This is a genomic window from Paraburkholderia phenoliruptrix, assembly GCF_019511605.1.
Classification (GTDB): Bacteria; Pseudomonadota; Gammaproteobacteria; order Burkholderiales; family Burkholderiaceae; genus Paraburkholderia; species Paraburkholderia phenoliruptrix_A.
Genome location: NZ_JAEUAV010000017.1, coordinates 57,672 through 114,499 on the forward strand (window position 1 = coordinate 57,672; position 56,828 = coordinate 114,499).

Genomic DNA, 56,828 nt, shown 5'->3' on the forward strand with positions numbered 1-56,828 from the left:
CGCCCGTTGATTTTCAGTGCCCCAAACTGCAACTTAGCTGCGTTAGGTCGAGGGCGGTTTTGGTCCCTGATACGTCGTTTTGTCTGCATCGCTTTTTACTGTCCTAAGTAATGTATATGTCCGGCTCTGCGCTTCCTGTTCTTTGTCTGCACATCCGCAAACGTCCGGCAGTTTCTTGCACCCGCGTTGAATAAATATAGACAGCTATCCTAAACATATTCCACGACGAACCGAGCTTAAGAGACGCGATGAGGCATTGCGGGAGAATCATGCGTACTCCCATCAATCAGAAGCAGAGGGGAGCCCGCCGTTCATAAAGGAGAGGAACGGACGAATGATGATAACGACAACGAAGACGCTGCACCCGAAACCCGGCGATCCGAAAGAGCCTCACCGGAGTTCCTCTCCATTGGAAATGGCATGCAACGTTAAACGAGATCAAACCTGATCGCCACGGTTTCGACGGCGAGTTGAGTCTGCCGCAGGCGTAAGGTGCATGCAAGCCAATAAATACGCGAGCGGTCCATTTCAGAATTTTCCACTGAATCACTGGTATGAAATCTGAAAGTCTCATTCACGGCGCATAGGTCTATTCGGACATGGAGAAGACCGGTGAACAAGACTGTCCCTCCCGTCGGCCTTTCCGGCGGAACGCGGTTCTGGCTCAAGCACCGAGAGACAAACGCGGCGGAGGCAAGCCGGCAGCGTCGTGCCGCGCTACGGGCGCGTAGTGGGGCCAAACGCGGCAAGGACAGGCCGAGAGGTTCAAAACCCCACCCCAGGCAAAAAACCCCTCATAGCGCCCCCGCTCAATTTGTGCTTTACTTTTCGGCAGACTCATAAAAACCGCAGCACCCCGACCGGATCAGGACGAACAGGCAGGCTGCAGGCATAAGAAAAGCGGTCCGGTTTCCCCCAATCAGGAGACGACTTCATGGCGATCAGCATTAGTCTGACGGTGAACGGCGCGCCCATCAGCGCTTCAGTCGAGCCCGGCACCCTGCTTGTGCAGTTCCTTCGCGACCAACTGCGCCTCACCGGCACCCACATCGGCTGCGATACGGCCCAGTGCGGCGCATGCACCGTCCACCTCGACGGGCGCGCGATCAAATCGTGCAACATCCTCGCAGCGCAAGCAGACGGTGCGCGCGTCACCACCATCGAAGGGCTCGCCAAAGACGGCGCGCTCCATCCCATGCAAGCCGCCTTCAAGCACTGCCACGGTCTGCAATGCGGTTTCTGCACGCCCGGCATGGTGATGAGCGCGATCTCGCTGGTAGAGCGTCAGCCCAATCTCACCGGCGACGACGTGCGCGCGCAATTGGACGGCAATCTGTGCCGCTGCACCGGCTATCACAACATCGTGAAAGCGGTGCTCGAAGGGGCCGAAGGCATGAAGTCGTCCGACGCGGCAGGCAGCACGGCAAGCCAGGCAGCAAGCCCCGGCGCGAACGCCCCCGCAGCTTCCACCGCGCAAGCCACCGCCTGAGGAGCCGACGATGAACGCACCCGAAACGCACAACCTGATCGGCGCTTCCGTCGAACGTAAGGAAGACTATCGATTCCTCACGGGCAACGGCCAGTACACCGACGACATCCTGCTGCCGCAGCAGACCTACGCGGTCTTTCTGCGCTCGCCGCACGCCCACGCGAAGATCAACAGCATCGACACCACAGCGGCGCAACAGTCGCCCGGCGTGGTCGCCATTTTCACCGGCAAGGACATGGCGGCGGAGAACGTCGGCGGCCTGCCGTGCGGCTGGCTGATCCACAGCACGGACGGCAAGCCGATGAACGAGCCGCCGCATCCCGTCATCGCGCATACGAAAGTGCGTCACGTCGGCGATCAGGTCGCCCTCGTGATCGCGGATTCGATCAAGGCCGCGAAAGACGCGTTGGAACTGATCGAAGTGGACTACGACGTGCTGCCCGCCGTGGTCGACACCGCACACGCAGCGGACCCCGGCCAGCCGGCCGTTCACGACGAAGTGCCGGACAACGTCTGCTACAACTGGGGCCACGGCGACAAAGCGGCCACCGACGCCGCCTTCGCGAAAGCAGCACACGTCACCACCCTCGACATCGTCAATAACCGCCTCGTGCCGAACGCAATCGAACCGCGCGCGGTGAACGCGAGCTATTCGGCGCAGGACGACAGCTACACGCTCTATGTGGCGAACCAGAATCCGCACGTGGAGCGCCTGCTGATGGCAGCGTTCGTGCTCTCGTTGCCCGAATCCAAATTGCGGGTGATTGCGCCGGACGTGGGCGGCGGGTTTGGTTCGAAGATTTTCCTTTACGCCGAAGATGTCGCGCTCACGTGGGCGTCGAAGAAAATCCGCCGCCCCGTGAAGTGGACGGCCGAGCGCTCGGAAGCCTTCCTGTCGGATGCGCATGGCCGCGATCACGTAACGAAAGCGGAGCTCGCGCTCGACGCCGACGGCAAGTTTCTCGGCATGCGCATTCACACCATCGCGAACATGGGCGCATATCTGTCCACGTTCGCCACGAGCGTGCCTACCATTCTGTACGCGACGCTGCTGGCTGGCCAATACGCGACGCCCGCCATCTACGCCGAAGTCAAAGCCGTCTTCACCAACACCGTTCCCGTCGACGCCTATCGCGGCGCGGGCCGCCCCGAAGCGACTTATGTGGTGGAGCGTCTGGTCGAAACAGCCGCACGCGAAATGAAGATCGACCCAGCCGAGATTCGGCGCCGCAACTTCATCCGCGAATTCCCATACGCGACGCCAGTCGGCCTCACCTACGACACGGGCGACTACGAAGCAATCCTCGCGCGCGCGCTCGAACTCGCCGATGTGAAAAGCTTCGAAGCGCGCCGCCAGCAATCGGAGAAAAACGGCAAGCGGCGGGGCCTCGGCTACTCCTGCTATATCGAAGCATGCGGTCTTGCACCGTCGAACATCGCGGGCGCGCTCGGTGCGCGCGCGGGGCTGTTCGAAGTCGGCCAGATTCGCGTGCATCCGACAGGCTCAGTCACCGTGTTCACCGGCTCGCACAGTCACGGTCAGGGGCATGAAACGACCTTCGCGCAAGTGGTGGCTGACCGGCTCGGCATTGCGCTCGAAAGCGTGGAAATCGTGCACGGCGATACGGGTCGCATTCCGTTCGGCATGGGCACCTATGGCTCGCGCTCCATTGCGGTCGGCGGCTCGGCGATCATGAAAGCGCTCGACAAGATCGAAGCGAAGGCGAAGAAAATTGCCGCGCATCTGCTCGAAGCCGCGGCAGAAGACATCGAGTTCAAGGACGGCGTATTCCGCGTCGCCGGCACGGACCGCACCAAGGCCTTCGCCGAGATTTCGCTCGCCGCATATGTGCCGCACAACTATCCGCTAGAAGTGCTGGAACCGGGCCTGGAAGAAAGCGCGTTTTACGACCCGAGCAACTTTACCTATCCGTCGGGCGCATACATCTGCGAGATCGAGGTGGACCCGGACACGGGCGTGTGCGAAATCCAGCAGTTCACGGCCGTCGACGATTTCGGCAACGTGATCAACCCGATGATCGTCGAAGGCCAGGTGCACGGCGGCCTCGCGCAAGGCATCGGACAAGCCATGCTGGAGCGCTGCGTATACGACAACGAAAGCGGCCAATTGCTGTCCGGCTCGTACATGGACTACGCAATGCCGCACGCGTCGGACCTGCCGGATTTCACTGTAGAGACCGCGAAAGGCACGCCGTGCACGCACAATCCGCTCGGCGTCAAAGGTTGCGGCGAAGCAGGCGCAATCGGCTCGCCGCCGGCCGTGATCAACGCGATCATCGACGCACTCGCGCCGCTCGGCGTGACCGACCTGCAAATGCCGGCCACGCCGCATCGCGTGTGGTCGGCCATTCACGCGGCCACGCAGGCAGCCCACTAAGATCCTGAGCGGAGCATTCGACATGTATTCATTCGAGTATCAACGCGCGACGGACCCGCAAGCAGCCGCCGCAGCCATTGCCGCCGACAGCGACGCGAAGTTTCTGGCCGGCGGACAGAGCCTCCTGCCGACCATGCGGCTGCGTCTCGCGCAGCCCTCGCAACTGATCGACGTGACTCGCATTCCGGCGCTCAAGTCGATCAGCGTCGAGGCCAATGTGGTGAAAATCGGCGCAGCCGTCTGTCACGCGGATGTCGCGGAGCACGCCGAGGTACGCCGGGCGTTGCCGGCGCTGGCGGACCTGGCCGCGCATATCGGCGATCGCCAGGTGCGCGCGCTCGGCACGCTCGGCGGCTCGCTCGCCAACAACGATCCGGCCGCCTGCTATCCGGCGGCGGCAATGGGACTGGACGCCACCATCGTCACGCAACGGCGGCGCATTTCGTCCAGCGACTTTTTCGTGGGCATGTACGAGACCGCGCTGGAACCGGACGAACTGATCGTGGGCGTGGAATTCCCGGTTCCCGAGCGAGCCGCGTACGAAAAATTCAGGAACCCCGCGTCGCATTTCGCGCTCGTCGGCGTGTTCGTTGCGAAGTTCGCGAGCGGCGTGCGCGTTGCGGTGACAGGCGCGGCGGCCTCCGTGTTCCGTGTGCCCGAACTGGAAAGCGCGCTGTCGGCCAATTTCACGCCCGAGGCCGCGCGCGCGGTCAACCTCGCCGGCGCGAACCTGAACGACGACATGCACGCGAGCGCTGAATATCGCGCGCATCTCATTCCGGTACTCGCTGCGCGCGCGGTGGCAAAAGCAAATAGTTAGCCATCCTCCGTATAGGCAGCCGACGCGGGCCTGCTCGCTCGCGCCGGCTGCGGCCGCTCAAGCGCGCCGATGGTCGCGCAGATTCAGGAACGCCATGCACCCCGCTTCAATCGACGACACCCTCACGCAACTCGCCGCACAAAACTATTTCGCGAGCCGAGAACTGGCGACGGCGTTGTATCTCGCGCTGCGCATGGAGCGTCCGCTGTTCGTCGAAGGAGAGCCGGGCGTCGGCAAGACCGAGCTTGCCAAGGCAGCGGCGGGCATGCTCGGCACGTCGATGCTGCGGCTGCAATGCTACGAAGGACTCGACACCGCGAGCGCGCTCTACGAGTGGGACTACCCGCGGCAGATCATGGCCTTGCGTCTTGCCGAAGCGGCGGGCGAGCGGCCCGACAACGACACCTTGTATCGCGGCGAATTTCTGCTCAAGCGCCCGCTGCTGCAAGCCCTGTTGCCCGACGAAAATCATCCTGGCGCGCGGCGCGTGCTGCTGATCGACGAAATCGACCGCGCCGACGAGCCGTTCGAAGCCTTCCTCCTCGAACTGCTGTCCGACTTCCAGGTGTCGATTCCCGAGTACGGCACCGTGCGCGCGGCACAGCCACCGCTCGTGGTCATGACCTCGAACCGCACGCGCGAGGTGCACGACGCGTTGAAGCGCCGCTGCCTGTATCAATGGATCGGCTACCCGGATCGCGAGCGCGAACTGCAGATCGTGGCCGCGCGCGCGCCGCAAACGTCGGCGCAATTGCAGCGGCGCGCGGTCGACTTCGTGCACCGGCTGCGCGGCATCGATCTGTTCAAGGCGCCGGGCATTGCGGAAACGATCGACTGGTGCCGCGCGCTCGAGGCGCTCTCGGTGACGGAGCTCGATCCGCAGTCGGTGCAGAACACGCTTGGCGTGCTGCTGAAATACCAGGACGACCTCGCGCGTGTCGACGCGGCGCAAATCGCGCAGTGTCTCGCCGCGCCGGAATAGCGAGCATGACGACGCCCACTCGCGCTGACAACCCCGACCACGGCGACGCTCCGCCCGCGCAGCGCCGACCGGACGCCGGGCAGCGGCTCGCAGCATCGCCGGAAAACGGCACGCCTACGCTTGCGCGCAACGTCGTGCATTTCGTGCGCGTGCTGCGCGGCGCGGGTCTGCCCATGTCGCCCGCGCATGCCGTCGACGCGCTCGCCGCCCTCCACTACATCGACCTCGCGCGCCGCGACGACGTGCGTGCCGCGCTCGCGGCAACGCTGGTTTCGGCGCCCGACGAACGCGAACTCTTCGACGCGGCGTTCGAACTCTTCTGGCGTGATCCGGATTGGGAAGGCAAGCTGCGGGCGCTGCTCCTGCCGAAAGTCCGCGACGGCCTGCCGCCGCCCAAACGGAACAACCGTCTCGCCGACGCGCTCGCGGTGCGCGCGCCGCCCTCCCCGCACATGCAAGAACCGCAGGAAACCGAGCAGCAGGAACTGCGCGCGCACCTCACGTTCAGTGCGGAAGAACGGTTGCGTCACCGCGATTTCGACACCCTTTCCGCCGACGAATGGCGCACGCTGCGTCATCTGATCCGCGCTCAGCGTCTGCCGCTCGCGAAGGAGCCGACGCGCCGCCTGAAGGCGGCATCGCACGGCACGCATGCTGACTTGCGCGCGAGCGCGCGGCAGGCGGTGCGCGCGGGCGGCGACTGGACCGTCTGGAAATATCGCGCCGTGGTGGAGCGCAAGCCGCCGCTCGTGTTGTTGCTCGACATTTCCGGCTCGATGAGCAGTTATTCGCGCGCGGTACTGTACTTCTGTCATGCGCTGGTTCACTCGCGTGAACGTCTGCAGGTTTTTCTGTTCGGCACGCGCCTTACCAATGCCACGCGCTGGCTGCGCGAGCGCGATCCCGACGTGGCGATTGCCGCGCTCACCGAACAGGTTCTCGACTGGTCCGGCGGCACGCGTATCGGCGCGACGCTCGCCGAGTTCAACCGACGCTGGGCACGGCGCGTCCTGGCCGGGCGCGCGACCGTGCTTCTCGTGACCGATGGCCTCGATCACGAAGCGATCGACGTGCTCGACACCGAAATGGCCCGCTTGCGGCGCTTCGCACATCGAATCGTTTGGCTCAATCCGTTGCTGCGTTTCAGCGGCTTTTCACCGAAGGCGCGCGGCGTACAGGCGATCCTGCCGTATGTCGACGCGCATCGCCCGGTTCATAATCTGGAGACACTGGCCGCGTTCGGCCGCGACTTCGCGCAACTCGCGCGCGCGCCGCGTCCGGGCGTGCCTGCCATGCCAACTGCAGGAGCCCGTTCATGGAACTGACCGAAACTCATACGCTGCCGGTTTCGCAACAGCGCACGTGGGAAGCGCTGAACGATACGGAGATTTTGCGCGCCTGTATTCCGGGTTGCGAAAGCATCGACCCGGATGGTGAGAACGCGTATCTGGTGGTGCTCAGCGCCGCGGTCGGCCCGGTCAAGGCGCGCTTCAAGGGGCGCATGCAGCTCACGGATATCGACGCACCCAACGCGTACAACATCGTATTCGAAGGCCAGGGTGGCGCGGCCGGCTTCGCCAAAGGCAACGCGCGCGTCACGCTCGAAGCGGACGGCGACGCGTCGACAAAGCTCAGCTATACGGCGAGCGCGCAGGTCGGCGGCAAGCTCGCGCAAATCGGCTCGCGGCTCGTCGACGGTGCGGCGCGCAAGATCGCCGGCGAATTCTTCAAGCGCTTCGGCGCGCAGTTCGGCGCAAGTGACGGTGCCGACGCCGCCCGTGCCGGCGATGCGGACGACGCGGCGGATGGCGGCGGCACTGCAGCCGACGGCGCGGCGGGGCACAATACTGCATCGACTGAGGCCGCGGACAACGAGTCCGGCGGCGATGCAACGAAAAGGAAGAAATCATGGACAGCGTGGATCTCGAAGTCCTGAAGTCCAGCGCACGTTGGCTTGAGGAAGGACATCGCGCGCTGCTGGTAACGGTGGTCAAGACATGGGGGTCGTCGCCGCGGCCCGAGGGCGCGATGCTCGTCGTGCGCGACGACGGGCTCGTGGTCGGCTCCGTTTCGGGCGGCTGCATCGAAGACGATCTGATCGATCGCGTGCGCCAGCAGGGCATCGAGCAGACGCGGCCCGAGGCGGTCAAGTACGGCATTACCGCGGAAGAAGCGCATCGCTTCGGACTGCCTTGCGGCGGCACCATTCAACTGGTGCTCGAACCGTTGACGCTGCAAAGCGGCATCGCGGAACTCTGCGCTGCGGTGGAAGAAGGACGGCTGGTTGCGCGCGAACTCGACATGACAACGGGGGTGGCGCGGCTCGACAAGGCGCTTGCCACCGACGGCGTGCATTTCGACGGCCAACGCCTCCTGACGATTCACGGCCCGCGTTACCGGATGCTCGTGATCGGCGCGGGACAGTTGTCGCGCTATTTGTGCAACATTGCCGTGGGACTGGACTATCAGGTCACCGTGTGCGATCCACGCGAGGAGTACACGGAAGAGTGGAGCATTCCCGGCACGAAAATCGTGCGAACCATGCCGGACGACACCGTGCTCGACATGAAGCTCGACGAACGCTGCGCGGTAATTGCCCTGACGCACGACCCGAAGCTCGACGACCTCGCGTTGATGGAAGCGCTCAAGACACCGGCGTTCTATGTCGGCGCATTGGGCTCGCGGCGCAATAACCAGGCGCGTCGCGAGCGGCTCAAGGAGTTCGACTTGAGCGAAACGGAGCTGGCCCGTTTGCATGGACCGGTAGGCATTTATATCGGCAGCCGCACGCCGCCGGAAATTGCCGTGTCGATTCTCGCCGAAGTGACGGCGGCCAAAAACGGCGTTTCGCTGCCTACGCTAATTCAGGTGGAAGGCGCAAAGGCCGCGCGGGAAATTGCCGCCTCGGCGGGCGGCGCGGCCTGCAGCGCCTAGCAGGCGCGAGAGTCAGGCGACGCGCTCGGCAACGCGCGGTTGCCTGCGCGGTTGCCTAGGCAGTTGCTGCGCGATTGCCTGGGCGGTTGGCAGCGCAGTTGCAACCTTGTGTTCAGCTTCCCCGTGAAGGCCACGCGCGAAACTTGCGCTCACATCAAACCGCACACCACGGCGGCGACAATCGATCCGCCCACCAGTACGACGCCCACCACGCGGCGCTTGTTCAGTTCGGTCCACAACAGCACGCCTGTCAGCGAGAGCAGGATCAGCGAGCCGGCAATCGTGTCCACCAGCAGCATCCAGCCGATGCTCAGGCCCGTGCCCTTGTGGAGGTTTGTCATCGTCGCGAGAAAGGTGTTTTGCGTGCGTTTCACCGCGACAAAACCGTTGCCGACCCAGTACTCGGCCTGCACGTTCTGCGTGGGCGCGGCGAACGCAACTTGCCAGAACTCCGGCTGAATCGTGCTGCGATCGCCCCATGCCACCGGATGCGCCGCCTCGCGTTTCATTCTGCCTGGCTTGCCATCGATTTTCAGCTCGCTCTTGAGCCACTTCGCCATGTCCATCGGCGAATGAAAAGGCTTATCGGGCACGGCCATCTGCAATTCTTCGACTTGCGGCTGGCCCGTCGACACCTTCATAGGGCCCGCGCGATGGTTCAGCAAAAAGCCGGTCGCGCCGAACATGAGTCCAAGCACCGCGCCCCACAGGCCAACCCAACCGTGCACCTTGCGCAGCCACTTGATGAAGTTCGCGCGCCGCGAACGCTGACGACGCGCCGCCTGCTCGGCGCCGTCCATCAGATGACGGCCAGGCGGCTCGTCATGGGCGACATAGCGTGAGGCGCCGTTGGCAGCGGGTTTCATATCGATTGAATCGGGCGCGTTCACATATGCTCCGGTGCTGCAGGTTAAAACCGCCGCCGCGCGCGCGGACATGCAGCGCGCGCAAACCGGCAGCGAGGAATTCACAAGGGAGAGCGGACGACTCCGGCTTGCGGCGCGGAGCCGTCCCGTTGACGGGCTGGCTGACAGTCACAGAGGAGGAGAAATGTGACAGGAAGCTGGCGACGCCCTTCAATTGAGAATGGCTATCATTACACAATTGGCGCGTTTGCTCAATCGCGGCGTGACGGGCGTGTCGCTTCGGCGCTTCGGGATGTTTGGCGGCGCGGTTACAGAACGATGGGCGCGTGAGGCTTGCGCCCGGCGGATAGGATGCGCGATCAGCGCGTCAGCCATCCACGCGCACGCCCGCGCAGGCTACCGTGCGCCTATGCGCAATCGCGCGCGCCTGCCGACGCTTGCTAGACCGGCCACAGCGGCCCCTCCTGCATCGCACCCAACTGCTCGCGCATTTCGAGAATGCGGTCTTCCCAGTACCGCTGCGTGTTAAACCAGGGAAACGCCGCCGGGAACGCAGGATCGTCCCAGCGACGCGCGAGCCACGCCTGGTAGTGAATCAGGCGCAGCGTGCGCAACGCTTCGACCAGATGCAGCTCGCGCGGCTCGAAGTCGCAGAAGTCCTCGTAGCCCGCGAGCAGATCGGCGAGCGCACGCGACGCCTCGGCGGGCTCGCCCGGCAGCAGCAGCCACAAATCCTGCACGGCCGGGCCCATGCGGCTGTCGTCGAAGTCCACGAAATGCGGCCCCGCGTCGGTCCACAGCACATTGCTCGGATGACAGTCGCCGTGCATGCGCAGCGTGCGGATCTCGCCCGCGCGCTCAAAGGCACGCTCGACGCCTTCCAGCGCCAGATTGACGACGGTCTGCCAGGCGTCGCGCACGTCATCGGGAATGAAGCTGTGCGCAAGCAGGAAATCGCGCGGCTCGTAGCCGAACGTTTGAATGTCGAGCGCGGGGCGCTCCGTGTAGTGCTGCGTCTGCCCGACCGCATGAATCCGGCCGATAAAACGGCCCAGCCACTCGAGCGTATCGCGACGGTCGAGGTCCGGCGCGCGTCCGCCACGGCGCTCGAAAATCGAAAAACGGAAGCCCTCGAACGTATGCAGCGTGCGGCCTTCGAAGACGCGTGCCGGCACGGCGGGAATTTCCCGCGCAGCCAGCTCGGCGACGAACGCATGCTCTTCCAGAATGGCGGCGTCGCTCCAACGCTCGGGACGATAGAACTTGGCGACCACCGGCGGCCCGTCTTCCACGCCCACCTGATAAACGCGGTTTTCGTAGCTGTTGAGCGGCAGCATGCGCCCGTCGGTGCGCACGCCGACCGTGGCGAGCACGCTGTCGAGTGCATCGAGCACGAGCTCCGGCTGGAGCCGGGCGAAAGGCACGGTGCGCGCGGCGCCGTCCTGTGGATCGAGAATGTCGTTCATGCCCGCATTGTGCGCCGCGCGGCCGTCAAAGACGAGTGTCGCGCGATTTGCGGCGCGCGTCTGCGAGGTGAAACGGCAGACGCGCGATACCGCGACCGCGTTAATGCATCTGCGCGCTCGACGGACGCACCAGTTCGCCGGTGTCGATCAGGTCTTCGAGGAAAAAGGGTTCGGTGTTCAGTTGCGGCGAAGCGCCGGGCTCGCCGGCATACCACGCCACCATGGCCATGTCGCCGAGAATGCGCATGACGATTCCGCGCGCGCCTTGTGGCACGGCGATATGCACCGATCGGACAATGGAACCGATTTGCATGATGTTTCCCCGTTCTCCCATAGCCGGCTTTATGGATTCTTGCCGGTCAAGGTGATGATAAAAGCGCCGCTTCGCCGGTAACGTTGCGTACGCACCCAAACTGCTGCGCGTGAATACGCGTGAGAGCTTCGAGTCATTGTTCCCGTTTTGCGGGGCCCTTGATAGCGGGAACTCAGGGCGTTTCACCCGTCGTTTCCGCGGATTCGTCGCGGCGCGCGGCGTCGCGACGAGACCATCATAAACCCTGCCGGGCGCAGACATCAAAAACGGTGCGCTTGCGCACCACTCGCGTGTTTTCGCACACCGCCGCGCCATTTTCAGCGTATCCTTAACTGCTTTGCAGGCGCGGCGTCTGGCGAATATCCGTCATGACGATACCGGACGGATACTGTGAAGTGCTCTGACTTCGCGGCCGTTTTGCGCTCTGTCTTTTCCGCATTTGGTCCTGGTTCTTTCTGTCGTGCCCAACGCATCCGATACGCCTTATCTTGAACGCGGCACCCGCGCCTACTGGCGCGCCAGCATCGCCCTGCTGTTTGCGGGCTACGCCACGTTTTCATTGCTGTATTGCGTGCAGCCGCTGTTGCCGTCGTTTTCGTCGGCGTTCAACGTGACGCCTGCGCAAAGCAGCCTCACCGTCTCGCTTTCGACGGCGGCGCTCGCGTTCTCCATCTTCACGGCGGGCTTCGTCTCCGAAGGCTGGAGCCGTCACAAGCTGATGACGATGTCGTTGACCGTTTCGGCGCTGTTGACCATCGGCGTGTCGATTGCGCCGCAGTGGCATCAACTGCTCGTGTTGCGCGCGCTCGAAGGTCTTGCGCTCGGCGGCGTGCCGGCTGTCGCCATGGCCTATCTCGCTGAGGAAGTGCACCCCGACGGTCTCGGCCTCGCGATGGGTTTGTATGTCGGCGGCACCGCCATCGGCGGAATGGCGGGGCGCGTGATCACCGGCGTGGTCGCCGATCTGTTCTCGTGGCGCGTCGCGATCGGCACGATCGGCGTGCTCGGCCTTCTGTCGATGCTCGCGTTTCGCGCGCTGCTGCCGCCGTCGCGCCATTTCGTGCCGCGGCGCGGACTCGGCTTCACGCATCACCGCAGCGCGCTGTTGCGCCAGTTCACACGGCCGGGCTTGCCCTTGCTGTTCCTGCTCGGCTTCGTGCTGATGGGCAGCTTCGTCACGCTGTACAACTACATCGGCTACCGGCTGCTCGCGCCGCCGTACCGCCTGAGTCAGACGGAGATAGGCGCGATCTTCGTGGTGTATCTGACGGGCGTGGTCGCGTCGCCGTGGTCAGGCCGCATGGCCGACACGTTCGGGCGCGCCCGCGTACTCGCGGCGAGCTTGCTGCTGATGGGCGCGGGGCTCGCGCTCACCACATTCACCGCGCTTGCGGCGATTGTCGGCGGCATTGCGTGCGTGACGTTCGGGTTCTTTGCCGGACACGCGGTGGCAAGCGGCTGGGTCGGGCGTCTTGCGAAAGAGGCGAAGGGCCAGGCAGCCGCGCTCTACCTGCTTGCGTACTACATCGGCTCCAGCGTGGTCGGCTCATATGGCGGCCACATGTGGGCTGGTTTTGGATGGAGCGGCGTCGCCGCACTCGTTGCCGCGCTGCTCGTCATCGGCATGCTGGCGGCGCTCAGACTCGGCCGGCTAGACCCGGCTCACGGTTGAGCCGAACGCGCGGCGGCTGCGGCCGGACAGCGAGTGCCCCGGCGATTCGCGGCGCATCGAAAATCGATAAAAAGTAAGGGCTGCGTAAGCAAACGCTTCATTTTTTCGGCGCCTTTTTGCTGCGCCGCCATAACCGTTGCAAGCCTTGCGGGCGTTGAGTTCAGCGGTTTGCGAAGCGGCGTGAGCGGGCTTCGGCACACGGCTACGGCGCTTCTGGCGTCACCTATACTCGAATCGGGCGTCGGCAGCGCACAGCTCAATCAGAGTCGCTGCTTTCGCCGTCAAAATAAATGGAGACGAGTATGACGACCTACTTCACGATTGGCGACTTCATTCTGGTCATTCCGATGGCGCTGGCCGGGGCCCTGTTCGTCGGCGCGCTGCCTTGCAAGACGGAGTTGAGGCACAACGTGCTGCGTGTGCTCGGTGCGCTGCTCGGTGTCGTCTTCGCGGTGATGCTGGTGGAAGGTTTGCCCGCGCTCGTCTAGCGTCTGGAGCCTGGCGTCTGCGAAAAAAAAGCCGCCTTGACGGCGGCTTTGTCTTCGTTCGCGAGGCGGCGGCGCCGGGCTCAGATTGCCTGATCCGTCGACGGTTTCTCCCACAGGTTGATGCCGCCTTCGGTCGCATAGCGGTCGATCTCCGCGAGTTCCTCTTTCGAGAACGCGAGGTTCTTCAACGCACCGACGTTTTCACGCACCTGTTCCGCGCGGCTCGCGCCGATCAGCACCGAGGTCACGCGCGGATCGCGCAACGCCCATGCGAGCGCCATTTGCGCGAGGCTCTGGCCGCGACGTTGCGCGATTTCGTTCAGCTTGCGCACGTGCTCGATATTTTCCGCGCTCAAATGCTCCTGCTTCAGGGACGCGCCGCCGGGCTTGTTCACGCGCGCGTCCTGCGGCACGCCGTTCAGATACTTGCCGGTCAGCAGACCTTGCGCGAGCGGCGTGAACGCAATCGTGCCCGCGCCGACCTGTTCGAGCGTGTCGAGCAATTCGCGTTCTATCCAGCGATTGAGCATGTTGTACGCGGGCTGATGAATCAGGAGCGGCACCTTGTATTCGGCGAGCAGCTTCGTCATTTCGAGCGTCTTGCTTGCCGAGTACGACGAAATGCCGATGTACAGCGCCTTGCCCTGCTGTACGGCGCTCGCCAACGCACCCGCGGTTTCTTCGAGCGGCGTGTGCGCGTCGAAGCGATGCGAATAGAAGATGTCGACGTAGTCGAGCCCCATGCGCTTGAGGCTCTGATCCAGACTCGCGAGCACGTATTTGCGCGAGCCGCCGCCTTGTCCATATGGACCCGGCCACATATCCCAGCCGGCCTTCGAAGAAATCAGCAGTTCGTCGCGATAGGGCTTGAAGTCGTCCTTGAAATGCCGGCCGAAGTTGGTTTCGGCGCTGCCGTACGGCGGCCCGTAGTTGTTCGCCAGATCGAAGTGCGTGATGCCGAGATCGAACGCTGTGCGCAGAATTTCGCGCTGCGTGGAAAGCGGCGTAGTGTCGCCGAAGTTGTGCCACAAGCCGAGCGACAGCGCGGGAAGTTTGAGGCCCGACTTGCCGCACACGCGGTACTGCATGTCCGAATAGCGTTCGGAAGCTGCTTCGTAAGCCATTGCTGATGTCCTTGATGATGATGGCGCCCGGTGATCTCGGGCATGGGCAATCGCATGCTGCGGGAGGCGTGCTGCTGTGAGTTCGTTGTTGTATGTGGTCAGACCGCTATGGTAGCCAATCGACGCGCTGGCTGCAGAGCGCCACGCAGAGGATGGACGAGGGCTTTCACGTCCCCTACACTTTGCGCGGTCAAGCTTAGGGAGCGTTATATGACGAAGGCAATTTCAATTGCGCTGATTGTCGGCGGCGTACTGCTGCTGTACTTTGGCGGGCAGGCTTTCAATTCAGTGAGCAGCGACGTGTCGCGCGTCTTCACGGGCTCGCCGTCGAACAAGGCGATCATGCTGATTGTCGGCGGCGTGGTGGCCACGCTCGCGGGCATTACGGGTATGGCGTTGTCGGGGCGCAAGCGCTAAGCGCTGCGCGTGAAATGGCGGCGGCGTTGCGCGGGCGCGCGGGTTGTGCGCGCAACACGCCGCCGCAAAGCGTCAGCTGTCCGAATCAGAAAGCGATTTCAGGCTTCGCTGCCGAACGCGTGCCCGGCAACGGCACATTGCTCGCGCCGTGATAGGTGAACACCAGCGAGAATTTCACCTGATCGCTCAGGTTCTTGCCCGCGGAGTGCAGCGTATTGCAGTGGAAAAACACCACGTCCCCCGCTTTCAGTTCGGGCGATACGGCGGCGCGAATCCACTCCTGATTTTCTTCGAGGTCGGAGCGGAAGAACTTGGCCGCGTCAAAGCGCTCGCCCGTGAAGGCGGCGCTGTGCGAGCCCGGCACGAACCAGAGCGCGCCGTTGTCCACGGTTTCATTGCCGAGCGCGAGCCACACCGAAACCAGGTCGTCGCGCTCGAACGACCAGTAACGCACGTCGCGATGCCAGCCGGTCAGACTGCCATACGCCGGGTGTTTGGTCATCATGCAATTGTGATGCGCGCGGGATAGGCGCGGCTCTTCACCGAAATACAGCTCCATCCAGCCGCGAATTTCGGGCGCGGTTGCCCACTGCGCGAAACTGGCATCGCGCCCATATGCGTCCAGCAAGCGCCGCACGGTATGACCGCCGGGTGCGAGCTTGGAAGACGGCGCACCGGGATATTGCAGGTCCGCCTCGAACTCGATGGGCGCGGCGGCTTCCTCCAACTGACGTTGCGCGACCTGTTTCATTTGCTCGCAACGCTCTGCCGACACGAGGCCGGGCACGACGACAAAGCCCTGCTCACGCAGCGTGTGGATCTGCTCTTTCTTCGAATGGAGTGACATGGTGTTCCGTGAGCGTCGACTAACCGATCTTCGATTGTAAAACGGGCGCGATCATACCGCCTGCTGTTTCACCGCCGCGTTTCGTCGGAGGTTTGATGTAGATCTCCAGGCGTCGCACTAATTGCATGCGGCGCACAGGCTGCGCCCGCACGCCGGCTGTGCAACCGCGCACGCTAATCGTGCTGCGACAACAGGTGCCAGTTCGGGCCGCAGACGCCGCGCGGCTCGGTGAAAACCCGTACTCGCAGGGTAAAAACCGACTTTCAGACGTCATGAATCACGTGTAGCCTGCACGCATGTTGATCGCTACTCCCGCCTGCCTTTGCGTCTCACGGGCCTTGCAGCCCGAAGGCGCGATCCATCCCGGCATGTTTCATCGCGCAGTTCTTCACCCAGTTTCGGGCTTACGCGTCGTCCGTCGAGAGACCGCCATTGGCACACCTGGTGCTACTACTGGCGCACATTCCATCGCGCGACACGCTGCCTATCTGTAAAGCCATGCACACTCTCCTGAGCACACGTTTTACCCGCGCCGCCCTGAAAGCGGCCCGTCCGGCACGCCGTCACGTCGTGCGCGCGCTGCGTCATCACGCTACGCGCACGCGAGCCCTCGGCGAACAATGGCGCGACGCGAAAGCAGTCGACGGCATCCGCACCTGGTTCAACTCTTTCTTCTCCGCTTTGCGTATGCGCGGCGGTGCGCGCCCGCTGTCGCTGCGCACGCTGCTGCGCAAGCCCACACCGCTGCGTCTGACGACGACCCCACGCGCGCCCGTCGCGACGCGCTCGCAGCGCGCGAGCCGCCGTCCGCGCCGCATGTCCACGAGCGGCAGCACCGGCTGGTTTGCGTTCGCCTTCGCGACGCGCTAGAGCTATAGCTAGAGCGAGAAAGCGCGCCTGCCAGCGTCGCGACAATGCGCCTGAGCCGAGCGTGCACATGCACGGCTCAGCGCGATGTAACGTTTCCTGGCGTTTCCTGATGTGGCTGGCCGCGTCGATTCGACCTGGCGACGCGGGATGCGCAGCCAAACCACATACGCGGCGAATCAACGCCTCAAGAAAAACGGCCCGATCGGCGTAAAGCCGATCGGGCCGTTTCAGTCAGGCTGACTATCCGGTTTGAAAAAAACCGCCCTACGCGAGCGGCGGTTCTTTCGTTAGTCCGCCAATGCGGCGACCGGCTCCGTGCCGGCGGCTTCCGCCAACGCCAGCGCCTTGTCCGTGGCTTCCCACGTGAATTCCGGCTCTTCGCGGCCGAAGTGACCATAAGCTGCGCTCTTCTCGTAGACCGGACGCAGCAGATCGAGCATCTGGATGATGCCCTTCGGACGCAGATCGAAATGCTCCTGCACGAGACGCGTGATGGTGGCGTCCGACACGCGGCCGGTGCCGAACGTGTTGACCATGACCGAGGTCGGCTGCGCCACGCCGATTGCGTACGACACCTGGATCAGGCAGCGCGACGCAAGGCCCGCGGCCACGATGTTCTTTGCGACGTAGCGGCCGGCGTATGCAGCCGAGCGGTCGACCTTCGACGGATCCTTGCCCGAGAACGCGCCGCCGCCGTGGGGGGCCGCACCACCGTACGTGTCGACGATGATCTTGCGCCCCGTCAGACCGCAATCGCCTTGCGGGCCGCCGATCACAAACCGGCCGGTCGGGTTCACGAGGAACTTGATGTCGCCCTTGATGAGATTCGCCGGCAGCGTCGGCTTGATGACTTCTTCGATCACCGCTTCGCGCAGCGTGCCCAGATCAATGTCCGGCGAATGTTGCGTGGACAGCACGACCGTGTCGATGGAATGTGGCTTGCCGTCCACGTAACGCACGGTGACCTGCGACTTCGCGTCCGGACGCAGCCACGGCAGGCGGCCGTCGCGGCGCAGATTGGCCTGGCGTTCCACCAGACGATGCGACAGGTGGATCGGCAACGGCATCAGTTCCGGCGTTTCCTCGCACGCGTAACCGAACATCAGGCCCTGGTCGCCCGCGCCCTGATCGAGGTTGTTGTCGTGCGCGCGGTCCACGCCCTGCGCGATGTCCGGCGACTGCTTGTCGTACGCGACGAGCACGGCGCAGCCGCGGTAGTCGATACCGTAGTCGGTGTTGTCGTAGCCGATGCGCTTGATCGTGTTGCGCGCGATCTGAATGTAGTCGACGTTCGCGGTCGTGGTGATTTCACCCGCGAGCACCACCAGCCCGGTGTTGCACAGCGTTTCCGCCGCGACACGCGAGTATTTGTCCTGCGACAGGATGGCGTCGAGAATCGCGTCTGAGATCTGGTCCGCGACCTTGTCGGGATGGCCTTCAGAAACGGATTCGGAGGTGAAGAGATAGTCGTTTGCCACGTTGCAGACTCCTGTTTTGTGGTTACGGTTGATATTCACGTAGCCAGCTTCGGGAGCCTGAAGCGGCGACGCTTTAGCGGATTACCTTACCGGCCGGCGCGAATCACGTGGATCGCACCGCCTGGCTTCGCCCCGCAAGTTGTCTATTAACTCGGCGAAGCCCTTATTATAGCGACTTCCAATGATTGTCACAGAGTGCTCACGAGTGCGGTATTACGTCAACTTCACTGCTTTCCTGAACCCAGTCGCGCGCAAGGCCTTCCCGGAGGCCGCATGCTGAGCCGCTTCGGCCCCCGGCTCGCGATTGGCCTGCTCAAACTGTTTGCCCTGTTGCCCTATGGTTTCGTCGCGCGTCTGGGCGACGGACTCGGCTGGCTGCTGTATCAGATCCCGAGCCGGCGCAAGCGCATCGTCCACACTAATCTCAAGCTGTGCTTTCCCGAATGGAGCGACGAGCGCCGCGAAGAGGTCGCGCAAAAGCATTTCCGCCACGCGATCCGCAGCTATCTCGAGCGCAGCGTGCAGTGGTTCGGCTCGGCGAAGAAGCTGGAGAAGCTGATTCAGGTGGACAGCGCAATCGACCTGACCGACCCGAACCTGCCGCCCACCCTCTTTCTCGGCTTTCACTTCGTGGGTATCGAGGCGGGCTCGATCTTCCTCAATTACTCGCTCAAGCGCCAATGCGGCTCGCTTTATCAGCCGATGTCGAATCCCGAACTCGAGGAAGTCGCCAAGGCGGCGCGCGCACGTTTTGGCGCGGACATGGCGAGCCGCGCGGACAGCGCGCGCATCGTGCTGCGCTGGCTGCGCGAGCGCAAGCCGGTCATGCTGGGCGCCGACATGGACTACGGCGCGCGTAATTCGACTTTCGTGCCGTTCTTCGGCGTGCCCACCTGCACGCTGACCGCAGTGGGCCGGCTCGCGAAGGTCGGGCATGCGCAAGTCGTGCCGTTCATCGGCGAAGTGCTGCCGAACTACAAGGGTTATCGCCTGCGGGTGTTCAAGCCGTGGGACAACTACCCGACCGGCGACGACGACGCCGACGCGCGGCGCATGAACGCGTTTCTTGAAGAACAGATTCCTTCCATGCCCGAGCAGTACTACTGGGTCCACAAGCGTTTCAAAACACGGCCGCCGGGCGTGCCGGGCGTCTATTGAACGAAGCTGGCAAGGCGTGGAGTCGGCCTGCGAAGCAGCCACGCGGCGAAATACAGCGGCGTTCGGCTCACGGACAAGCGCGTCACTTACAATAGCGTGATGAAACTGAAATTCACCAAAATGCACGGCGCGGGTAACGACTTCGTCGTGCTCGACGGCTACACCCAACCGGTCAACCTGAGCCCGGCGCAGGTGCGCGCGCTCGCGGACCGGCACTTCGGCGTCGGTGCCGACCAATTGCTGCTGGTCGAAAAACCGACGGTGGAAGGCGTCGATTTCAGATATCGCATCTTCAATTGCGACGGCGGCGAAGTCGAGCATTGCGGCAACGGCGCGCGCTGCTTCGTGAAATTCGTGCGCGACAGCGGCCTGACCGATCAGCGCAGTGTCCGCGTGCAAGTGCAGAAAGGCACTATCACGCTCACCATGCAGGAAAACGGCGAAGTGCTTGTCGACATGGGCGCGCCGGTGTTCGAGCCGGAGCGCGTGCCGTTTGCGACCAAGGGTATCCAGGGCCGGCGCGAAGGAGCGGACACGCTGTGGCCGCTGGATGTGAACGGCACCACGCGCTGGATTTCGGTCGTGTCGATGGGCAATCCACACGCGGTGCAAGTGGTGGACGACGTAGAAGCATTCCCCGTGCTGGTCGAAGGTCCGGTGATCGAGCGCCATGCGCGTTTTCCGCAGCGGGTGAACGCGGGCTTCATGCAGATTGTCGGCCGCAGCGAAATCAAACTGCGCGTCTACGAGCGCGGCGCCGGCGAAACCCTGGCCTGCGGCACGGGCGCATGCGCGGCGGTGGCCGCGGGCATTCGCCGCGGACTGCTCGACTCGCCGGTGCTGGTTCATACGCATGGCGGCAAGCTCACTATCTCGTGGGACAGCAGTCAGGAAAGCGAACCGCTTTTGATGGCGGGCCCGGCCACCACCGTTTTCCAGGGCGAAATAGAACTGGCCGATTGAAGGTCGATTGAGGGTCGATTGAGCGCGGGCCGCTCAAGCGTTCCTGCACGATTCATTAACTCATTGATCGACGCGTCGCATGAAGGCGTCGTCCCCCGTAGTCCTTTAGCCGAAACCATGAACGATCGCGAAGTCGCCGAATATCTGCTCGCCAATCCCGAATTCTTCGCCGAACACGCGGAAGTGCTCGCGACCATCCGGCTCGCGAACCCACACGGCAAGGCCGCGGTGTCGCTGCAGGAGCGGCAGATGGAAATGCTGCGCGACAAGAACAAGCATCTCGAACGCCGTCTCGCCGAACTGCTGCGCTACGGCCACGAGAACGACAGCATCGCCGCCAAGTTCAACCGCTGGACCATCCGCGTGATGGCGGAGCGCGATCCGTACGCGCTGCCGCGCACTATCGCCAACGGCCTGCGCGAGATCTTCGACGTGCCGCAAGCGGCGCTGCGCGTCTGGGACGTTGCCGAGCCCTACGCACAGGCGGATTTTGCGCGCCACGTCGGCGAGGAAGTGCGAATCTTCGCGAACAGCCTGACGGCGCCTTACTGCGGCGCGAACACCGGCTTCGAGGCGGCGCAGTGGCTCGTCCCGGCAGCCGCGGCATCGGACGAGAACCCGGCGGGCGGCGCCGCGCCCGAGCCGGCGCACGCAACCGAATCGATTGCGCTGCTCGCATTGCGCGACCCCGAAGCCAGCGAAGACGCGCCGGTGTTCGGCCTGCTGGTAATGGGATCTGCGGACGCCCGGCGCTTTCACGACGGCATGGCCACGGACTTCCTCACGCAGATCGGCGCGCTGGCAAGCGCCGCGCTCAGCCGTTTGCTGCCGCGCTGAGCCGGCGAGCGCACGCGTCAGCCGCCGTCATCGCCCAGCCGCAGCCGCCAGCCACAGTCAGCGAGCCCAACACCGCCTATCGTGACCGAAACCGACTTCATCGCCGCTTATTTGTCGAACCTCGAACACGAGCGGCGGCTGTCGGCGCACACGTTGCGCGGCTACACGCACGAACTGGACGAATTGCGGCTGCTCGCGAAAGGCCGGCCGCTCCAGAGCCTCACCGCCGTCGACATTCGCGGCGCCGTGGCGCGCGCACATGCGGGCGGCCTCACGGCACGCTCGATCAGTCACCGCCTGTCGGCATGGCGCGCGTTTTACCGCTGGCTCGCGGGGCGCGTCGATCTGCCGGCCAATCCGGTTGCCACCGTGCGCGCGCCGAAGCAGCCCAAGACGTTGCCCAAGGCGCTGTCCGTCGACGACGCGAACCGCCTGATGGAAGCGCCGCCGGCCGCGTCGGCCGAAGGATTGCGCGATCACGCAATGCTCGAGCTCTTCTACTCGTCCGGGTTGCGTCTGGCGGAACTGGTCGGCCTCGACGTGCGTTTCGCCGACGCCGACGGCTACCGCTCGGCCGGCTGGCTCAAGCTCGATTCGGCGGAAGTGGAGGTGCTAGGCAAGGGCAACCGGCGCCGCATAGTGCCGGTCGGCAGCAAGGCGCTCGAAGCGCTGAACGCCTGGCTCGCGGTGCGCGACCAGATGGTCAGGCTCGACCCGCATCCGCTGTTTCTGTCGGCGCGCGGCAATCGCCTGTCGCCGAACGTGGTCCGGGAGCGCGTGAAGCGGGCGGCGCTGGTCGCCGGCATTCCCGCCAACGTGCATCCGCATGTGTTGCGGCATTCGTTCGCCACGCACGTGCTGCAGTCGAGCGGCGATCTGCGCGCCGTGCAGGAATTGCTCGGCCACGCGAGCATCACGGCAACGCAGGTGTACACGGGCCTCGACTTCCAGCACCTCGCGCGGGTCTACGATCAGGCGCATCCGCGCGCCAAAAAACGCGACTGACGCCGCTTCGGCGGCCGGACAACAGTCGCCGCCCCGCTTCATCCGCCGCGCGCGCAGCCGCTCGCACGGCCTCTTGCTCTGCTGACACCTCATGAATACCGTTACGCTCAAACCGTCTAAAGAAAAATCGCTGCTGCGCCGCCACCCGTGGGTCTATGCGAACGCCATCGACCGCATTGACGGCCATCCCGCGCCCGGCGCGACGGTGCTGGTGCGCGCGCACGACGGCCGGTTTCTCGCGCGCGCTGCGTACAGCCCGCACTCGCAGATCCGCGCGCGCGTGTGGAGTTTCGACGAGGCGGAGCCGATCGACCATGCTTTTTTCAAGCGCCGCGTGCAGCGCGCGCTCGCGCATCGTCAAGCGATGGTGCGCGACACCGGCGCGGTGCGGCTGATTTTCGGCGAAGCGGACGGCCTGCCGGGCCTGATCGTCGATCACTACGTCGCCGAGGACGAGGGCCAGCGCAGCCAGCTCGTCTGCCAGTTCATGGCGGCGGGCGTCGAGGCGTGGAAGGACGCGATTGTCGCCGCGCTCGTCGGTGCGACCGGTTGTCCGAACGTCTACGAGCGCTCGGACGTGTCGATTCGTCAGAAGGAAGGGCTCGAGCAGATCACCGGCGTGCTGGCGGGCGAAGCGCCGTCGGAAACCCTGATCGCCAGAGAAAACGGCGTGCGTTATCACGTCGACGTGCGCCACGGCCACAAGACGGGTTTCTACGTCGACCAGCGCGACAACCGCCTGCTGGTCCAGCAGTTTGCCGAGGGCCGCGAAGTGCTGAACTGCTTCTGCTACACCGGCGGCTTTTCGCTCGCGGCGCTCAAGGGCGGGGCGAAGCGGGTCGTGTCGATCGATTCGTCCGGCGAGGCTCTCGCGCTCGCGCAGCAGAACGTCGCCGCCAACGGCTTTGACGCAGAACGTGCGACCTGGCTCGACGCGGACGCTTTCAAGACGCTGCGCCGCCTGTACGACGAAGGGGAGCGTTTCGATCTGATCGTGCTCGATCCGCCGAAATTCGCGCCTTCGCGTGAACACGTGGACCGCGCGTCGCGCGCCTACAAGGACATCAACTTGACCGGGTTCAAGCTGCTGCGCCCGGGCGGCCTGCTTTTCACGTACTCGTGCTCCGGCGCAATCGATTCCGAGCTGTTCCAGAAGATCGTGGCAAGTGCCGCCGCGGACGCGCGCGTCGATGCGCGGATTCTCAAGCGGCTGGGCGCGGGCGTGGACCATCCTTTGCTGACAGCATTTCCGGAGGGTGAATATCTGAAAGGGCTGCTGTTGCAAATCGCCTGATCGCCCATAACTTCACGGTTATTTCGCATTCGGGCACGGCGCAGCGGCGTGTTGCGGCTACCGCCTGCCAGCGCCGCGCGGGCAGATATGTTTCAATAACCGGCTGGACGGGCTGCGCGCCGTGAGGCCGCCGCGCCCAACTCATGCATCCGGTATGCATACGATTACGCATCGTTTCACGACTAACAGGCGAACAACATGATTCCAGTCACCATCCTGACCGGCTTTCTCGGCAGCGGCAAAACCACCCTGCTCAAGCGCATCCTGAACGAAAAGCACGGCATGAAGATCGCCGTGATCGAAAACGAGTTCGGCGAAGAGAACATCGACAACGACATCCTCGTGCAGGACACGAGCGAGCAAATCATTCAGATGAGCAACGGCTGCATCTGCTGCACGATCCGCGGCGACCTCTCGCGCGTGCTCGGCGACCTCGCCGCGCAAAAGCAGTCAGGCAAGCTGGACTTCGACCGCGTGGTAATCGAGACCACCGGCCTCGCGAATCCCGGCCCGGTCGCGCAGACGTTCTTCATGGACGACCAGATCGCCGGCGAATTCCTGCTCGACGCGATCATCACGCTGGTCGACGCGAAGCACGCAAACCATCAGCTGGACGAGCACGAAGTCGTACAGCGCCAGGTGGGTTTCGCCGATCGGCTTTTCATCACGAAGTCAGATCTCGTCGACGAACAGCAACTCGCCGATCTGCGCCACCGCCTGCTGCATATGAATCCGAAGGCGGCGATCAAGGTGGTCAATTTCGGCGACGCGGACATCAAGGAAATTTTCGATCTGCGCGGCTTCAATCTGAATTCGAAGCTCGAGATCGACCCGGACTTCCTCGCCGAGGACGAGCACGCGCACAACCACGCTCATGCGCATGACGAGCACGGCCATACGCACGACCACCATCACGACCACGCAAATTGCGATCATGATCATGGCCATTGCGACCACGAAGGGCATCACCACGGCCACCATCATCACGCGCATCACGACGACAAGATCAAGTCGTTCGTGTACCGCAACGATCGCCCGTTCGATCCGAACAAGCTCGAAGATTTTCTCGGCGGCATTCTGCAGATCTACGGCGAGCACCTGCTGCGCTACAAGGGCGTGCTGTATATGAAGGGCGTCGACCGCAAAGTCGTATTCCAGGGCGTGCACCAGATGATGGGCAGCGACCTCGCGGCCAAGTGGCAGCCGGCCGAGAAGAAGACCAACAAGATGGTCTTTATCGGCATCGATTTGCCGCAAGACCTGATTACCGACGGCCTCGACGCCTGCCTCGTCTGAGCGTATCCATAGCGGATCGCAGGGCTGCGCGCCATTGATCTGCGAAAAGCCAGCGGCAGCGAGCGTGGCTGTCGTCTGGCTGTGAAGTGAGCGGTAAAGCGGTTCGTGAAGTTGGCTGTAGAGCGGCGGGCCTGGAGTGTGCCCGAAGCGCGCCGTGAAGCAGGCCTCAAGCTGGACCAAGCGGGCCGTGAAGCCGACTCTGGTTCGGGCTGTGACGCAGACTGTAAAGCGCGCAGCACGCACGACGCGGCAGCAAAGCGCCGCCGCGAAATGTGCGCTGGCGCACACGTGTGAAAAACGCGTGAAAACCCTGCTGTATTAGTGCATGTCCAACCATCGCTTTTTGACCGTTCGCGCGTTATATTTTCGGGATACCGGGGTGCCGCAGAGGGATTTCCACCAGTTGCGGCGCCGGATTGTGATTCAGTTACAATACGTGCCCACTGGAGAATGAGAACGATTTGCCCGGTCAGTGCGCGGTTTCTACGTATTGCGCGCCGGGCCTGAAGCGGCGCCGGAAAACCTTGTCCGGGGAACTCGCCGACAATGCCCGCGGCAGCCACAGGAGATTCGCTGCCAGGGAGCAAATACCTCAGGAGCATTTGAGAACCGGTTTCCAGAGGAGTTCGGCCCCGCATTGGCGTTGCGACGCCCGAGGGGGTGTGAGGCGCTTCGGCGTCACGACAGTTCATCGTCCGTGCCAGCCCTGTGCTCAACGTCCCAGGCGCCTTGCGGGCAATACGAAAGTGCGGGCACTATGTAAGAGTTTTGCCTCACATTGAAGAAGTAAGCCAGATGACGACGAAACGACTCTTGACCGAAGCCGAAATCCTGAAGATGAGCGACAAGGATTACATGAATGAGGATCAGCTCGCTTTCTTCAAGAACAAGCTCGAACAGCTGCAGGCGGAAATTCTCCGCAATGCCGGCCAGACCACCGAGAACCTGCGCGAAACCGTAATCGTGCCGGACCCGGCCGACCGCGCAACGATCGAGGAAGAGCATGCACTCGAGCTGCGCACGCGCGACCGCGAGCGCAAGCTGCTGAAGAAGGTGCAGCAGTCGCTCGCGCGCATCGACTCTGGCGACTACGGCTGGTGCGAAGAAACCGGTGAGCCCATCGGCATCCCGCGTCTGCTCGCCCGGCCCACGGCGACCCTGTCGCTGGAGGCGCAGGAGCGCCGCGAACTGCGCCAGAAGCTGTTCGGCGACTGAACGTCGGCGGCGCGGCTTCGGCGCCGCGCCCCACAACGCTGCTTCGTCGAGAGGCGCACGGTGATCCGTGCGCCTTTTTTCTTTTGCCCTATGCCATTTGCCGGCTCTTGATATGCCCGCGCGCGCCCTAAAATAATTCCGACATGCGCTGCACGAGCGCGCGAGCCGGGGCACTTCTCACGTCGCGCGCCGTCCGCTTCCAGGCATTCATGCGGTGGCGCATCGCGCTGCCGCGTCCTACCCGCTTTGCAAAGAGGAACGCATATGGAGCAATTTCACGGCACGACGATCGTCTCCGTGCGCCGCGGCGACCAGGTCGCGCTCGGCGGCGACGGTCAGGTGACGCTCGGCAACATCGTCATGAAAGGCGGTGCCAAGAAGGTCAGGCGCATCTATAACGGCAAGGTTCTGGTCGGCTTCGCGGGCGGCACAGCCGACGCGTTTTCGCTGCTCGACCGCTTCGAGGCCAAACTGGAAAAGCATCAGGGCAACCTCACGCGGGCCGCCGTGGAACTCGCGAAAGACTGGCGCACGGACCGCATGCTGCGCCGGCTCGAAGCCATGCTGATCACGGCCGACGCGACCACCACGCTCGTCATTACCGGTAACGGCGACGTGCTCGATCCTGAAGGCGGCATTTGCGCAATCGGCTCGGGCGGCGCTTACGCGCAGGCAGCGGCCAAGGCACTCGCGGACAACACCGCGTTGTCGCCGCGCGAAATCGTGGAGAAGTCGCTGGAGATTGCCGGCGACATGTGCATCTACACAAACCATAACCGCGTCATCGAGACGATCGAGTAAGGACCCACGATGAGCACCATGACCCCTGCCGAGATTGTCTCGGAACTCGACAAACACATCATTGGACAAGGCCGCGCGAAAAAGGCGGTTGCCGTGGCGCTGCGCAACCGCTGGCGCCGTCAGCAGGTGGAAGAGCCGCTGCGCCAGGAAATCACGCCGAAGAACATTCTGATGATCGGACCCACCGGCGTCGGCAAAACCGAAATTGCGCGGCGCCTCGCGAAGCTCGCGGACGCGCCGTTCATCAAGATCGAGGCCACCAAGTTCACCGAAGTCGGCTACGTGGGCCGCGACGTGGACAGCATCGTGCGCGATCTGATCGAGATTGCCGTCAAGCAGACGCGCGAGTCGGAAATGCGCAAGGTGCGAACCAAGGCCGAAGACCAGGCCGAAGACCGCATTCTCGACATCCTGCTGCCGAGCGCGCGTCCGGTCGGTTTCGGCTCGAGCTCGAGCGCCGTGGACACCGCCGACGAAGGCAGCACCACCCGCCAGACTTTCCGCAAACGTCTGCGCGAAGGCCTGCTGGACGACAAGGAAATCGAACTCGACGTGGAGCAGCCGCAAGTCGGCATGGACATCATGGGGCCGCCCGGCATGGAAGACATGACCGAGCAGATCCGCTCGATGTTCGCCAACATCGGCGGCGGCAAGAAAACGCGGCGCAAGATGAAGGTCAAGGAAGCGCTCAAGGTTCTCACCGACGAAGAAGCGGGCAAGATGCTCAATGACGAAGAGGTGAAAACCAAAGCCGTGCAAAACGTCGAGCAGAACGGCATTGTGTTCCTCGACGAAATCGACAAGATTGCTTCGCGCAGCGAAGCCGGCGGTGGCGAGGTGTCGCGCCAGGGCGTGCAGCGCGATCTGCTGCCGCTCGTGGAAGGCACCACGATCAACACCAAGTACGGCATGGTGAAGACAGACCACATTCTGTTCATCGCGAGCGGCGCGTTTCATCTTGCCAAGCCGAGCGATCTGATTCCCGAGCTGCAAGGGCGCTTCCCGATCCGGGTGGAACTCGACTCGCTGTCGGTGAACGACTTCGAGTCGATCCTGGTGTCGACGGACGCGAGCCTCGTCAAGCAATACCAGGCATTGCTCGCAACGGAAGACGTGCACCTCGAATTCGCCGACGACGGCATTCGCCGCCTTGCAGAAATCGCTTATGCGGTGAACGAAAAGACGGAGAACATCGGTGCGCGCCGTCTGTACACGGTTATCGAAAAGCTGCTCGAAGAAGTCTCGTTCTCCGCCGGCAATCATTCGGGCAACACGGTGAAGATCGACGCGGCGTATGTGGACCGTGCGCTAAACGAAGTAGCAGAAGACGAAGACCTGTCGCGCTACGTGCTGTGATGTGAAGCAGTAGTGCCGAAGCAGAAACGGGCTGCCTGTAGAAGGCAGCCCGTTTTTGTTTGGCGTCGGTGTATTTGCAAACGCCTGCGCCAGGCGCTTGCGTTTGCGACAGCCGCAATCCAATGCAAGCTCGAGCGCCAGCCAACGCGCCGCCTACTGCTTGACCGGCCGCTTCGCGAGTTTCCGCTGCAAGGTCCGGCGATGCATGTTCAACGCGCGCGCCGTGGCCGAAATATTGCCGCCATGCTCGGCGAGCACACGTTGGATGTGCTCCCACTCGAGCCGCGCAACGGAGAGCGGAGTAGGATGCTCGATCGCCTCTTCGGCTTGCAGCGCGCTCGCCTCGCTTTGCAGCGCAGACAAGATTGTTTCGACGTTGGCAGGCTTTGCCAGATAGTTGTCCGCGCCGTCTTTCACCGCCTGCACCGCGGTCGCAATGCTGGCATAGCCGGTCAGTACGAGCATGCGCGCGTCGGGTTGCAGGTCGCGCAACGGTGCGACCAGCGTGAGACCCGAATCGTTGCCAAGATGCAGATCCACCGTGATCTGGCTGAATTTCTGCTGGTTCGCAAGCCTGATTGCCTCGTCCGCATTGTGGGCTTCGCTCACCGTATAACCGCGCCGTGTCAAACCGCGGGCGAGAATGCCGGAGAACACCTCGTCGTCGTCGATCACCAGAAAATTCATTTCGCTCATGCCTGTTTCTCCGTGTTGGATGGCGCGGCGCCTTGACGGCCCGGGCCTGAAATTTTGCGCTCGGTAAGCGGCAGCCGCAAAACAGCGCGCGTGCCGCGCGGCCTGGCTGTATTGGCGTCCGTCAATTCGATGGATCCTTTCAGACGCGCCGCCGCCGAAAAGGCCAGATAGAGGCCAACACCATGCCCGCCCTGCGTGCTTTCCACCGGCATGGTCCCGAGTGAGCCGCGCAACGCGGCCGGAATGCCGGGGCCGGCGTCGCAGACTTCGAATTCGACCTGATCGCCGCGCGCGGTTAGCCTGCACGACAGCGTAACGTGATCGCGGCTCGCACGCGCCGCATTGTCGAGCAGAATCGTCAGGATCTGGCTGACGGCTACCGTGTCGTCAAGGCTGACATCCGCGGGCGGCGCGCCGAGCCGCTCGAACTTCACATGCGGATGGCGCAGGCGCCACTGGTCGGCAAACGATTCGAGCCACTCGCCCACCGGTTGACGATTAGTGGCGGTGGTTGCGCGGCTGCGCAACCTCGCAAGTGCCGACGTGCACAGGGACATCTGTTGCTCGAGCAGTTCGAGGTCGGCGCTGTAGGGCGCGAGCCCTTTGTCTGTGCGCGCCGCGTCGCGCAGTTCTTCGGACAGCATCGCAATTGTAGACAGAGGCGTGCCGATTTCGTGAGCGACTGTTGCCGCTTGCACCCCGAGCGCAACCGCGCGTTCGTCGTGAAGCAAGCGCTGCTGCGCCTCTCCGAGTGCTGCGTCACGTAGCCGCAGGGCTCTGGACATGCGCGCGACGAACCACGCGATCAGCCCCACGCTCACCATGAAGTTGACCCACATGCCGGCGCGGAAGTAGTCGAACAGATTCGCGGGATTGTCGAGATTCAAGGGCACCGAATCGAAACCGAGCACCGCGTAGCAGGCCACGGCGAAGGCGGCGAGCCAGGCCATGAGATGCCACGGCAGCACGGCGGCCGCAATTGCAAGCGAAGGCAGATACAGCGAAACAAACGGATTGGTGGTGCCGCCGGAGAGGAACAGCAAGGCGGACAACGCGCCCAGATCGACCCAGATCTGACCGAACAGCTCTATGTTCGACTCGGGCCGCTGCTGTGCGACGCGCCACCAGGTGAGCGCGTTGAAAATCACTTCGAGCGCAATGACGAGCAGCATGGCCGGCAACGGCAAATGCACGCCGATAAAAATCTGCACGACTGCGATGGTCAGCAACTGCCCGATGATCGCGAGACTGCGCAGCCAGAACAGATGGCCGAGATTCACGCGGCCGGTGTTGGTTATACGATGCATGACTTCAGTTTACCCGTTCGGACGCTTCCCAATGCTACGGCCACAGTGCGGCGCTACCATAGCCGCTTTGTCAGCGTGCGGGCCGGTCGTTCGGCCGTAATCAACCATGGTCAACTCTGACGCCTCGTCAGCTTTCCTTAATTTTATGCGGCAAGCCGCCTTAGCTCATCGCAGCGGCGCGCAGGAACTCGAAGCACAGGCGCTGCACGCGGCCGCGCAACTCCATTCGCTCGACGACGCCGCTCTCGCCTCGCTAACGCACACGCTGATCCAGCAGCAACGCCACGTCGACGCAATCGACCTGACCGCCATTATTGCGCAGCTCGACGAGCACAACGCCTCTGCGCATTTCCGTCTCGGCTACGCATTGCAAATGGCCGACCGGCACGGCGAAGCCGTTGCTCCGTATCAACGCGCGCTCGCCCTGGACCCGGCGTTGCCTTCTCTGCGCTGCAATCTCGCGGGCGCCCTTGCCTTCACCGGTCTTGATCTGGATCAACAAATCGCGCTGCTGGAAGAGGCGGTCAAGCAAGATCCGGCCGACGGCAACGCGTGGATCAATTTGACGAACGCCTATCGCAAGAACATGAATTTGCCGCGCGCGCTCGAAGCCGGCGAGCGCGCCGTGCATTGCGTGCCGCTCAGCCCGCTTGCGCACAACAACTATGCGCTGACGCTGCGCGAAGCGCAACGCTGGGACACGGCGGCTCAAGCCGCGCAAACTGCATGCGCGCTCGCCCCCACTGACGCGGCCATGCGTTCCAATCTCGCAATGCTGCAACTAATGCGCGGCGATTACGCAAACGGCTGGCTCTCGCACGAAGCGCGCTGGAGCGGCTCAGCGGAGTTGCGCGGCATTCGCCCCGCGCTGCGAGCTCCCACGTGGCGGGGCGAACCGCTTGCCGGCAAGACCTTGCTCGTGTGGGGCGAACAAGGCATGGGCGACGTGCTGCAATTCAGCCGCTACATCCCGCTCGTTGCCGAACGCGTGCACCGCGAGGGCGGCCGCCTCGCCTGGAACTCGTTTCCGCAAATGGGCGAGTTGCTCGTGCGCAGCCTGGGCGGGCATGTCGATCATTACTCGGCGGGCGGCGGCGTCGAGACGCTGCCGCCGTTCGACTTCGAGATTCCATTGCTGAGCCTGCCGCTCATCTTCGGCACCCGCGAGCCGACCATTCCGGCAGCAACACCGTATCTGCACGCAGACGCCGCCGCTGTCGAGCGCTGGCGCGACCGGTTTGCCGGCGAGCCGAGGCTCAAGGTCGGATTGACCTGGACCGGCAGCCACACGCACCAACGCAATCCGTTTCGCCGTGTCGGGTTGGAGCGCTATGCAAAGTACTTCGCGGGCATGCGCAACGTCGCGTTTTACTCGCTGCAGCCGGGCGCGGGCGATGAGGTGAACACCGCGCGGGCCGCCGGTCTGCCTATCAACGACTACACCGCCGAAATCGCCACGTTCGACGACACAGCCGCATGTGTCAGCGCGCTCGATCTCGTCATTACCGTGTGTACTTCGACCGCGCATCTGAGCGGCGCGCTCGGACAGCGCACGTGGGTGTTGCTCGACGTCAACCCGCACTGGGTGTGGCTGACCGAGCGGCGCGACAGCCCGTGGTATTCATCCGCGACGCTGTACCGTCAGCCGGCCTTCGCCGAATGGGAGCCGGCACTCGCTGCGCTCGCCCACGATCTGGCCGCGTTCGCGGCCCGGCACGTCGCCGCGCCACGCTAGCGTGGCCAGACGGACGTCACCGCGCGAAAACGCGCCTACGGCGATTCGGCTCCTGACTCCGGCTGGGCCACCCGCGCGATTTCCGCTGCGAGACATTCGGGGCAAAGGCAACGGCCGGATGGGTCGAGCCGCTCGCGCGGCAGCGGCGGCATTTGGCGGCACCAGCAGTCGAACGGCTCGGCATGCATCGCGCAGTCGAACGCATTGCCGCAGCGCGGGCAACGCGCGCTGCCAGGTGGGCGTGAGGCGGACGGTTTCATGACAGGCGGACGTTCTCGCTGGAGCATCGACGAGGAAATGATGCCACGCCTCGCGTCCTACTGTGAGTCGTCCATTCGGCCAGTTCCCAGGCGAGCCGGTTGCGCGCTACGCTGGGCCGTTGGATAGCACTGCAAACCCCGGTTGCGCAGGGCGGAAACGGCGGCGTTGCGCGCCGCCGCCGCGCGTGTCGAAAACCCTGCTGCAGTGCGCCAGTCCTGTACAATTCGCCCTTGTTTCAACTGTTCCGTGCCCGAGCCTGCCGCCATGTCCGAGCTTCCCGACCTTTCGCAGATTGCGCCCACCCTGAAGGCTGAAATTCTGGCCGAGGCGCTGCCTTACATTCGCCAGTACCACGGTAAGACCGTGGTCATCAAATACGGCGGCAACGCCATGACGGAAGAGCGGCTCAAGCAGGGCTTTGCGCGCGACGTAATTCTTCTGAAGCTGGTCGGCATCAATCCGGTCATCGTGCACGGCGGCGGTCCGCAAATCGACCAGGCGCTCAAGAAGGTCGGCAAGCAGGGCACCTTCATTCAAGGCATGCGCGTCACGGACGAAGAGACGATGGAAGTCGTCGAATGGGTGCTGGGCGGCGAGGTGCAGCAGGACATCGTCACGCTGATCAATCACTTCGGCGGTCACGCCGTGGGCCTGACCGGCAAGGACGGCGGGCTGATTCACGCGCGCAAGATGCTGATGCCCGACCGCGACAATCCCGGCCAATACGTTGACATCGGCCAGGTGGGCGAAGTCGAGGCAATCAATCCGGCCGTGGTGAAGGCGCTGCAGGACGACGCGTTTATTCCGGTGATCTCGCCGATCGGTTTCGGCGAAGACGGGCTGTCGTACAACATCAACGCCGACCTCGTTGCGGGCAAGCTGGCGGTCGTACTGAACGCCGAAAAGCTCGTGATGATGACGAACATCCCCGGCGTGATGGACAAGGAAGGCAACCTGCTGACCGACCTGTCCGCGCGAGAAATCGACGGGCTATTCGCCGACGGCACCATCTCGGGGGGCATGCTGCCGAAGATCTCGTCGGCACTGGACGCGGCAAAGAGCGGCGTGCGCTCGGTGCATATCATCGACGGGCGTATCGAACACTCGGTGCTACTGGAAATTCTCACCGAACAGCCGTTCGGCACAATGATCCGCTCGCATTGATTTCTTTGTACCATCCGGCACAGGGGGCGCGCCGCTGCAACGTCGCCCCATATGCCTGCTGCGCCTGCTGCGCCGGCCGCGCGGCATCAGCGCGATGCGCAGCCGCTGGCGTGACGGGCGCGACGGGCGCCAGTCGCAGCCGGTCCCGCTCATGTCTGCGTCGCGCGCTCGCCGCGGCGCCCGGCGCCTGAAGCGCCCTCTTTCCCATGCGAACTCCGACTTTCCGGCGCCGTCGTCCACAGATCGCAGGTGGCCGCCCCGTCTGGCTGTTCGATCTGGACAACACGCTGCACCACGCGTCGCACGCCATCTTTCCCGCGATCAATCAGGCGATGACGCAGTACATTGTCGACGCGCTGCAAGTCGAGCTCGCCGAAGCGAACCGTCTGCGCACCGGCTACACGCAGCGCTATGGCGCGGCGCTGTTGGGCCTCACGCGCCATCATCCGCTGGATGCCAACGACTTCCTGAAAGTCGTGCATACGTTTCCCGATCTCGGCTCGATGATCCGCCACGAGCGCGGCGTCGCGCGTCTTGTCGCGGCGCTGCCGGGCCGCAAGATCGTGCTGACCAACGCTCCGGAAGCGTATGCGCGGGCGGTGCTCGCGCAATTGCGCATCGAGCGTCTGTTCGAGCAGGTGATCGCCATCGAGCATATGCGCGACCGGCGCCAATGGCGCGCTAAACCCGACCACGCAATGCTGCGTAAGGCCATGCGCGACGCACATGTATCGTTGAAAGACGTCGTGCTGGTCGAAGACACGCGCTCGCACCTGAAGAACTACCGGCGGCTCGGCATCCGCACCGTCTGGATCACCGGTCATTTGCCGCGCAAGCCGCATGCGGACGGCGTGCCTACGCGGCTGCCGGGCACCGGCCGGCCGCATTATGTCGATCGCAGCATTCGTTCGCTAAAATCGTTACGACTGAGCACCCGCTCGGTTCGATTGAAGCGCCAGCAGACGGGACGACAGCCATGCAGCCGATCGACAAGCCTGATGAAGCCCTAGCCGAACACGCCCCCGCTCACGACCCCGCGCTGACGTCACCGCCGCGCGCGCAGCGCCCGAAGCCGGGCGAGCGCCGCGTGCACATTCTGCAAACGCTTGCGGCAATGCTCGAAGCGCCGAAAAGCGAAAAGATCACCACCGCCGCGCTGGCCGCCCGGCTCGGCGTGTCTGAAGCCGCGCTCTACCGTCACTTTGCGAGCAAGGCGCAAATGTTCGAAGGACTAATCGAGTTCATCGAGCAGACCATCTTCGGCCTCATCAATCAGATCGTCGACAAGGAAAACAATGGGGTGCTGCAAGCGCGCGCCATCGCGCTGATGCTGCTGAATTTCTCCGCGAAAAATCCCGGCATGACGCGCGTGCTGACCTGCGAGGCGCTCGTCGGCGAACATGAGCGGCTGACGATGCGCGTCAATCAGATGCTCGAGCGCGTCGAAGCTTCTTTGAAGCAGTGTCTGCGCGTAGCGACGGCCAACGCCAACGCTAACGCCGACGCCTGCGCACAAGACGCGCCTGCGCCCGTTCCGGCGGGCTACGACCCCGCCGTGCGGGCAAGCCTGCTGCTGAGCTATGTGATTGGGCGCTGGCACCGCTTTGTCCGCAGCGGCTTTGTGCGCCTGCCGGCCGACGATGCAGACCAGCAATTGCGCGTGATCCTTCAGTAAGGCGCTGGCGCAGCGCGCCGGCACGCAGGCAGACGTTGCCGCGTGGAATTTTCCGCTATACTTTGCGCCTGACTGCGGCCCTGCAGCTTTGCTGAAAGCACATTTCAGCCACCTGAACACACAGGGTGCCGCACTCCAGAACAGAAAAGTCATACGCGCCGATTTGCTGACTCGATTGCGGGCGCGCGAACTCGTGGAGCAATCCCCGGTTCACTATAAATGCGGCTAAAGAGGTCGTCAGCCGCGCACAAGTCGTTCTCCCCCGTGCTTTGCCGACGCCGTCTAGCCGCCCTGTATTTGTCAAATGGCGGAATGAATGGAATCGATCGGTATCGTCGCTCCAACAAAAATGCATTTCCCCGAGCCGTTGCGTCTGCAAAACGGCAGTTCGCTCGCGGGCTACGACCTGATGGTCGAGACCTACGGCACGCTCAACGCGGCGCGCAGCAATGCAGTGCTCGTGTGTCACGCGCTCAACGCGTCGCACCACGTGGCCGGCGTGTATGCGGACAATCCGAAGGACATCGGCTGGTGGGACAACATGGTCGGTCCCGGCAAACCGCTCGATACCAACCGCTTCTTTGTGATCGGCGTGAACAATCTCGGTTCGTGCTTCGGCTCGACCGGGCCCATGAGCATCGATCCGGCAACCGGCAAACCGTATGGTGCGACGTTCCCGGTCGTGACGGTCGAAGACTGGGTCAACGCGCAGGCGCGCGTCGCGGATCAATTCGGCATCGAGCGCTTTGCGGCCGTGATGGGCGGCAGTTTGGGCGGCATGCAGGCGCTCGCGTGGAGCATGATGTATCCGCAGCGCGTCGCGCATTGCATTGTGGTGGCATCCACGCCGAAGCTCTCGGCGCAGAACATTGCGTTTAACGAAGTGGCACGCTCGGCGATTCTGTCGGACCCGGATTTTCACGGCGGCAACTACTACGCGCATGGCGTGAAGCCGAAGCGCGGCTTGCGCGTCGCGCGCATGATCGGCCACATCACCTATCTGTCGGACGACGACATGGCCGAGAAATTCGGCCGCTCGCTGCGCCGCGCGGAAGGCGCGCTCGACGCCTACAACTTCAATTTCGACGTGGAATTCGAGGTGGAGTCGTATCTGCGCTATCAGGGCGACAAGTTCGCCGACTACTTCGACGCCAACACTTACCTGCTGATCACGCGCGCGCTGGATTACTTCGATCCGGCGAAGGCTTTCGACGGCGATCTGACAGCGGCCCTTGCGCACACCACGGCGAAGTATCTGATTGCGAGTTTCACCACCGACTGGCGTTTCGCGCCGGCCCGCTCGCGTGAACTCGTGAAGGCGCTCCTCGACCACAAGCGCACGGTCACGTATGCGGAAATCGACGCGCCGCACGGCCATGACGCCTTCCTGCTCGACGACGCGCGCTATCACAACCTGATGCGCGCCTACTACGAACGCATTGCGAACGAGGTGAACGCATGAACCAGCGCGCACTCGATTATCTGGCGCTGCGCCCGGACTTCCGCGCCATCGCCCGCTGGGTGGAGCCGCGCGCCACGGTCCTCGATCTGGGTTGCGGCGACGGCTCGCTGCTCTCGCTGCTCAGCGAGGAACTGGACGTGCAGGGCTACGGCATCGAGATCAACGACGCCGGCGTGCTGGCCGCCACGCAAAACGGCGTCAACGTGATCCAGCAGAATCTCGAAGACGGCCTGCGTCTTTTCGAGGACGGCAGCTTCGATTTCGCGATCCTCTCGCAGACACTGCAAACCATTCATCAGACAGCGGCGATTCTTCGCGAAACGGTGCGCGTCGGCCGCGAATGCATTGTCTCCTTTCCGAACTTCGGCTACTGGGCGCACCGGCTCTCCGTGCTGCAAGGGCGCATGCCGGTGTCGAAGTCGCTGCCCTATCAATGGCACAACACGCCGAACGTGCGCGTGCTGACCATCAAGGATTTCGAGGCGCTCGCGCCCGAGGTGGGCATCGAGATTCTCGACCGCGTGGTGCTGCACGATGGTCAAACCGTGAGGTGGGGCGTGAACTGGCGTGGTAGTCTTGCGGTCTATCGCGTCAAGAAAAGCTAACGCAAGTTATCCACATGTCGAACCCGCCGCACGAGGCGCCCGCACCCGCACCCGCAGTTACCGCTCACGAGGAACACCCCGGTTGGCGCGCCTTTTTCAATACGCGCATGCTGATCTGCGTCTTTCTCGGCTTCACGTCGGGCTTGCCGCTGTTTACGCTCGTTTATCTGGTGCAAGCGTGGTTGCGCTCCGAAGGCGTCAATTTGAAGGAGATCGGTCTCTTTGCGCTGATCCAGTTTCCGTATACCTGGAAATTCATCTGGGCGCCGCTCATGGACCGCTACGTGCCGCGCCTGCCAGGCTGGCGTCCGGGCAGGCGGCGCGGCTGGATGCTGGTCACGCAGATCCTGGTCGCTGGCGCAATCGGCGCGCTCGGGTTCGTGTCGCCGCGCGATTCGATCTGGACAGTGGCGGCTTTGACCGCGCTCGTCGCGTTTTTCGGCGCAAGCCAGGATATTTCGATCGACGCCTACCGGCGCGAACTGCTGAGCGACACCGAACAGGGCCTCGGCAACGCAGTGCATGTCAACGCCTACAAGATCGCGGCGCTGGTGCCCGGTTCGCTCGCACTTATTCTGTCAGATCATTTGCCGTGGACAACGGTTTTCATGGTGACCGGCGCCTTCATGTTGCCGGGCATTGTCATGACGCTTGTAGTACGCGAACCCGAAATACACGGCACGCCGCCCAGAAATCTGCGCGAAGCCATCGTGCAGCCGTTCCGCGAATTTCTCGAGCGCGACGGCTGGCGCGGCGCGTTGTTCGTGCTCGGCTTCATCTTTCTGTACAAGCTCGGCGACACGATGGCGACAACGCTGTCCACGTCGTTCTTCCTCGACATCGGCTTCTCGCGCACGCAGATCGGCGTGATCGCAAAGACAACTGCGTTCGCCGCGAGTCTCGCGGGCGGCATTGTGGGCGGCGTCTGGCTGATGAAGATCGGCATTGGCCGGGGTCTGTGGATTTTCGGCGTTTTGCAGATGGTGTCGACGCTCGGCTTTGCGTGGCTCGCGCATCTCGGCCCGGCTTCGCCTGGCTTGACGGCAATTTATGACATCGCAGTGGGAATCAGCACGGGCACCACGAAGCTGCTGTCCTGGGTCGGCATCGACTGGTCGGTGCAGCTCGAGCCACGCTCGGTCGCACTTGCTCTCGTGTACGGTTTCGAGACCTTCTCCACCGGGCTGACAATGGCGGCCTTTACTGCGTACATCGCCAGCACAACCGATCCGCGCTATACGGCCACACAGTTTGCGCTTTTCACGAGCCTCGCTTCAGTGCCCCGTACGCTAGCCTCGGCGGCAAGCGGCTATGTGGTCGCGCAAATCGGCTGGTTTGACTACTTCATTGTCTGCACTGCGCTCGCCTTACCGGGCATGCTGCTTCTATTGCGCATTGCGCCGTGGAGAGTGCGGTCGTGAAAACGTTTCTCGCAAAGCAGTCCGCATGCTGGCGTGCCCGCCGCGTCACAGGGCGCGTCGCTGGCCGCGGCGTGCTGCGCGATGCGTTTATGCTTGCCTTCGTGAGCTTCCTGAGCGCGGCTCTCCCGCTCAACGCGCATGCCGCTGCGGCCTCGCCCGTAGCCGCAAACAGCGCCGCTGCGGGTGCATCTGCGAATGCCGCCAATGCTGTAGCATGGGCGCCGCAACCCACCGCGCCGACCCCAAAGTCTGCCGCGGCTGCCGCCAACGCCGAAAGCGCGGCGGCTGCGCCACCGGCCGCGAACGGCGTCAACAACGCCGGCAGCGCGCCGGCTGCGGGCACGTCGCCGGGATCGTCGGTGCAACCGTCCGCGAGCGGGAAAGCGACGAGTCCGGCAAGTCCATCGGTCACTGGCGGTACAAAGCCGCCAGCCACCGCGGCCGCGTCCGTGCCGTATAGCCCGAACAACCAGTTGCGCTACGGCGGCTATCTGGTGTTCCGCAACCTGATTCCATCGCCGATGCTCGAGGCCCAGGCCGCCGAAGAGTTCAGCCAGATCGTGTATGGCGCCGAACACGCGAACCGTCTTTACGACGACGCAGACGCGCACGTCACGCGCGTTCGCTCAATCGTCGACAAGATGGTGCCCTACTCGCTCAAATGGAACGAACGCGCGAAGGGCTGGAAGTGGGACGTCGCCGTGGTGCGCTCGCCCGACATTCGCATGTACTGTCTGCCGGGCGGCAAGATAGTCGTGTATGGCGGTCTGCTTGACCGCGCGCGCCTGAACGACAACGAACTGGGTATGCTGATCGGCCACGAGATCGCCCATGCGTTGCGCGAACATGCGCGCGAGCGGCTCGGCCAGTTGCAGGGCAGCCAGCTCGCTTCGTCCGGCACCATCTCGCAACTGTTCGGCCTCGCGGATCTCGGCGCGGCGCCGCTCGGCATCGGTTCACGGCTGCTCGAAATGAAGTACGAAAACACCGACGAAACCGAAGCCGACGTGATAGGCAGCGACATTGCCTCTCGCGCCGGATTCGATCCGCGCGCGGCGGTCACGCTGTGGGACAAGCTCGCGCAGGCCACGCGCAGCAGCCGCGAGCAGGGTTTCATCTACGTTCACCCGTACTCGCAGTCGCGCCGCCAGGACATCATCAAGCGCCTGCCGGATATGCTGCCGCTCTATGCGAAGGCCATCGGCAAAACGGTCGATGCGCTGCCGGACTACGCGGGCATGGGTCGCCCACGCCGCAAGCTCGCGCGCGATTAACGCGCGCTAAGCCGCTCGAATGAGTGCGCGCGCTGCCGAACGCCCACGTTCCTAACCCACGCTATCGCGCTCACTCTGCGTCACGCGAGTTTCACGCGACGGTGCCAAACATAGAACTCACTTCTTCACGTCGTGGTCGTAGTCGACGGTGAGCGGCGCGTGGTCGCTGAACTTGATGTCGCGAAATACCTCGGTGCGCTTGGCCTTGCCGGCGATGCCAGGCGTTGCAATCTGATAATCGATACGCCACCCTACGTTCTTCGCGTACGCCTGGCCGCGATTGCTCCACCACGTGTATTGCTCCGGCCGCTGATCCAGCGTGCGGAATACGTCGACGTAACCCACTTCATCGAAAAGTTTAGTGAGCCACGCGCGCTCTTCAGGCAGACAGCCTGAGTTCTTCTGGTTGCTCTTCCAGTTCTTGATGTCGATTTCCTTGTGGACGATATTGACGTCGCCGCACACGATCACCTCCCGTTCGCGCGCGAGTCCCGCGAGATGCGGCATGAACTCGTCCATGAAACGATATTTGGCCTGCTGACGTTCCTCGCCGCTCGACCCCGACGGCACGTAGACAGACACAATCGACAGCTTGCCAAAGCGCAGTTCGACATAGCGCCCTTCGGGGTCGAACTCCTCGCTGCCGAAGCCGATCACCACCTCGTCCGGCTCGTGCCGCGTATAGACACCGGCGCCGCTATAGCCCTTCTTCACCGCGTGCTGGAAATAGCCGGTGAAGTCGTGCGGCGCCATGAATTCCGGCGTCATGTCGTCTTGCGAACATTTGATTTCCTGCACGCACAGGACGTCGGCGTTCTGCTCGCCGAACCAGTCGAAAAAACCTTTCTTTGCCGCTGAGCGGATGCCGTTCAGGTTAGCGGTAATCACACGCAACATGTCGTTCCTTTGTGTCTTCGTTCGATTCGTTTCTGATTCGTGTTCGGGCGCGGCCTCGGGAGCGCGACCTCGCGAGCTGCACGTCACTCGACCTTGACGCCTTTCAACGATTCTTTGGCTGGCGGAAATTCGAGCTTCAGTTCCCGGAAAGTGCGCAGCAGCAACTCGGCAACCATCAGGTTGCGGTGCGTTTTGGAGTCGGCGGGAATCACGTACCACGGCGCGTATTCCGTTGAAGTCGCGGCAAGCGCGTCGCCATACACGGACAGATATTTGTCCCACTGCTTGCGCGCGTCGAGATCCGACACGTCGAATTTCCAGTGCTTGGTCTGGTCGTCGATGCGCGCCTGCAACCGCTCGCGCTGCTCTTCTTTCGAGATGTGCAGCATGCACTTGATGATCGCCGTCTCGCTGTCGGAAAGCAGTTCCTCGAACTGGCGAATGTGGCGGCATCGCACGTCGAATGCACGGGCGTCGATGCTGCCCAGCACCGTCGGCACGAGCAGGTCTTCGTAGTGGCTGCGGTTGAAGATGGTCAGTTCGCCAGCCGCGGGCGCCTGCGCATGCACGCGCCACAGGAAGTCGTGCGCGAGTTCGTCGGGTGTGGGTGCCTTGAACGGCGCGATACGCAGACCGAGCGGATCGACTTCGTGAAACACGGCGCGAATCGTGCCGTCTTTGCCGCTCGTGTCCATGCCTTGCAGCACCAGCAGCACGCGGCGCTTTCGTTGCGCATGCAAACATTCCTGAAAGACGTCGAGTTCCGCGCCAATTTCGGAGAGCCGCTCACGGTCTGAATCTTTCGATCCGGTGGAAAAAGGCTTCGCCGCGGGGTCGAAGTCGTCGAGCGAGAACTTGCTCTTCTTGCCGTCGAAGTAAGGCACGCGGAAATCGTCGAGTTCGGGTCGCTTCGCCATCCACATGCTCCGTATGTCTGCGTTCGGGTTCGCCAAAGCGGCCCGCAAATGAAACGGGCCGTTGCCTGCAACTTTCGTTTCCGGCAACAGCCCGCGGTCACCAAAGCGTGAGTGCTTCGGCTGTGTCCGATCAACCGCACTTCGTCCGGCTTCAGGCGGGCTTCAGTGAGGCTTCCGTCTGACGCCAGGCCAGTTTCAGCTCAGCTTCTTCTTCAGCAGTTCGTTCACCTGCGCCGGATTTGCCTTGCCCTTGGTCGCCTTCATCGCCTGGCCGATGAGCGCGTTGAACGCCTTTTCCTTGCCGGCGCGGAATTCCTCGACCGACTTCTGGTTCGCAGCGAGCACCTCGTCGATGATCGCCTCCAGCGCGCCCGTGTCCGAAATCTGCTTCAAGCCCTTTGCTTCGATAATGCGGTCGGCTGCGGCCTCGTCGTTCGCTTTCTCTTCCCAGATCGTCAGGAAAATTTCCTTGGCGATCTTGTTGGAGATCGTGCCGTCGGCAATGCGTTGCAACAGCAGTGCCAACTGCGCGGACGACACCGGACACTCAGCAATTTCGAGGCCTTCGCGATTCAGTTGCGACGACACCTCACCCATCACCCAGTTGGCCGCGACCTTGGCGTTGGCCGCGCCGAGCTTGCCGACCACCGCTTCGAAATACGCGGCCGTCGCCTTGCTCGAGGTGAGCACGTTCGCGTCGTACGGCGTCAAACCGTATTGCGACACAAAACGCTGCTGGATCGCTTCCGGCAGTTCCGGCATCTCGCGCTTCACGCGCTCGACCCACGCCGCGTCGATGACGAGCGGCATCAGGTCGGGATCGGGGAAATAGCGGTAGTCGTGCGCGTCTTCCTTGCTGCGCATGGAGCGCGTCTCACGCCGGTCCGGGTCGTACAGACGCGTTTCCTGGACGACCGTGCCACCGTCTTCGATCAGTTCGATCTGACGGCGCACCTCGTACTGGATCGCTTCTTCAAGGAAGCGGAACGAGTTCAGGTTCTTGATTTCCGCGCGCGTGCCGAACTCGGCCTGGCCGACTGGCCGCACCGACACGTTGGCGTCGCAGCGGAATGAACCTTCCTGCATGTTGCCGTCGCAAATACCGAGCCACGTGACGAGCGTGTGCAGCGTCTTGGCGTAAGCCACCGCTTCAGCCGCGCTGCGCATTTCCGGCTCGGTGACGATTTCGAGCAGCGGCGTGCCCGCGCGGTTCAGGTCGATGCCGGTCATGCCCGCGAAGTCTTCATGCAGCGACTTGCCCGCATCTTCCTCGAGGTGAGCGCGCGTCAGATTGACGACCTTCGAGTACGCCTGGGTGCCGGCTTTTTCGTTGCCTGGCACCTGAATCGTCACCTGCCCGCCTTGCACGACGGGTATCTCGTACTGGCTGATCTGATAGCCCTTCGGCAGGTCGGGGTAGAAGTAGTTCTTGCGCGCGAAAATGCTGCGCGGCGCGACCGTTGCGCCAATGGCGAGCCCGAACTGGATCGCGCGCTCCACTGCGCCACGGTTCATGACCGGCAACGTGCCGGGCAAGGCCAGATCGACTGGGCACGCCTGCGTGTTGGGTGCGGCGCCGAACTGCGTGGGCGCGCCCGAGAAAATCTTGGATTGCGTGGACAGTTGCGCGTGGGTCTCCAGACCGATCACGACTTCCCATTGCTTGGTCATGGTGCTCACACTCCTGCCGGTGCCTTGCGGTGCCAGTCGGTCGCGCGCTGGAACGCGTCGGCCACCTGCAGCATCCGGGCTTCATTGAAATAATTGCCGATGATCTGCAACCCCACCGGGCGCTGGGCGTTCGCGCCCGCGCCGAAGCCGCACGGCACGCTCATGCCCGGCAGGCCGGCGAGGCTGACCGACAGCGTGTAGACATCGGCGAGATACATCTGCACCGGATCGTCGCCCTTCGCGCCAAGATCCCATGCCACAGAAGGCGCAACCGGTCCCATGATGACGTCGCACTGGGTGAACGCCTGCTGGAAATCTTGCGCGATGATGCGGCGAATTTTCTGCGCCTGCAGGTAATACGCGTCGTAGTAGCCATGCGACAGCACGTAGGCGCCGACCATGATGCGGCGCTTTACCTCGGGCCCGAAGCCCTCCGCGCGCGATTTCTTGTACATGTCGAGCAGATCGCGGTACTCCGCGGCACGATGGCCGAAGCGCACGCCGTCAAAGCGCGACAGATTCGACGACGCCTCAGCGGGCGCGATCACGTAGTACACGGGAATGGACAGCTCGGTTTTCGGCAGCGACACTTCGACGAGCGTGGCGCCAAGCGCCTCGTATTGTTTCAGCGCGGCGTCGATGGCCGCGCGCACGTCGTCTGCAAGACCGGCGCCGAAATACTCCTTCGGCAAGCCGATGCGCAGGCCGGCGAGCGGCTTGCCTGCGTCACCCTGCTTCCACGGCTCGCCGAGGTAGCGCGTGTAGTCTTCGTCGTCGCGCACGAGGCTGGTGGAATCGCGACTGTCGAACCCAGCCATGGCGTTGAGCAGCGTTGCGCAGTCAGCGGCGCTTTGCGCCATTGGGCCACCCTGGTCGAGCGACGAGGCGAACGCGATCATGCCGTAGCGCGACACGCGGCCGTAAGTCGGCTTGATGCCGGTGATGCCCGAGAACGACGCCGGCTGACGGATCGAGCCGCCCGTATCCGTACCGGTTGCCGCGGGCACAAGGCGAGCGGCGACGGCCGCAGCGGAGCCGCCCGACGAGCCGCCGGGCACCGCCTGACGATCCCACGGGTTTTTTACGGGACCAAAATACGAATTTTCGTTCGACGAGCCCATCGCGAACTCGTCCATGTTGGTCTTGCCGACACACACCATGCCGGCCGTCTGCAGCCGCTCGACCACGGTGGCGTCGAACGGGCTTTCGTAGTTCGACAGCATTTTCGAGCCGGCGGTGGAGCGCCAACCCTTCGTGACGAACACGTCCTTGTGCGCGATCGGCACGCCGGTCAGCGGACCGCCGTGACCAGAGTGCAGCAGCGCGTCCGCGGCTTTGGCCTGGGCGAGCGTCAGTTCGGGGTCCACCTGAATGAACGCATTCAGGCCCGCAGCGGCGTCGATGCGCTTCAGATAAAGCTGCGCCAGCTCGACTGCGGAGCATTCCCTCGCCGCCAGCGCGGCGCGCAGTTCGGTCAAACTTTTTTCATGCATTGCGTGTTGTCCTGGAAAGCGCGGCAGCGCATGGGCGCTGCCGTGGAGGCGTTCGATTGCCCGCCGGCGAACCGGGCCGAAGTCGCGGCGAGAAAACCTGCCGGAGCCGGCTGCGGGGCGGCGCGCCGATCACGCAGCTCGCGGCTTGCAGGCTGCGCGCGACCCGCCGTTGCGCGTGCTACTCGATCACCTTCGGCACGAGATACAAGCCGTCCTGCACGGCCGGCGCGGGACGCTGGAAAGCTTCACGTTCGATGGTTTCGGTCACCGCGTCGTCGCGCAGGCGCAGCGCGACGTCTTCGATCTGCTCGATCGGATGGGCAAGCGGCGCAATGCCCGTGGTGTCGACCGCCTGCATCTGCTCGACGAGGCCGAAAAACTCGTTGAGCTGGACAAGCGTGTGTTCGGCGTCGGCGTCGGCCAGTTCGAGCCGCGCGAGATGCGCGATGCGCTTAACATCGGTCAGGGTCAAAGCCATGCAGTCACCGGAAAAAGTGGCGGGCTGCCGCAGCAGGAAAAGAGCGCTGCGACAGCGAGTTACGACGCTGGAGGAAGACCTCGAAAAAGGGGCCAGCGGCGGCAAAAAGTGCCGTCCGTTTCCTTCAAAACATCCAAAATTATAAGGTATCATTACGCGTTCGACCCAAACCCGGACCGACTTACCAAGGCCTTTCTGGACATTTCGTGAAGATGGTTCGGATTTTTCTGGCCTGGCTTTGCACCGGCCTCCGGTAGACTCCCTCGCAGCTTCAGTTCCTGTGGCGCCGCTTCGCCCGGCTGAAGCTGTTATTTTTTCCGCTGCCGCCCTGCGCAAGATTGCGCGGCCCGGCCCCAAGCGAGACAGGATTTTGAATGTTCGGTTTTTTGCGCAGCTACTTCTCCAACGACCTGGCGATTGACCTCGGCACCGCCAACACGCTCATCTACATGCGTGGCAAGGGCATCGTTCTCGACGAACCGTCGGTCGTGTCCATCCGCCAGGAAGGCGGACCCAACGGCAAGAAAACCATTCAGGCAGTCGGCAAGGAAGCCAAGCAGATGCTCGGCAAGGTGCCGGGCAATATTGAAGCAATCCGCCCCATGAAAGACGGCGTGATCGCCGACTTCACGGTTACGGAACAGATGATCAAGCAGTTCATCAAAACTGCTCACGAATCGCGCATGTTCTCGCCGTCGCCGCGCATCATCATTTGCGTGCCGTGCGGCTCGACGCAGGTGGAGCGCCGCGCTATCAAGGAAGCCGCGCACGGCGCGGGCGCCTCGCAGGTGTATCTCATCGAAGAACCCATGGCCGCCGCAATCGGCGCCGGCCTGCCGGTATCGGAAGCCACCGGTTCGATGGTCGTGGACATCGGCGGCGGCACGACCGAAGTCGGCGTGATCTCGCTCGGCGGCATCGTCTATAAGGGTTCGGTGCGCGTGGGCGGCGACAAGTTCGACGAAGCCATCGTCAACTATATCCGCCGCAACTACGGCATGCTGATCGGCGAGCAAACAGCTGAAGCCATCAAGAAGGAAATCGGCTCCGCCTTCCCGGGTTCCGAGGTCAAGGAAATGGAAGTGAAGGGCCGCAATCTGTCGGAAGGCATTCCGCGCAGCTTCACCATCTCCAGCAACGAAATTCTCGAAGCGCTCACCGACCCGCTGAACCAGATCGTCTCTTCGGTGAAGATCGCGCTCGAGCAAACGCCGCCGGAACTGGGTGCGGACATCGCCGAACGCGGCATGATGCTCACCGGCGGCGGCGCATTGCTGCGCGATCTGGACCGCCTGCTCGCCGAGGAAACCGGTCTGCCGGTGCTCGTCGCGGAAGACCCGCTCACGTGCGTCGTGCGCGGCTCGGGCATGGCGCTCGAGCGCATGGACAAGCTCGGCAGCATCTTCTCGTACGAGTAAGCGAGCAAGTTCGATGTCAGTAGCGCGGATCTGGCAAACGGCCCCCTGCGGGCCGGTTTGCCATTGGCTCGGCCGCCCGGCGTCCGTGCGCTGAGCCGCGTTTTCAGCGCGCCGCCGCCTCACCCAACCGCTTACGCCCCCGGCGCCGACCATGGAATACAGTCCGCCGCCCCTTTTCAAGCAAGGCCCTTCCGCACTCGCGCGGCTCGTGTTTTTCGTCGTGCTGGCGCTTGCCCTGCTGATCTCCGACGCCCGCTTCAGAACGCTCGAAATCGTTCGCGGCGTGCTCGGCGCGGGTCTTTATCCGTTGCAGCGCGCCGCGCTGGTGCCGCGCGACGTCTTCATGGGCGCCGCCGACCTGGCTGTGACGAGCGCCACGCTGCGCAGCGACAACGAGAAGCTGCGCACCCGGAACCTCCAACTGTCGCAGCAGGCGAATACCGCCGCCGAACTCTCCGCGGAAAACGCCCACTTGCGCGCATTGCTGCAACTGTCGCAGCGTGCGACCACGCAATCGCTGCCCGCGGAAATCCAGTACGACACGCGCGATCCGTTCACGCAGAAGGTGGTGATCAACCGCGGCGCGCAGCAAGGCATCCAGAACGGCTCGCCGGTAGTCAACGAAGACGGCGTGATCGGCCAGGTGACCCGCGTGTTCCCGCTGCAAGCCGAAGTCACGCTGCTGACCGACAAGGACCAGGCCGTGCCTGTGCAGATCGTGCGCACGGGTCTTCGCAGCGTCATTTACGGGACGCCGAAAGGCGACACGCTCGACCTGCGCTTCGTGCCGATCAGCGCCGACGTGCAAACGGGCGACGAACTCGTCACGAGCGGGCTCGACGGCGTCTATCCGCCGGGCTTGCCGGTCGCCAAGGTGGTACGGGTCGACAAGCAGGCCGACACCGCGTTTGCGCGCGTGATCTGCCTGCCGATTGCGCCCGTGCGCGGTGCGCGTCAACTGCTGGTACTGCATTACGTGAACGATTTGCCGCCGCGCCCGGTCGAGGAGCCGGAAACGCCCACGAAAGACGGCAAGGCCAAGAAGGGCGCCAAGTCGGCCGACAGCAAGGCCGCTGCGGACAAATCCGCGAAACCGTCCGAGAAGTCCGCGAGCAATGCAGCAGGCCAGGCCGCCCAGGCGGCATCGGCCGGCAAGCCTGCGGCCACCGAGCAGAAATCCGCATCCGCAGCAGCGAAGAAACCCGCCGCTCCTGAAAAGGCCAAGCCGCAGACCGCGCCGGGGGCCAAGCCATGAACCGCCCGCAATATATCCTTCAGCCGGTCAATCCGTACTTCATCGCGTTCAGTCTCGCCGCTGCGTTCCTGCTGAACCTGATGCCGTGGGGGCGCCTTGTCGGCGTGCCTGATTTCGTCGCGCTCGTGCTGCTGTTCTGGAACGTGCACCAGCCGCGCAAAGTGGGCATGGGCATTGCCTTCTTCCTCGGTCTGCTAATGGACGTGCACAACGCGAGCCTGCTAGGTGAACATGCGCTCGCCTACACGCTGCTCTCGTACGGCGCGATCACGATCCACCGCCGCGTGCTGTGGATGTCGCTAGGCGTGCAAACTTTCGCGGTCATGCCGCTTCTCGTCATTGCACAACTGGTGCCGTTCATAATCCGTCTGCTGACGGGTGCGGCGTTTCCCGGTTGGGGCTACCTGATCGACGGATTTGTCGAAGCCGCGCTGTGGCCCGTCGCCAGCGTGCTGCTGCTAATGCCGCAGCGCCGCCCGGCCGACCCCGACGACACGCGGCCCATTTGATCCGGCGCCGCGCGTGCAGGCAGTTGTCATGAAACCGGCATTGCCTGCCCGCGCGACGCTCATCGCTTTTCATGCCTTCCGGTTTTGCCCGGATCAGGCGCACACTCATGATGGCCCTCGCCCGGCCTTTCGCAGAATCGCATGACCGAATTCAAGGACACCCAGCAGCAGCTCTCGAAGTTCCGCGTGCGCGTCGCCGCGGCGGGTCTGTTCGTGTTCGTCTGCTTCGGGCTGATCGGCTTTCGCTTCCTGTTCCTGCAGGTCTGGCACCACAGCAAGTACTCGCTGCAGGCGGACGAAAACCGCATTTCCGTCGCGCCGATCGTGCCGAACCGCGGCATCATCACGGACCGCAACGGCGTGGTGCTGGCAAAGAACTACTCGGCATACACGCTCGAGATCACCCCCTCCAAGCTCAACGCACCGCTCGAAAGCGTGATCGACGATCTGGCCACCGTCGTTTCGATCGACGCGCGTGACCGCCGCCGTTTCAAGAAGCTGCAGGAAGATTCGAAGAATTTCGAGAGCCTGCCGATCCGCACCCGCCTCACCGACGACGAAGTAGCGCGCTTCACCGCGCAGCGCTTCCGCTTTCCCGGCGTGGAAGTGCGCGCGCGCCTGTTCCGCCAGTATCCGCTCGGCCCGACGGCCGCGCACGTGATCGGCTACATCGGGCGGATTTCGCAGCGCGACCAGGAGCGCATCGACGACGCCAGCGATCGGAACGACAGCGATCCCGAGCATTACGACCCGCGTCTGGACGCGAACAACTACAAGGGCACCGACTACATCGGCAAGATCGGCGTCGAGCAGAGTTACGAGACGGAACTGCACGGCCAGACCGGCTTCGAGGAAGTGGAAGTGACTGCCGGCGGCCGGCCGGTGCGCACGATGTCACGCACGCAGGCGACGCCCGGCAATAACCTCGTGCTGTCGCTCGACATCGGCTTGCAGCAGGTGGCCGAGCAGGCGTTCGCGGGCCGGCGCGGCGCGCTGGTCGCCATCGAGCCGTCCACCGGCGACGTGCTGGCGTTCGTTTCCGCGCCGAGCTTCGATCCGAATTCGTTCGTAGACGGTATCGATCAGCAGACGTGGGACGAGCTGAACAACTCGCCCGACCATCCGCTTCTGAACCGACCGCTGCACGGCACGTATCCGCCGGGTTCCACGTACAAGCCGTTCATGGCGCTCGCCGCGCTTACGCTGCACAAGCGCACGCCGGGCTGGGGCTTTCAGGATCCGGGCTCATACACCTTCGGCGGTCACACGTTCCGTAACGACGTGCGCTCCGGTCAGGGTTGGGTCGACATGAACCGCGCGATCGTGGTGTCGAACGACACGTATTTCTACATGCTCGCGCACGATCTCGGCGTGAACAACATCGCGAATTTCATGAAGCCATGGGGCTTCGGCCAGATCACCGGCATCGACATTGCCGGCGAGGCGCGCGGCATCCTGCCGTCCACGGATTGGAAGCGCAAGGCGTACCGCAAGCCCGAACAGCAAAAGTGGTACGAAGGCGAAACGATCAGCCTGGGCATCGGCCAGGGCTACAACTCGTTCACCATTCTTCAACTTGCGCACGCCACGGCCACGCTCGCGAACAACGGCGTGGTGATGAAACCGCACCTCGTGCGCGACATCGAAAATCCAATCACCAAAGACACGCGCCCGGTCGTGCGCGATCCGAGCGACAGGATTCCGGTGAAGCAGTCCGACATCGACATCATCAAGCGTGCGATGGAAGGCGTCGTGACGAACGGCACGGCGTCGAAGGTATTCATCGGCGCGCCGTACCTGGCGGCGGGCAAGACCGGCACGGCGCAGGTCTACTCGCTGCAGGGCGCGAACTACAAGGGTCACGCGATCGCCGAGCATCTGCGCGACCACGCGCTTTTCATCGCCTTCGCGCCGGCCGATCAACCGAAGATCGCGCTCGCGCTGATCGTCGAGAACGGCGGCTGGGGCGCGGAGGCGGCCGGCCCGATCGCGCGCAAGGTGCTCGACTACTACCTCGTCGGCAAGAACAAGCCGGGCGCCGAGGCGGCGGCTGTGGCGGCGGCGGCTTCGGCCACTCAGGACGCGTCCGCGCCGGAAGTCGGCGCTGCGCCCGCGCCGCAGGAAGCGACGCAGCCGGTCAAGATCGCCGCGGGCTTTACCGCGCTGCCTATGCCGGGGGCGGCGTCTGCCGCAACTGCTGCTTCGGCGGCGGCGGCTTCTTCGGCTGCGGGGGCCTCGGCTGCTGCGGCTGCGCCGCCAGCGAATCGCGCGTCGGGGCCAACTGGCACGGCAAGCGTCGCGTCTTCCGCCGCCGCAACGACATCCAGAGCGCCCGCTGCTGTGGCGGGTCCATCAGCGGCGCGCAAGCAGCCGGCATCGGCTGCCGCCGCCAGCACGCCAGCGACCGCGTCAGCCTCGGCGGCCGACCACGCGACCCCGCGCAAATCCGGCGCGCCACGCCTGCCACGCCCGGCGAGCGCACCTGCGCCCGCGGCCGCCGCACGCCCTGCAAGCAACGGGGGCCCGCAACCATCGCGCGATAGCGGCACCGAGCCCGCGTCGCCACGTCAGCCGGTTTCCGGCGGCATCGACGAATAAGGAGAAAGGCATGCAATTCGACAAGCGCGCCTGGCTCGACCGCATCAAGCGGATGTTCGCGGGCTTCGACCGTCCGCTCGCACTGATCGTATTCCTGCTGCTGTGCGTGGGCCTTGTCACCTTGTACAGCGCGAGCCTGGACGTACCGGGCCGCGTGGAAGACCAGTTGCGCAACATCATGCTGACGTTCGTGCTGATGTGGGCGCTCGCCAATGTTCCGCCGACCACGCTAATGCGCTTCGCGGTTCCGCTCTATACGTTCGGCATTGCGTTACTGGTCGCCGTGGCATTGTTCGGCCTCACGCGCAAGGGCGCGAAACGCTGGATCAACGTGGGCGTGGTCATTCAGCCATCCGAAATCATGAAGATCGCGACGCCGCTCATGCTCGCCTGGTACTACCAGCGGCGCGAGGGCGTGATGCGTTGGTACGACTTCCTGGTGGGGCTGCTGATTCTCGCGGTGCCGGTGGGTCTGATCGCCAAGCAGCCCGACCTCGGCACCGCGGTGCTGGTCTTCGCTGCGGGCTTCTTCGTGATTTACTTCGCGGGCCTGAGTTTCAAACTGATCGTGCCGGTGCTGATTGCCGGCGTGATCGCAGTGGCTTCTGTCGCGGCGTTCCAGGACAAGATCTGTCAGCCGGACGTTCAATGGCCGCTGATGCACGACTACCAGAAGCACCGCATCTGCACACTGCTCGACCCGACGTCCGATCCGCTCGGCAAGGGTTTTCACACCATTCAGGCGGTGATTGCAATCGGCTCCGGCGGCCCGCTCGGCAAAGGCTGGCTCAAGGGCACGCAGGCGCATCTGGAGTTCATCCCGGAGAAGCATACTGACTTCATCTTCGCCGTGTTCTCCGAGGAATTCGGTCTCGCGGGCGGCATCGTGCTGCTGACGCTCTACATGTTGCTCATCGCGCGCGGGCTATACATTGCAGCCAACGGCGCGACGCTGTTCGGGCGCCTGCTGGCCGGCGCGTTGACCATGGCATTCTTCACGTATGCGTTTGTCAACATCGGCATGGTGAGCGGCATCTTGCCGGTGGTCGGCGTGCCGCTGCCGTTCATGAGCTACGGGGGCACTGCGCTCACGACACTCGGTGTCGCAATCGGCCTCATCATGAGCGTCGCGCGGCAAAAACGCTTGATGCAGAGCTAGTACCGACGCATCGCGCGGCGCGCGTGCAAAACCAAAGGGGCGCCTCGTCAGATGCGCCCTTTTCGCTTACTGAGGTTTCACTTCCTTCTGATCGCGCAACTGCGAACTCAGTTGCTGATACTTGAGCCGCGCCGCCGGATCGCCCTGCGCCGCAGCCGCTGCATAGTAAGCCCGCGCCACGTTGAGGTTCCTGTCCACGCCGTCGCCGCCGCGCTCGTAGAAAGAGCCGGTCACGTATTGCGCGGTCATGTCGCCGCCTTCCGCGGCCTTCTTGTACCAGAGGAACGCCTGCTTGTTGTCGCGATCGGTGCCGCGGCCATCGAGAAACTGATTGGCGAGCGCGAGCTCGGCCTGCACGTGTCCCTGTTGCGCCGCTTTCAGAAACCAGCGGTGCGCTTCCACCGGATCGCGCCCGACGAACTCGCCATCGTCATACATCTTGCCGTACACATATTGCGCGTGCGACATGTTCGCGTCGGCGGCCTTGCGCAGCCACTTCTTGCCTTCGTCGACGTTGGCTGCCGTGCCTTCGCCATTGAGCAGCATCATCGCGTAATTGAATTGTGCGAGGCGGCTGCCGCGCTGGGCCGCTTTGCGAAATTCGGACAGCGCCGCCGTCATATTGCCGGCGTTGTAGTCGGCGACCGCAGTTTGCGTTTCGGGGTCGTTCGATTTCGCGACGCGATCCTGCGCGTGCGCCGCCATGCCCGTCATCAATGCCGCCGCCACGGCCACCCGCGCGACGACGCCTTGCCTCAGCCACTTCATGCTCTTACCTCCTGCAACGCCTGGCGGGTTGCGCGCAACATCCACATGACGTCGGCGGCCAGAGCGATAAAACGAAAACCGGCGTCGCGATGCTGTCTTGCGCTCGCGGCATCCATCGAAAAAATGCCGGCGGCAATACCGGCCTTGTCAGCGGCGCTGACGATGCGCGCCATGGCGGCCTGCACATCGGCATGCTTCGAATCCCCGAGATGGCCGAGACTCGCGGCAAGATCGGCGGGGCCGACGAACAGGCAGTCGACGCCCGGCGTCGCCGCGATCTTTTCCACTTCATCGAGGCCGCGCGCGGACTCGATCTGCACGATGGTGGCAATCTGCGCGTTGGCCGTTTGCACGTAGTCGCGCCGCATGCCGTATGCGGCAGCGCGCACGACGCCCGCGACACCCCGCAGACCATCGACGGACTCCGCGCTCGGATATTGCGTGAGACGGACAGCATGCGCCGCCTCTTCAGCGGACTCGATGTTAGGAAACATCAGCGTGCGCGCGCCAGCGTCCATCACCCGCTTCACAAGCCACGGCTCGCGAGCCGGCAGACGCACCACGGGTTCGCTCGGCAGATGGGCGGCGGCAATCGCCCGCAGTTGCGAGGTCACGTCGCCGCTGTCGTTCGGCGCGTGTTCCATGTCGATCAGCAGCCAGTCGAAGCCGGCATGCGCGAGCGCCTCCGCGGCGGCATCGCTGCCGAGCGACAGCCAAAGCCCGAACAGCGGATCGGCCTCTTTCAGACGTTGCTTCAGGGGGTTGGTGAAGGTGCTCATGGCCGCGCTCCGTGCGTTTGGAAACCGTCTTTGCACGAGCGGTGCGGGTCCTTGCACGAGCCGCGGGCGAGTGCGCCCGTCGAATGGTTCAGGCACACCGCCTCGCCCGGAAACGGGCGGCTTGTGTACCTGCTGCGGCGCAATGCTGTAACCGGCATGTCTCGCTCCGTGTGGTTATGGAGCGATCATACCGTGACAATAACGCGGCGGCTGGGCCGCGCGGCGATACAGGCGTTAGTCGCGGACCACGTCGGCCCAGCAATTCGGCGTTTCGTACAGGCGCACCTTATGCAGCCGCAGATTTACGCCGTAGTGCGCGTCGTACACGTTGGCGAGTACCTCGAACGCGACGGCCGCAAGATTCTCCACAGTCGGAATGCGATCGAGCACGACTGTCTTGTGGCCCGCCATGGTTTCGAGAAAGCCGCGCACCTGCGAGTCGCCTTCGTAGACGAGGAACGCATGATCCCACTTGTCGACGAGATGTTGGACCGCGAGCGACTTCACGTCGGCGAAGTCCATCACCATGCCGCGGTCTGGCGCGCCTTCGGTGTCGACCAGATCGCCTTGCAGCGTGATTTCGAGCACGTAGCGATGACCATGCAGATTGCGGCACTGGCTACGGTGATCGGGAATGCGGTGACCCGCGTCGAATTCGAGTTTTCGTGTAATCGTCAGCACGGCAAATCAGGGAATGTTCAGATACTTGTGGGTCTGCATAGACAGGCGCCATTGCGGATGGCGTTTGCACCAGTCGATTGCGAGCCTGGTGTTGATGTCGCGCGACGGGCCGTCCATCGGCTGGACGAGGAAATACTGGAAGTCGAGCTTCGCATAGTCGGACAGACGCTGGTTGTCCTGCGGAATCACGACCTTGAGTTCATTGCCTTTCGTGACGACGAGCGGCGCATCGGCCTTCGGGCTCACGCAAATCCAGTCGATCGTTTCGAGCACCGGCAACGAGCCGTTCGTTTCAATGGCAATTTCAAAGCCGGCCGCATGCAACGCGTCGACGAGCGGCTGGTCGATCTGCAGCATAGGCTCACCCCCGGTACACACGACAAAGCGCTGACCTTCGCCTTGCGGCCATTGCGACGCGATCATCTGCACGAGCTCTTCGGCGCTGCGGTACTTGCCGCCATTCTCACCATCGGTGCCGACGAAGTCCGTGTCGCAGAAGCGGCATACGGCTTCGGCGCGATCTTCCTCGCGCCCGGACCAAAGGTTGCAGCCGGCGAAGCGGCAAAACACGGCCGGGCGCCCGGCATTCGCGCCCTCGCCTTGCAACGTGTAGAAAATTTCCTTCACCGCGTACGTCATGCTGCTTTCCGCCCTGTACCCTGTATTTGTACTCGCGTACCTTGTGTAGCTTATCTAGCTTGTGTACCTACGAATCATTGCCCAAGCCCCGCCGTTACGCGGGCTTATCAGACTGGCTCGGTTACCTTTTCACCCGCGAGATAGGCTTCGTAGCCACGCTTGCGCAAGCGGCAGGCCGGGCATTCGCCGCAACCAAAGCCCCAAGCGTGCAACTCCGCGCGCTCGCCGACATAGCAGGTGTGCGTTTCGACGCGCACCAGCTCGACCAGTTCGTCGCCGCCCAGCTCATGTGCGAGACGCCATGTGTCCGCCTTGTCGAGCCACATCAGCGGGGTTTCGAGCAGGAAGCGCGAGTCCATGCCCAGGTTGAGCGCGACCTGCAGCGCCTTCATGGTGTCGTCGCGGCAATCGGGATAGCCCGAGAAGTCCGTTTCACACATTCCGCCGACCAGCACCTGCAACCCACGCCGGTAAGCAATGGCCGCCGCGATCGTCATGAACATCAGGTTGCGGCCCGGCACGAAGGTGTTCGGCAAACCGTTTGCCGTGGCCTCGATCTCGATTTCGCGCGTCATCGCCGTATCGCTGATCGCGCCCAGCACGGACAGGTCGATCATGTGATCGTCGCCGAGGCGCTCGCCCCACGCGGGGAAGGTGCGCGCCACAGCGCTGCGAAAACCCTCGCGGCATTCGAGCTCGACGCGATGGCGCTGGCCGTAATCGAAGCCCAGCGTCTCGACCGTCTCATATCGTTCAAGCGCCCATGCGAGGCACGTGGCGGAATCCTGGCCGCCGGAAAACAGCACCAGAGCGCTACGTTTAGCGTCTTTGCGGATCACCGTGAAACTCCGTGAATGATGAGTGCCGCGTAGCGCTGCGCGAGGTGCGCGATGCAGGCAACGCGGCGCGACGCGAGCCGGCACTGTTGCCGGCCCAAAGCAGTATAGGCCGCGGGTGCAGTCTGCGAAGCGGGTGGGCGCTTATACCGATGATCGTCGGCCGAAAGGTTCTTGTGCGGATTGCGGCTCGCGCGCGCCTATCAAGGCCAACGAACGCGACCAACGTCGATCGATGCATTCGGCAGGCGCCGCACTGTCACGCAAGTCTTTGAACTGGCGCGATTTTATCACGCGACACCAAAGCCCGCCGCCGGCGCCCCATTGCCCACTCTTGCGAAGCAACTGCTCCTGGCCTCTTGCCCGCCGAAACAACGAAACCCCACAGCAAAAGGAAAAGCCCCAGGAATCTTGCGATTTCCTGGGGCTGAATCCTGGTGGCCTGGGACGGAATCGAACCATCGACACGCGGATTTTCAATCCGCTGCTCTACCAACTGAGCTACCGGGCCAACGAAGAACGAAATCATATCAAAGGACCATCTACTGGACAAGCCCCTTCTCTAAAAAATCTGCACGAGCAAAAAGCGGCCACGTTGCGCGGCGCTCACTCGCCTTTGTTCTTGCCGAGATCGACACCGAGTTGCTTGAGCTTGCGATACAGATGCGTGCGCTCCAGCCCGGTCTTTTCCGCGACACGCGTCATGCTGCCGTTCTCGCGCGCGAGGTGATACTCGAAGTACGCACGCTCGAATGCATCGCGCGCATCGCGCAGCGGAATGTCGAACGAAATGGAGGCGGTTTGCGCCGCCAGCACGCCGCTGCCGTGACCGTCTGCGGACAGCATGGGCAGCGCCGCCGCCGAAGCCACCGCTGACGAATTCATCGGCAAAGCCGATTTCGCCGCCGCGCCGCCGGGCTGCACCGCCGCCGTGCCGCGCGCCAGACCCTGCTCGACCGCCTTCAGCAGCTTCTGCAACGCAATCGGCTTCTCGAGAAAGTTGAGCGCGCCGATCTTGGTTGCTTCGACTGCCGTGTCGAT

Annotated in this window: 53 protein-coding genes, 1 tRNA gene and 1 pseudogene (2 of these 55 cut by a window edge); 33 read left to right on the forward strand and 22 right to left on the reverse strand. The window is 63.6% G+C overall.

What is annotated here, in order from left to right; translation table 11 throughout:
* Positions 1-89, reverse strand: a pseudogene (locus tag JNB89_RS20560) (S8 family serine peptidase); its annotated part reaches 1,375 nt to the left of the window's first position; the annotation flags it as partial.
* An 845-nt stretch (positions 90-934) separates the two neighbouring features.
* On the opposite strand from JNB89_RS20560, the gene JNB89_RS20565 reads away from it, so the two are divergent.
* The 7 genes from JNB89_RS20565 (at position 935) to JNB89_RS20595 (ending at position 8,623) form a co-directional block, all read left to right on the forward strand.
* Complete coding sequence (locus JNB89_RS20565; RefSeq protein ID WP_220363436.1) at positions 935-1,489, forward strand: (2Fe-2S)-binding protein; 555 nt, start codon at positions 935-937, stop codon at positions 1,487-1,489.
* Positions 1,490-1,499: 10 nt separating this feature from the next.
* Positions 1,500-3,887: a xanthine dehydrogenase family protein molybdopterin-binding subunit gene (locus tag JNB89_RS20570; RefSeq protein ID WP_220363437.1), complete on the forward strand. Its 2,388-nt coding sequence runs from the start codon at positions 1,500-1,502 to the stop codon at positions 3,885-3,887.
* A gap of 22 nt (positions 3,888-3,909) precedes the next feature.
* Entirely contained in the window at positions 3,910-4,707 is a 798-nt protein-coding gene (locus tag JNB89_RS20575) for an FAD binding domain-containing protein (protein WP_220363438.1), read from the forward strand.
* 94 nt (positions 4,708-4,801) lie between these two features.
* The gene (locus JNB89_RS20580; RefSeq protein WP_220363439.1) at positions 4,802-5,689 is read left to right on the forward strand and encodes an AAA family ATPase; all 888 of its coding nucleotides are present in this window, start codon (positions 4,802-4,804) and stop codon (positions 5,687-5,689) included.
* Positions 5,690-5,694: 5 nt separating this feature from the next.
* On the forward strand, positions 5,695-7,014 hold the full coding sequence (locus JNB89_RS20585; RefSeq protein ID WP_220363440.1) for a vWA domain-containing protein: 1,320 nt from the start codon (positions 5,695-5,697) through the stop codon (positions 7,012-7,014).
* Positions 7,005-7,625, forward strand: a complete 621-nt coding sequence (locus JNB89_RS20590; protein ID WP_135892441.1) for a CoxG family protein — start codon at positions 7,005-7,007, stop codon at positions 7,623-7,625. The genes JNB89_RS20585 and JNB89_RS20590 overlap by 10 nt, the downstream gene beginning before the upstream one ends.
* Entirely contained in the window at positions 7,598-8,623 is a 1,026-nt protein-coding gene (locus JNB89_RS20595; RefSeq protein ID WP_220363441.1) for an XdhC family protein, read from the forward strand. The genes JNB89_RS20590 and JNB89_RS20595 overlap by 28 nt, the downstream gene beginning before the upstream one ends.
* A gap of 149 nt (positions 8,624-8,772) precedes the next feature.
* Here JNB89_RS20595 and JNB89_RS20600 read toward each other — a convergent pair whose 3' ends face one another.
* The 3 genes from JNB89_RS20600 to JNB89_RS20610 form a co-directional block, all read right to left on the reverse strand.
* Complete coding sequence (locus tag JNB89_RS20600; protein ID WP_220363442.1) at positions 8,773-9,513, reverse strand: PepSY-associated TM helix domain-containing protein; 741 nt, start codon at positions 9,511-9,513, stop codon at positions 8,773-8,775.
* A gap of 416 nt (positions 9,514-9,929) precedes the next feature.
* Positions 9,930-10,955 carry a serine/threonine protein kinase gene (locus JNB89_RS20605; protein ID WP_220363443.1) on the reverse strand — a complete coding sequence of 342 codons (1,026 nt, stop codon included), beginning with the start codon at positions 10,953-10,955 and terminating at the stop codon, positions 9,930-9,932.
* 100 nt (positions 10,956-11,055) lie between these two features.
* Positions 11,056-11,268 (reverse strand): hypothetical protein, encoded by a 213-nt coding sequence (locus JNB89_RS20610; RefSeq protein WP_006050502.1) that lies wholly within the window; start codon positions 11,266-11,268, stop codon positions 11,056-11,058.
* A 460-nt stretch (positions 11,269-11,728) separates the two neighbouring features.
* On the opposite strand from JNB89_RS20610, the gene JNB89_RS20615 reads away from it, so the two are divergent.
* Entirely contained in the window at positions 11,729-12,940 is a 1,212-nt protein-coding gene (locus JNB89_RS20615; RefSeq protein WP_220363444.1) for an MFS transporter, read from the forward strand.
* Between the two features lie 302 nt (positions 12,941-13,242).
* Positions 13,243-13,428 carry a hypothetical protein gene (locus JNB89_RS20620; RefSeq protein ID WP_013337764.1) on the forward strand — a complete coding sequence of 62 codons (186 nt, stop codon included), beginning with the start codon at positions 13,243-13,245 and terminating at the stop codon, positions 13,426-13,428.
* A gap of 80 nt (positions 13,429-13,508) precedes the next feature.
* On the opposite strand, the gene mgrA is transcribed toward JNB89_RS20620, so the two are convergent.
* Positions 13,509-14,552: an L-glyceraldehyde 3-phosphate reductase gene (gene mgrA, locus JNB89_RS20625; RefSeq protein ID WP_135892445.1), complete on the reverse strand. Its 1,044-nt coding sequence runs from the start codon at positions 14,550-14,552 to the stop codon at positions 13,509-13,511.
* Between the two features lie 210 nt (positions 14,553-14,762).
* Between mgrA and JNB89_RS20630 the strand changes: the two genes are divergently transcribed.
* Positions 14,763-14,969 (forward strand): DUF3185 family protein, encoded by a 207-nt coding sequence (locus JNB89_RS20630; RefSeq protein ID WP_013337762.1) that lies wholly within the window; start codon positions 14,763-14,765, stop codon positions 14,967-14,969.
* Positions 14,970-15,054: 85 nt separating this feature from the next.
* On the opposite strand, the gene JNB89_RS20635 is transcribed toward JNB89_RS20630, so the two are convergent.
* Entirely contained in the window at positions 15,055-15,816 is a 762-nt protein-coding gene (locus JNB89_RS20635; protein WP_220363445.1) for a phytanoyl-CoA dioxygenase family protein, read from the reverse strand.
* 498 nt (positions 15,817-16,314) lie between these two features.
* Here JNB89_RS20635 and JNB89_RS20640 point away from each other — a divergent pair, with 498 nt between their 5' ends.
* Positions 16,315-16,686, forward strand: a complete 372-nt coding sequence (locus JNB89_RS20640) for a hypothetical protein (protein WP_013337760.1) — start codon at positions 16,315-16,317, stop codon at positions 16,684-16,686.
* Between the two features lie 287 nt (positions 16,687-16,973).
* Here the strand turns inward: JNB89_RS20640 and metK are convergent, their stop codons facing one another.
* Positions 16,974-18,164: a methionine adenosyltransferase gene (gene metK / locus JNB89_RS20645; RefSeq protein WP_135892447.1), complete on the reverse strand. Its 1,191-nt coding sequence runs from the start codon at positions 18,162-18,164 to the stop codon at positions 16,974-16,976.
* A 273-nt stretch (positions 18,165-18,437) separates the two neighbouring features.
* Here metK and JNB89_RS20650 point away from each other — a divergent pair, with 273 nt between their 5' ends.
* From JNB89_RS20650 to hslU, 9 genes are all read left to right on the forward strand, one after another.
* On the forward strand, positions 18,438-19,322 hold the full coding sequence (locus tag JNB89_RS20650) for a lipid A biosynthesis lauroyl acyltransferase (protein WP_013337758.1): 885 nt from the start codon (positions 18,438-18,440) through the stop codon (positions 19,320-19,322).
* A 99-nt stretch (positions 19,323-19,421) separates the two neighbouring features.
* Positions 19,422-20,285 carry a diaminopimelate epimerase gene (gene dapF, locus JNB89_RS20655; protein WP_013337757.1) on the forward strand — a complete coding sequence of 288 codons (864 nt, stop codon included), beginning with the start codon at positions 19,422-19,424 and terminating at the stop codon, positions 20,283-20,285.
* Positions 20,286-20,402: 117 nt separating this feature from the next.
* Positions 20,403-21,122, forward strand: a complete 720-nt coding sequence (locus JNB89_RS20660; protein ID WP_220363446.1) for a DUF484 family protein — start codon at positions 20,403-20,405, stop codon at positions 21,120-21,122.
* Positions 21,123-21,203: 81 nt separating this feature from the next.
* On the forward strand, positions 21,204-22,127 hold the full coding sequence (gene xerC / locus JNB89_RS20665) for a tyrosine recombinase XerC (RefSeq protein WP_220363447.1): 924 nt from the start codon (positions 21,204-21,206) through the stop codon (positions 22,125-22,127).
* A 91-nt stretch (positions 22,128-22,218) separates the two neighbouring features.
* Complete coding sequence (locus tag JNB89_RS20670) at positions 22,219-23,421, forward strand: class I SAM-dependent rRNA methyltransferase (protein WP_220363448.1); 1,203 nt, start codon at positions 22,219-22,221, stop codon at positions 23,419-23,421.
* Between the two features lie 198 nt (positions 23,422-23,619).
* Positions 23,620-24,717, forward strand: coding sequence for a CobW family GTP-binding protein (locus JNB89_RS20675; protein ID WP_220363449.1), 1,098 nt, complete (start codon positions 23,620-23,622; stop codon positions 24,715-24,717).
* A 795-nt stretch (positions 24,718-25,512) separates the two neighbouring features.
* Positions 25,513-25,932 (forward strand): RNA polymerase-binding protein DksA, encoded by a 420-nt coding sequence (gene dksA, locus JNB89_RS20680; RefSeq protein ID WP_006050516.1) that lies wholly within the window; start codon positions 25,513-25,515, stop codon positions 25,930-25,932.
* Between the two features lie 264 nt (positions 25,933-26,196).
* On the forward strand, positions 26,197-26,733 hold the full coding sequence (gene hslV / locus JNB89_RS20685) for an ATP-dependent protease subunit HslV (RefSeq protein WP_013337752.1): 537 nt from the start codon (positions 26,197-26,199) through the stop codon (positions 26,731-26,733).
* Between the two features lie 9 nt (positions 26,734-26,742).
* Positions 26,743-28,089: an ATP-dependent protease ATPase subunit HslU gene (gene hslU, locus JNB89_RS20690; RefSeq protein ID WP_220363450.1), complete on the forward strand. Its 1,347-nt coding sequence runs from the start codon at positions 26,743-26,745 to the stop codon at positions 28,087-28,089.
* 153 nt (positions 28,090-28,242) lie between these two features.
* Here the strand turns inward: hslU and JNB89_RS20695 are convergent, their stop codons facing one another.
* Both JNB89_RS20695 and JNB89_RS20700 read right to left on the reverse strand, forming a co-directional pair.
* Positions 28,243-28,785, reverse strand: coding sequence for a response regulator transcription factor (locus tag JNB89_RS20695; RefSeq protein WP_006050519.1), 543 nt, complete (start codon positions 28,783-28,785; stop codon positions 28,243-28,245).
* Entirely contained in the window at positions 28,782-30,092 is a 1,311-nt protein-coding gene (locus tag JNB89_RS20700) for an ATP-binding protein (protein WP_135892456.1), read from the reverse strand. Before JNB89_RS20700 ends, JNB89_RS20695 begins: the two co-directional genes overlap by 4 nt.
* A gap of 106 nt (positions 30,093-30,198) precedes the next feature.
* Here JNB89_RS20700 and JNB89_RS20705 point away from each other — a divergent pair, with 106 nt between their 5' ends.
* Positions 30,199-31,827, forward strand: a complete 1,629-nt coding sequence (locus JNB89_RS20705) for a tetratricopeptide repeat protein (RefSeq protein ID WP_220363451.1) — start codon at positions 30,199-30,201, stop codon at positions 31,825-31,827.
* 35 nt (positions 31,828-31,862) lie between these two features.
* Here the strand turns inward: JNB89_RS20705 and JNB89_RS20710 are convergent, their stop codons facing one another.
* A complete protein-coding gene (locus tag JNB89_RS20710) occupies positions 31,863-32,087 on the reverse strand; it encodes a cysteine-rich CWC family protein (RefSeq protein WP_220363452.1) in 225 nt (74 codons plus the stop codon).
* 265 nt (positions 32,088-32,352) lie between these two features.
* On the opposite strand from JNB89_RS20710, the gene argB reads away from it, so the two are divergent.
* The 7 genes from argB to JNB89_RS30940 all read left to right on the forward strand — a co-directional run bounded on the left by argB (position 32,353) and on the right by JNB89_RS30940 (position 39,689).
* A complete protein-coding gene (argB, locus tag JNB89_RS20715; protein WP_013337747.1) occupies positions 32,353-33,252 on the forward strand; it encodes an acetylglutamate kinase in 900 nt (299 codons plus the stop codon).
* A gap of 206 nt (positions 33,253-33,458) precedes the next feature.
* Entirely contained in the window at positions 33,459-34,262 is an 804-nt protein-coding gene (locus JNB89_RS20720) for a pyrimidine 5'-nucleotidase (RefSeq protein WP_220363453.1), read from the forward strand.
* Positions 34,229-34,927: a nucleoid occlusion factor SlmA gene (slmA, locus tag JNB89_RS20725; protein WP_220363454.1), complete on the forward strand. Its 699-nt coding sequence runs from the start codon at positions 34,229-34,231 to the stop codon at positions 34,925-34,927. Before JNB89_RS20720 ends, slmA begins: the two co-directional genes overlap by 34 nt.
* A 316-nt stretch (positions 34,928-35,243) precedes the next feature.
* Complete coding sequence (gene metX / locus JNB89_RS20730) at positions 35,244-36,389, forward strand: homoserine O-succinyltransferase MetX (RefSeq protein WP_220363455.1); 1,146 nt, start codon at positions 35,244-35,246, stop codon at positions 36,387-36,389.
* A complete protein-coding gene (metW, locus tag JNB89_RS20735) occupies positions 36,386-36,994 on the forward strand; it encodes a methionine biosynthesis protein MetW (RefSeq protein ID WP_013337743.1) in 609 nt (202 codons plus the stop codon). Before metX ends, metW begins: the two co-directional genes overlap by 4 nt.
* A 14-nt stretch (positions 36,995-37,008) precedes the next feature.
* Positions 37,009-38,415: an AmpG family muropeptide MFS transporter gene (locus JNB89_RS20740; protein ID WP_135892461.1), complete on the forward strand. Its 1,407-nt coding sequence runs from the start codon at positions 37,009-37,011 to the stop codon at positions 38,413-38,415.
* Positions 38,416-38,504: 89 nt separating this feature from the next.
* Positions 38,505-39,689 (forward strand): M48 family metallopeptidase, encoded by a 1,185-nt coding sequence (locus JNB89_RS30940; RefSeq protein ID WP_223216821.1) that lies wholly within the window; start codon positions 38,505-38,507, stop codon positions 39,687-39,689.
* Positions 39,690-39,806: 117 nt separating this feature from the next.
* Here the strand turns inward: JNB89_RS30940 and JNB89_RS20750 are convergent, their stop codons facing one another.
* The 5 genes from JNB89_RS20750 to gatC all read right to left on the reverse strand — a co-directional run bounded on the left by JNB89_RS20750 (position 39,807) and on the right by gatC (position 45,145).
* Positions 39,807-40,586, reverse strand: coding sequence for an exodeoxyribonuclease III (locus JNB89_RS20750; protein WP_013337740.1), 780 nt, complete (start codon positions 40,584-40,586; stop codon positions 39,807-39,809).
* 83 nt (positions 40,587-40,669) lie between these two features.
* Positions 40,670-41,503 (reverse strand): PPK2 family polyphosphate kinase, encoded by an 834-nt coding sequence (locus JNB89_RS20755; protein WP_220363457.1) that lies wholly within the window; start codon positions 41,501-41,503, stop codon positions 40,670-40,672.
* 195 nt (positions 41,504-41,698) lie between these two features.
* Entirely contained in the window at positions 41,699-43,174 is a 1,476-nt protein-coding gene (gene gatB / locus JNB89_RS20760; protein ID WP_220363458.1) for an Asp-tRNA(Asn)/Glu-tRNA(Gln) amidotransferase subunit GatB, read from the reverse strand.
* A gap of 5 nt (positions 43,175-43,179) precedes the next feature.
* On the reverse strand, positions 43,180-44,667 hold the full coding sequence (gene gatA / locus JNB89_RS20765) for an Asp-tRNA(Asn)/Glu-tRNA(Gln) amidotransferase subunit GatA (RefSeq protein ID WP_218741680.1): 1,488 nt from the start codon (positions 44,665-44,667) through the stop codon (positions 43,180-43,182).
* A 178-nt stretch (positions 44,668-44,845) separates the two neighbouring features.
* A complete protein-coding gene (gatC, locus tag JNB89_RS20770; RefSeq protein ID WP_006050533.1) occupies positions 44,846-45,145 on the reverse strand; it encodes an Asp-tRNA(Asn)/Glu-tRNA(Gln) amidotransferase subunit GatC in 300 nt (99 codons plus the stop codon).
* Between the two features lie 374 nt (positions 45,146-45,519).
* On the opposite strand from gatC, the gene JNB89_RS20775 reads away from it, so the two are divergent.
* The 5 genes from JNB89_RS20775 to rodA all read left to right on the forward strand — a co-directional run bounded on the left by JNB89_RS20775 (position 45,520) and on the right by rodA (position 52,084).
* Positions 45,520-46,563, forward strand: coding sequence for a rod shape-determining protein (locus JNB89_RS20775; RefSeq protein WP_004189550.1), 1,044 nt, complete (start codon positions 45,520-45,522; stop codon positions 46,561-46,563).
* 151 nt (positions 46,564-46,714) lie between these two features.
* Entirely contained in the window at positions 46,715-47,818 is a 1,104-nt protein-coding gene (mreC, locus tag JNB89_RS20780; RefSeq protein WP_220363459.1) for a rod shape-determining protein MreC, read from the forward strand.
* Positions 47,815-48,327, forward strand: a complete 513-nt coding sequence (mreD, locus tag JNB89_RS20785; RefSeq protein WP_013337735.1) for a rod shape-determining protein MreD — start codon at positions 47,815-47,817, stop codon at positions 48,325-48,327. Before mreC ends, mreD begins: the two co-directional genes overlap by 4 nt.
* A gap of 141 nt (positions 48,328-48,468) precedes the next feature.
* Positions 48,469-50,925 carry a penicillin-binding protein 2 gene (mrdA, locus tag JNB89_RS20790; protein WP_220363460.1) on the forward strand — a complete coding sequence of 819 codons (2,457 nt, stop codon included), beginning with the start codon at positions 48,469-48,471 and terminating at the stop codon, positions 50,923-50,925.
* A gap of 10 nt (positions 50,926-50,935) precedes the next feature.
* Positions 50,936-52,084 carry a rod shape-determining protein RodA gene (gene rodA, locus JNB89_RS20795; protein ID WP_013337733.1) on the forward strand — a complete coding sequence of 383 codons (1,149 nt, stop codon included), beginning with the start codon at positions 50,936-50,938 and terminating at the stop codon, positions 52,082-52,084.
* Positions 52,085-52,150: 66 nt separating this feature from the next.
* On the opposite strand, the gene JNB89_RS20800 is transcribed toward rodA, so the two are convergent.
* The 7 genes from JNB89_RS20800 to esaR form a co-directional block, all read right to left on the reverse strand.
* Positions 52,151-52,852 carry a tetratricopeptide repeat protein gene (locus tag JNB89_RS20800; protein WP_013337732.1) on the reverse strand — a complete coding sequence of 234 codons (702 nt, stop codon included), beginning with the start codon at positions 52,850-52,852 and terminating at the stop codon, positions 52,151-52,153.
* On the reverse strand, positions 52,849-53,631 hold the full coding sequence (locus tag JNB89_RS20805; RefSeq protein WP_013337731.1) for an HpcH/HpaI aldolase family protein: 783 nt from the start codon (positions 53,629-53,631) through the stop codon (positions 52,849-52,851). The genes JNB89_RS20800 and JNB89_RS20805 overlap by 4 nt, the downstream gene beginning before the upstream one ends.
* 234 nt (positions 53,632-53,865) lie before the next feature.
* Positions 53,866-54,309, reverse strand: coding sequence for a 6-carboxytetrahydropterin synthase QueD (gene queD / locus JNB89_RS20810; RefSeq protein ID WP_085955097.1), 444 nt, complete (start codon positions 54,307-54,309; stop codon positions 53,866-53,868).
* Positions 54,310-54,318: 9 nt separating this feature from the next.
* Complete coding sequence (gene queE / locus JNB89_RS20815) at positions 54,319-54,951, reverse strand: 7-carboxy-7-deazaguanine synthase (protein WP_027213828.1); 633 nt, start codon at positions 54,949-54,951, stop codon at positions 54,319-54,321.
* Between the two features lie 107 nt (positions 54,952-55,058).
* Complete coding sequence (gene queC / locus JNB89_RS20820) at positions 55,059-55,790, reverse strand: 7-cyano-7-deazaguanine synthase QueC (protein ID WP_027213827.1); 732 nt, start codon at positions 55,788-55,790, stop codon at positions 55,059-55,061.
* A gap of 432 nt (positions 55,791-56,222) precedes the next feature.
* Positions 56,223-56,298: transfer RNA gene (locus JNB89_RS20825), tRNA-Phe, on the reverse strand.
* 95 nt (positions 56,299-56,393) lie between these two features.
* Positions 56,394-56,828 carry the 3' portion of a response regulator transcription factor EsaR gene (gene esaR / locus JNB89_RS20830; RefSeq protein ID WP_013337726.1) on the reverse strand. It continues 255 nt past the right edge of the window, so only the last 435 of its 690 coding nucleotides appear in the window; its start codon lies off the right edge, out of view; the stop codon is at positions 56,394-56,396.

Excerpts from the sequence above, each read along its gene's own strand:
- JNB89_RS20705 (WP_220363451.1), top strand. The coding sequence starts at position 30,199 with ATGGTCAACTCTGACGCCTCGTCAGCTTTCCTTAATTTTATGCGGCAA.
- JNB89_RS20605 (WP_220363443.1), bottom strand. The coding sequence starts at position 10,955 with ATGAACGACATTCTCGATCCACAGGACGGCGCCGCGCGCACCGTGCCT.
- metW (WP_013337743.1), top strand. The coding sequence starts at position 36,386 with ATGAACCAGCGCGCACTCGATTATCTGGCGCTGCGCCCGGACTTCCGC.
- queE (WP_027213828.1), bottom strand. The coding sequence starts at position 54,951 with ATGACGTACGCGGTGAAGGAAATTTTCTACACGTTGCAAGGCGAGGGC.
- mrdA (WP_220363460.1), top strand. The coding sequence starts at position 48,469 with ATGACCGAATTCAAGGACACCCAGCAGCAGCTCTCGAAGTTCCGCGTG.
- JNB89_RS20630 (WP_013337762.1), top strand. The coding sequence starts at position 14,763 with ATGACGAAGGCAATTTCAATTGCGCTGATTGTCGGCGGCGTACTGCTG.
- JNB89_RS20720 (WP_220363453.1), top strand. The coding sequence starts at position 33,459 with ATGCGAACTCCGACTTTCCGGCGCCGTCGTCCACAGATCGCAGGTGGC.
- JNB89_RS20740 (WP_135892461.1), top strand. The coding sequence starts at position 37,009 with ATGTCGAACCCGCCGCACGAGGCGCCCGCACCCGCACCCGCAGTTACC.
- mgrA (WP_135892445.1), bottom strand. The coding sequence starts at position 14,552 with ATGGCTTACGAAGCAGCTTCCGAACGCTATTCGGACATGCAGTACCGC.
- JNB89_RS20660 (WP_220363446.1), top strand. The coding sequence starts at position 20,403 with ATGAACGATCGCGAAGTCGCCGAATATCTGCTCGCCAATCCCGAATTC.
- JNB89_RS20620 (WP_013337764.1), top strand. The coding sequence starts at position 13,243 with ATGACGACCTACTTCACGATTGGCGACTTCATTCTGGTCATTCCGATG.
- JNB89_RS20610 (WP_006050502.1), bottom strand. The coding sequence starts at position 11,268 with ATGCAAATCGGTTCCATTGTCCGATCGGTGCATATCGCCGTGCCACAA.
- slmA (WP_220363454.1), top strand. The coding sequence starts at position 34,229 with ATGCAGCCGATCGACAAGCCTGATGAAGCCCTAGCCGAACACGCCCCC.
- gatB (WP_220363458.1), bottom strand. The coding sequence starts at position 43,174 with ATGACCAAGCAATGGGAAGTCGTGATCGGTCTGGAGACCCACGCGCAA.
- JNB89_RS20570 (WP_220363437.1), top strand. The coding sequence starts at position 1,500 with ATGAACGCACCCGAAACGCACAACCTGATCGGCGCTTCCGTCGAACGT.
- argB (WP_013337747.1), top strand. The coding sequence starts at position 32,353 with ATGTCCGAGCTTCCCGACCTTTCGCAGATTGCGCCCACCCTGAAGGCT.
- JNB89_RS20710 (WP_220363452.1), bottom strand. The coding sequence starts at position 32,087 with ATGAAACCGTCCGCCTCACGCCCACCTGGCAGCGCGCGTTGCCCGCGC.
- JNB89_RS20580 (WP_220363439.1), top strand. The coding sequence starts at position 4,802 with ATGCACCCCGCTTCAATCGACGACACCCTCACGCAACTCGCCGCACAA.
- JNB89_RS20700 (WP_135892456.1), bottom strand. The coding sequence starts at position 30,092 with ATGCATCGTATAACCAACACCGGCCGCGTGAATCTCGGCCATCTGTTC.
- JNB89_RS20585 (WP_220363440.1), top strand. The coding sequence starts at position 5,695 with ATGACGACGCCCACTCGCGCTGACAACCCCGACCACGGCGACGCTCCG.
- hslV (WP_013337752.1), top strand. The coding sequence starts at position 26,197 with ATGGAGCAATTTCACGGCACGACGATCGTCTCCGTGCGCCGCGGCGAC.
- JNB89_RS20635 (WP_220363445.1), bottom strand. The coding sequence starts at position 15,816 with ATGTCACTCCATTCGAAGAAAGAGCAGATCCACACGCTGCGTGAGCAG.
- JNB89_RS20750 (WP_013337740.1), bottom strand. The coding sequence starts at position 40,586 with ATGTTGCGTGTGATTACCGCTAACCTGAACGGCATCCGCTCAGCGGCA.
- JNB89_RS20575 (WP_220363438.1), top strand. The coding sequence starts at position 3,910 with ATGTATTCATTCGAGTATCAACGCGCGACGGACCCGCAAGCAGCCGCC.
- mreD (WP_013337735.1), top strand. The coding sequence starts at position 47,815 with ATGAACCGCCCGCAATATATCCTTCAGCCGGTCAATCCGTACTTCATC.
- JNB89_RS20650 (WP_013337758.1), top strand. The coding sequence starts at position 18,438 with ATGCTGAGCCGCTTCGGCCCCCGGCTCGCGATTGGCCTGCTCAAACTG.
- metX (WP_220363455.1), top strand. The coding sequence starts at position 35,244 with ATGGAATCGATCGGTATCGTCGCTCCAACAAAAATGCATTTCCCCGAG.
- gatC (WP_006050533.1), bottom strand. The coding sequence starts at position 45,145 with ATGGCTTTGACCCTGACCGATGTTAAGCGCATCGCGCATCTCGCGCGG.
- JNB89_RS20595 (WP_220363441.1), top strand. The coding sequence starts at position 7,598 with ATGGACAGCGTGGATCTCGAAGTCCTGAAGTCCAGCGCACGTTGGCTT.
- JNB89_RS20640 (WP_013337760.1), top strand. The coding sequence starts at position 16,315 with ATGCACACTCTCCTGAGCACACGTTTTACCCGCGCCGCCCTGAAAGCG.
- hslU (WP_220363450.1), top strand. The coding sequence starts at position 26,743 with ATGAGCACCATGACCCCTGCCGAGATTGTCTCGGAACTCGACAAACAC.
- JNB89_RS20800 (WP_013337732.1), bottom strand. The coding sequence starts at position 52,852 with ATGAAGTGGCTGAGGCAAGGCGTCGTCGCGCGGGTGGCCGTGGCGGCG.
- JNB89_RS30940 (WP_223216821.1), top strand. The coding sequence starts at position 38,505 with ATGCTTGCCTTCGTGAGCTTCCTGAGCGCGGCTCTCCCGCTCAACGCG.
- JNB89_RS20805 (WP_013337731.1), bottom strand. The coding sequence starts at position 53,631 with ATGAGCACCTTCACCAACCCCCTGAAGCAACGTCTGAAAGAGGCCGAT.
- JNB89_RS20565 (WP_220363436.1), top strand. The coding sequence starts at position 935 with ATGGCGATCAGCATTAGTCTGACGGTGAACGGCGCGCCCATCAGCGCT.
- JNB89_RS20670 (WP_220363448.1), top strand. The coding sequence starts at position 22,219 with ATGAATACCGTTACGCTCAAACCGTCTAAAGAAAAATCGCTGCTGCGC.
- JNB89_RS20695 (WP_006050519.1), bottom strand. The coding sequence starts at position 28,785 with ATGAGCGAAATGAATTTTCTGGTGATCGACGACGACGAGGTGTTCTCC.
- JNB89_RS20590 (WP_135892441.1), top strand. The coding sequence starts at position 7,005 with ATGGAACTGACCGAAACTCATACGCTGCCGGTTTCGCAACAGCGCACG.
- dapF (WP_013337757.1), top strand. The coding sequence starts at position 19,422 with ATGAAACTGAAATTCACCAAAATGCACGGCGCGGGTAACGACTTCGTC.
- gatA (WP_218741680.1), bottom strand. The coding sequence starts at position 44,667 with ATGCATGAAAAAAGTTTGACCGAACTGCGCGCCGCGCTGGCGGCGAGG.
- JNB89_RS20755 (WP_220363457.1), bottom strand. The coding sequence starts at position 41,503 with ATGGCGAAGCGACCCGAACTCGACGATTTCCGCGTGCCTTACTTCGAC.
- dksA (WP_006050516.1), top strand. The coding sequence starts at position 25,513 with ATGACGACGAAACGACTCTTGACCGAAGCCGAAATCCTGAAGATGAGC.
- mreC (WP_220363459.1), top strand. The coding sequence starts at position 46,715 with ATGGAATACAGTCCGCCGCCCCTTTTCAAGCAAGGCCCTTCCGCACTC.
- JNB89_RS20675 (WP_220363449.1), top strand. The coding sequence starts at position 23,620 with ATGATTCCAGTCACCATCCTGACCGGCTTTCTCGGCAGCGGCAAAACC.
- rodA (WP_013337733.1), top strand. The coding sequence starts at position 50,936 with ATGCAATTCGACAAGCGCGCCTGGCTCGACCGCATCAAGCGGATGTTC.
- JNB89_RS20775 (WP_004189550.1), top strand. The coding sequence starts at position 45,520 with ATGTTCGGTTTTTTGCGCAGCTACTTCTCCAACGACCTGGCGATTGAC.